The following is a 57671-nucleotide window of genomic DNA, read 5'->3' on the forward strand; positions in this document are numbered from 1 at the left end:
CAATCGTAACAATGGGGATAGCCCCAAGCATACCCACAGCGACCCAAGTCAAGGTCGCAAATAACATGGCTTCACGATTCGTCACCGATGGCAGAGGGTATTTTTTAAAGCCAATCAGAATGATCAGAGAGATGCCTAATGTGATAGAGGCTGGCAAGGTAAAATTACTCGCCACGTTATCTTTAAAAAACATAAAGGACAATTCACCAAAGACTAGCTGAACCAACCCCATCCATAAACATGGCATGGTTAGCAATCTCATAACTAATAGAGGGCGAATCATAGGCGCCAATAACTCCTTTCAACAAACACGTAAAACCATACATGAAAACAGGGGGATCCCCCTGCTATAGCGTCGTGTTTCATTGAACACAAGCCAACTCTCCAGATAACATCAGCCTGTCTCTAACATGCCTTTTAGCGCGTCACGGTTATCTTTTAAATAACCAGATCGTTAGGGAAACATGAGGCGATACATTCATGGGGAAACCACGCCGATTCATGCTCCCATAGGAGAGGATTTACATTACAAGGACGGTATTTTGCCATAGAGCGAAACCATCCCCTAACGAAATAGTAAATTTTTCAACAAAGAGGACTCATCAAACTGTCATCGAATGTCAGCAGACGCACCTTGGCGAGAGTAACGCAAAAAAGCTCAGCACCACACTGAGCTTTGCAAACGATCGACATTCAGACATCGCCCGCTCTGTACTAAAGGTATAATCCCTTGACTAGCATGACGAGTTAAACATTTAGCAATAGATGCTCACGTTCCCAGGAACTAATCACCTTATTAAAGGTTTCAAATTCAGACCGTTTCACCCCGATATAAGCATCAACAAACTTTTGTCCCATGATGTCACAAATTTCCGGGCAATCTTCTAGCAAACGCAAAGCTTCTTCTAGCGTTCTTGCCAAATCCACCTCCCCCGTTTCCTGAGCCGACTTCGCATTAGAAGGCTCTGTGGGACGCAACTTCTCTTTTAACCCTAAATAACCACAGGCTAAACTGGTTGCAATGGCAAGGTATGGGTTGCAATCGGATCCTGGAAAACGGTTCTCGATGCGGTAAGCTTCTGGAGACGACACGGGAATGCGTAAGCCAGCCGTTCTGTCATCCACTCCCCATTTCATATTCACTGGCGCAGCCATTTCTGGCGCAAAACGACGATAAGAATTGACGTTTGGTGCGAAGAAGCTAATCGCATTCGGGGTGTATTTCTGCAAACCACCTAAGTAGTGATAAAAGGCTTCGCTGTATTCACCGTTATCATTAAAGATATTTTTCCCCGTTTTTATATCAATAAGACTTTGGTGGATATGCATGGCGCTGCCCGGTTCATTCTGCATTGGCTTAGCCATAAAAGTGGCGTGTATATCATGCTTAATCGCTGTTTCACGCATAGTCCGCTTAAAGACGAACACCTGATCGGCCAAATCCAATGGATCGCCATGCAAAAAGTTGATCTCCATCTGCGCTGCACCAGATTCATGGATCAAGGTATCCACATCCAAATCCTGAGCTTCGCAATAGGCATATAGAGTATCAATTACCGGATTAAACTCATTGACCGCGTCAATACTGTAAGAACGACGCGCTGTTTCGCGACGACCAGAGCGCCCCACCGCAGGCTTCAACTCATAATCTGGATCATTTTGTTTTTGCACCAAATAAAATTCCATTTCAGGCGCCACAACAGGACGTAAGCCTTCCGCTTCGAACAAAGCCAACACATGCCGTAAAATCGTCCGGCTGGATAGAGGGTGTGGGTTACCATCGGTGTCAAAGCAGTCATTGATCAATTGCGCCGTTGGTTCATCAGCCCAAGGAACAATACGCAGTGTATTGGTATCCGGCACCAGAATCATATCTTGATCACGGGCGTCAACAATATCGTAGTGATTGTAGGCCCAATCCCCTGTCACACTTTGTACCAAGACCGTTTCCGGCAGCCGCCCCTCTTGTTCAGATAAAAATTTCCGAGTCGGATAAAATTTACCTCGTGCATTCCCTGTCATATCTGGCAGAGTAGACTCTATTTCCGTAATCGAATGCGTTTTAAGAAAATCCTCTAGGATCCCCATACATCACCTTTTTTGTTTATGCTAATAAAGTTAACAATGACCTTGTTTGATATTGTCCTTTTTAAGAAAAAATATCATTAAAAAGTGATCAACGCATTGTTCTTTCTACGTTAGGATAGCTTGCTATTTTTACGAAGTGATTATTAAGGAGGCTCTGTTCATGAAAAATCAAGGCTTTGAAGCATCGTACTACGCCAACACAGCCAATCAAAGCATCCGTTTTCCTAGCTTAAAGGGCGACCATGAAACGGATGTTTGTATTATTGGTGGCGGATACACAGGCTTATCTGCTGCCTTGCATTTATCGGAAAAAGGTTACCGAGTCACTTTACTCGAAGCCCACCGCGTAGGTTCAGGAGCATCTGGACGCAATGGTGGTCAATTATGCCAAGGCCATAATATGGGCCATGCAGAGTTAAGCAAAAAAGTAGGCAAGCAACACGCCGATTTATTATGGGAGATGTCCGTCGAATCCGTCGAGCTAGTAAAGCATTTGATTCAACAGCATCAAATTGACTGTGACTTGAAAGCAGGAGTACTGCATGTCGCCGCCAAGAACTCTCATGTGGAAGACATCCAACAGGCCGTCGATTACAAGAGAAACACTCTTGGCTACCAAAAAGTTCAATACCTCACCAAGCAGGACGTTTCTGAGGCGCTTGGAACACCTCATTTTCATGGCGGTGAATTGTATGAAGATGGCGCGCATATCCACCCCTATAACTTTGCCCTTGGTCTTGCCAAAGCCGCTCATGAAAATGGTGTGCAATTATTTGAGCAGTCCGACGTTATCCACTATCAAAGTGGGGACCAGCCCCGAGTTAAGACCCCAAAAGGGACGGTAAAAGCCAATTACTTACTGTTCGCTTGTAATGGCTATCTCGACAAGCTTCATCCTCAAGCGGCAAAAAAAATCATGCCAATCAATAATTTTATTCTTGCCACTGAACCTCTTCCTGAAGCGATTTATAACAAAATTAATCCTAAAGATTACGCCATTGCGGACTCCAAGTTCGTGGTGAATTATTTTCGACTGTCAGCGGATAAAAGACTACTGTGGGGTGGCGGCGAGAACTATCGTTCGCGCTTCCCGAAGGATATTGCCAGTTTTGTCAAAAAGCACATGCTCGAAGTATATCCAGAATTGACCCACACCAAGATAGATTTTAGCTGGGGCGGTACACTGGCCATCACCTTAAATCGAATGCCCTACTTTGCCCATCAAGAGAAAAATGTGTTTATCGCCCAAGGCTATTCCGGTCATGGTGTTGCTTTAGCCACACTCGCTGGCAAGTTGATGGCCGAAGCTGTCAGCGGTACAGCGGAACGCTTTAACGTATTCTCAAATGTACCTTGTGCTAATTTTCCCGGTGGCACCCTGCTACGTTGGCCTGGGCTCGTTGCCGGTATGCTCTATTACTCACTAAGAGATCGTTTTTCATAAATTGAACGTTTTTGCGGGGGGTTACAAGACAATGTAGAGACAAATCTATCGTCATTTTATTGTAAACCCCATAAGAGGCAGCGCTTTTTTATAGGCTATAAATCGAACACATCGTATTAAAAACAACACATTCTTTATTTTTTCTTATTTCATTTTCTTATATTTAAGCAGGTTTAAAAAGCAAAAAAAGCCGATTAACCCCTGTTTAATAGCAAAAAATAAGGAATAGAGCAGAAATATCAACTATCCTATATTTAGGATATTGCATCTCAATTTTTGCCATTGATCTTCACTGACTATCTCCTTACTCTTGCCGCTCATTCCACCTTCCAAATTTAGTTGAACCTTTAGTGTTGTGAGTAAATAGAATCAATGACCGATACAGAAAAACACATCATGAACAAGAAAACGACGGTTGTAGCTTTAGTTATTACCGCAGTCATCGCTTGTATCGCCGCCTATATTTGGTGGTCAAAAATAGGACAATTTCATGAGTCAACAGAAGATGCTTACGTAGCTGGAAATGTTGTTAATGTTATGTCACAGGTCTCAGGGACAGTGACAGACATCATGGCTGAGAATACCAACTTGGTTAAACAATCCGACCTGCTTGTTAAAATAAACCCTGTTGATGCTAAGTTAGCGTTACAACAAGCACAGGCAAATCTTGCCAGTACCATTCGTGCCGTTCGCAATAGCTTTGCAGCCTTAGAAGAGCAAAGAGCCAATGTCGAACTGGCCAAAGTCGCACTGGATAAGGCTGACAATGATTACCAACGACGGATTAAACTGAGAAAAAACAATCTGATTTCGAATGAAGATTTAAGCCACTATAAGAGCACCTACATCAGCGCTAAGGCGTCTTACGATGTTGCCCAAAAAGCCTACGATGCCATCAAAACCAAGGTGGATCACACAACCGTACTTACCCACCCTGATGTCCTAAAAGCAGAATCCGCGTTAAAGAGTGCTTGGCTTGCTTTACACAGAACCACCATTGTCGCCCCAGTAAGCGGCTATGTAGCGCAACGTAGTGTGCAAGTTGGCCAACATGTTTCTGCTGGCAGTACTTTAATGTCGATCGTGCCATTAAATCATGTCTGGGTTGTGGCAAATTTTAAAGAAACACAAATAGGGAATATTCGCTCCGGACAACCTGTTACTTTAACCTCCGACGTCTACGGTTCATCAATCACTTACCATGGTACGGTACAAGGGATTGTTCCAGGCACAGGCAGCGCCTTTTCATTATTGCCAGCCTCTAATGCAACGGGCAACTGGATCAAAGTGGTGCAACGTGTTCCGGTGCGCATCGCCCTCCAATCAACAGAGCTTACCAAACACCCTCTTAGACCCGGTCTCTCCATGAATGTGACCGTCAATACACAGAATGCAGGTAAAGCGGAGTTAACCACTGTAGCAACACCTCCGACACCGTGGCGAACTGATGTCTTCGACGATGGAGATAAAGGTGCTAATACGCTCATTCAAAAGATCATTAAAGAAAACATATAACCATTATGATCCAACGCATTAGTCAACATAAATACGTTCCGGCGCCTTCGCACAATTTCTTGATGCTGGCGACCATTTTCTTACTGATGCTGCTAAACTTCCTGCAAACGGGTATGATCGCCTTCGCGGCGGCACCCTTAATGGGAGAGTTAGGCGTCTCACCGCAAGAATACAGCTTAACAACGGCAGCCTATGCCTGTGTCGCGGTCGTCACCATCTCGAAACAGCGCTGGTTAATTGAGCGAATGGGCTGGAAATACTACATTCTGGCCTCGTTATTCATCTTTTTTATCGGCTGTCTGATCTGTTTTTACGGTAATAATTTCACGGTCTTTTTGATCGGTCACGTGGTGATGGGATTTGGCGGCGCGGCTTTTATGGCGGGCGCTCGGGTCATTGTTACCTTGTTTCCCCCAAGCCCCCTTCGACTCACGGGCATCAAAACCTATGCTTACGGTCTAACCATCAGCTCGGCTCTGGCACCGTTTTTAGTGGCAAGATTATTTTTGGATGCTTCTTGGCAATATCTGTTTGCCATTTTAATGGTCTTTACTGTTCTTGCCGCCATCACGTCGGCGTTTTGTCTACCGGGTATCCCAACCAAGAAAGAACTGCGTTCCCAATCCCACCCCTATCTCGTCATGGCATTAACAGCAGGCTCCTTTTTAGTTCTTTATGCTTTGCGTTATGGCAGCTATGAGTTCTACAGCAACAGCATCTTAGTCAGCGTTATTTTATTGCTCGGACTAACCAGTATTTATTACTTTATTCGCAGCACTATTCGTCATCATCACGCCAGACCTCTGTTGTCGATAAAACAACTTTTCGAAAGCAAAATTTACCGCTCTGGCGTGCTGGTCTTTTTTACCTGCTATTTGATCATGGGGTCGAATAACTACCTACTGCCACAGATATTGCAAAAGGGGTTAGGATTTAGCTGGAGTACAGTAGGAAGCTGGTATGCCTTGGGATTAGTGTCTGCCATCCTTGGAGTATGGATTCACATGAAAGTATTTCCTAAAAGGCCCAATGGGAAAAAATTCTTCATGTTTGGCTTTGTTTGTTTAGGCTGCTATGGCTATATCATGTCGCACCTGACACCAAGCTCAAACATGCAAACGCAGATTTTGCCTGCTATTGCTTTCTTTGGTTTCTTTACCGTGTTTATACAAGGTACCGCCGCAGCAAAATCTTTTAAGGAGCTTGAACACGATGAAACCGCCTTTTCCCACGCTCAGCAGCTCAAAAATATGATTTCTCAGATCGGTATGTCGATGGGAACCGCATTGGCCAGTATTGGCTTGCAGTGGCGCACTACCATACACTACAACGCACTTAACGAGCATGTGGCAGCCAACAACCCCATTTATCAAAGTGCCCTGCATCAGATAGCGAATGCCTATGGGCAAGTCAACCAACTTGTCGCCAACAAAATGGCTTTTGCCTGGATAGCTCAACATGTAAAGCAAAATGCCGTGTTATTGGCAGGTATCGATTATTACTCTCTGTTATTTATTGTTGCTATTATCGGCTTTATTATCATGACGTTTCAGAGCCGACTTAACTAGTAATGAATCACTTTGACTTTCAAACACCGCCTTAGCAGACCGGAGCAACTAAATACCAATGGATTTCAATGATCTCTACTATTTTTATCTGACAGCCGACAATGGCGGTTATACAGCTGCAGAAAGGGCATCAGGTATTACTAAATCCCTACTCAGCCGGCGCGTGGCTAAGCTCGAAGAAAAAGTTGGAGTGCAATTAATTCAACGTAATAGTCGGCAATTTTCACTCACCGAAGCAGGCAGACAACTATACGAGGGGACCATTAGTATGGTCGCGGAAGGACAGTCTGCTTATGACTCGGTCGCCCTATTACAATCGGTTCCTTCTGGATTGGTTCGGGTTAGTTGCCCAACGGTTTTAGCACAGCATCATATTTCATTATTACTACCCGACTTTATGCGACAATATCCAAAGATTACTGTCTCTCTTGATGCCACAGACAGGGACGTACAAGTCATCGAGGAAAGAGTCGACATTGCTTTGCGTTCCAGAAAGTCCTTAGATTGCGAGCCTGGATTAGTTGCCAAACCATTAGCAAGCAGCAAAATGATTCTTGTCGCCAGCCCAGACTTTATTAGCGCGCACGGTAATCCAACTCACCCAGATCAGCTATCCCATATGCCGACCTTGAGCGAACAGCTCAATAAACAAGAAAGCCAGGAACATAAATGGGAGTTATTTGGCCCAGATGGCGCCCCCTGCATCATCAAACATCACCCTCGACTGTTTTGTTTAAATCGCTGGATTCAACTGGAAAGTGCTGTACAAGGGATCGGCGTTGCCCTTATTCCTGCACCGGTTGCATCCCCCAGTATTGAAACAGGGCAGTTGATTCAACTACTGCCAGAATGGACTTCCAAAGCCCATACGGTTCACGCCGTTTTTTCTAAGCGTAAGGGGATGAACCCAGCAACGCGAGCCTTTCTTGATTATCTGATTCTCCATATTCCTGAGGTACTCAAGGAACCCCCTTTCAGATAAAAAACAAATAAAAAAAGCAAACAGTATCCACTGCTTGCTTTTTATTTATCCAACAGGATAGGCTATCAATTCACAAGAACAAACCCATCTGGCGTACTTGGTTGCCAAAGCGACTTCTAATTAGAAAGGGTACGCCGTAGCTTGTTCTTTCACTGTCATCCATTGCCAATGGGTGTATGTATCCCAATCTGATGGACCACCAACAGCGTTACCATTGCCTGAATTACCACATCCACCAAATGGGTTGATGCACTCATCGTTTACCGTCTGGTCATTAATGTGCAACAAGCCAACATGCAATTGACTGGCAATCTTTTGGGCTCGACTGACATTGGCACTGATCACCGCACCAGACAAACCGTACTCAGTATTATTGGCCATCTCAATGGCTTCTTCATCAGTGCTGAAGGAGACAATATTGGCTACAGGGCCAAAGATTTCTTCTTCAAAAGAACGCATGCCCGGTTTCACACCAGACAGGACTGTCGGCGAGTAGAACAATCCCTCATAAGTACCACCCACTTCAAGCGTTGCACCGGCTGCAACAGTATCTTTTATAATACTGTCCACTTTCTGTAATTGCGTTTCATTAATTAGTGGCCCAAGCGCAACCTGTTTAGTGGTAGGATTTCCTACTGGCAAGTGCTGTGCCTTTTCAACAATCTTCGCCGTCAATGCTTTCGCGACACTCTCTTGTACTAAAATTCGACCTGATGCCATACAAATCTGGCCTTGGTGGAAATAAGCGCCCCACGCAATGTTGCTGGCAGCCACATCTAAATCCGCATCTTCCAAAATAATTAGCGAGCTCTTACCCCCTAATTCTAAAGACACTTTTTTCAGGTTTCGCCCACAGGCTTCGCCCACTTTACGGCCCGCTGCCGTGGAGCCAGTAAACGCCACCATACCAATTTCTGGTGCACTGCAAACCGCCTCGCCCGCTTCTACGGCACCAGGTAGCACCTGGTATAAACCTTTGGGTAAACCCGCCGCTTCGAATGCCAATGCCAACATAAAACCACCAGTAACGGGCGTTTGTGGATCAGGTTTCGTGACAATCGCATTGCCCGTTGCAAGAGCTGGTGCGATAGAACGAATCGACAAAATAAGCGGAAAATTAAAGGGAGAAATAACCCCAATAACACCATGAGGTATGCGTTTTGCTACAGAAGTACGACCCGCTGTAGTGGGAAGGGTTAAACCATTTGGTTCTAGCGCCATGTGTGCGGCTAAGCGCAGAATGGTTGCAGCTTCACGAACTTCATGCTGACCTTTTTGAAAAATCCCACCTGTTTCACGGGCGATATACATGGCAAATTCTTCAGCATGCTCATCAAAATAATCCGCCGCACGATAAAATATGGCGGATCTTTCTCTTGGTGGCATGCTCAGCCATGTTTTTTGAGCCGCCGCCGCTTCCTTGGAAGCGTGATAAATATCGTCAGCAGTGGCTAGCACGATGCTGGAAAGAGAGTCACCCGTAGCGGGTTCAATGACTGGAACACAGTTACCGGAGGCCTCGACCCAATCACCATTAAAAAAAGCATTATTCCAAGGTTTTGACAGTAAAACATCGGTACTCATAATCTTACCTTCTTTCAATTTATTATTGTTATCTACCCAGTATTCATACAACTGAGCATGGATAGTCGTTTTTCCCTCAGCGCTGTCCTAGCATTACATAGTTTTATGTATAAACAGTTTTAGAATCAACCTTTTTTATAGCAAAGTACAATATAAATTATCTATTACTATAATGTACTTATCACCACACAGTGACTACAACTAAGTAGTCACTGTGCCATCAAAGTTAAGCCGTTACTGTTAACCATCCCCCAAGAAAGCATAAAAAATAAGACGTAAATCCATAACAAAAGAAAGGAAAGAGAAAAAAAATAGGAAATATTGTTGTAAGACAAAACAGTTTATGACATAAGTATGAGTGAAGGTATGAATAAGTCGTCTAAGTATCAGGCCTTATTCATACCTTCCCTAGGCAAAGGAAGCCCCTTTTGTCCAATCACATTCACCGACAAAAAAAATAAAGGTGTCGATTATGCGAATAAAATCTCTATTAATGGCCGCTGCTCTGATGCTTACAGTCTCCTTCGCGCAAGCGGCTGAGCCTGAGTTTACGTTTAAACTTCATCATATGTTGCCCCCCTCTTCAACGGCCCACACCAAAGTATTAGAACCTTGGGCGAAAAAGGTAATGAAGGAGTCTAATGGACGAATCAAAATCGTCATTTATCCTGCGATGCAGCTGGGTGGTAAACCCGCTTCTTTATATGATCAGGTACGTAAGGGCCGCGTTGACTTTGCTTGGACCGTCGCTGGCTATACACCTGGCCGCTTTCCTAAGATGACGGTATTCGAACTTCCCTTCATGGTTGGCTCAGCCAAATCCACCAGCATGGCACTGCAAGAATATTATGAAAAAGAAATGACAGATGAAATGCGCGATGTTCATGTCCTTGCCTTACACACCCATGCGCCAGGGTCTTTGCATGTTCGTGATAAAGAAGTCAGAACCCTAGAAGATATGAAAGGCTTAAAAGTCCGTGTACCAAACCGTATCATGGGCGATGCGTTTTCCCTGTTAGATGTAAACAGTATTTTTATGCCGGTGACGCAAATGGCCAGTGCTTTATCTAAAGGCGTTGTCGATGTTGCCGTACTGCCTTTTGAAGTAACCGCTCCTCTTAAAATTGACGAGTTAGCAACACACAACGTTGAAATTTCTGGTAAACGTGGCTTGTATTCCAACACCTTCGTGTTTGCCATGAATAAAAAGGCTTATAACTCCCTTCCAAAAGATCTACAAAAAGTCATCGATAATAACTCAGGTATTCCCCTAGCCGGTTTTATCGGCGACGAGTTTGATAAAAACGAAAAGGTCGGCCGTGATGCCGCTGTGGCCGCTGGAAATGAGTTTTATACCTTGCCAGCAGAAGAGGTCGCCCGTTGGAGAGCGAAAATGCAGCCTGTGACCGATAAATGGATTAAAACCATGAATAAATCCACCAATGGCCGTGGTCAAGCGCTTTACAACGAAGCAGAGAACTTACTGTCGAAATATGAAAAGCAAAATGGTGAGTCATGAGTGATACCCCCATTCTTTCTCAGTCGGAATACCTAGGAGCCAATCCTGTGCTGACTTGGGTATCACGATATCTCGCGATTCTTGGTGGACTCATTATGATGGCGCTCGCCATCATGGTGGTCGCCAGTATTTTAGGACGTCTTTTTTTTCAAACGTCTGTCACCGGAGACTATGAATTAGTGGAAATGGGGTTGGGAATCAGCATTTTCTGTTTTCTCCCCTATTGTCACTTAAAAAAAGGCCATGTAGTGGTAGACATTTTTACCGCATCAGCAAGCCCTCGCACACTTTTGTGGCTTGCCATATTGAGTGACTGTTTAATGTGCTTTGTGGCTGCGGTATTAACCTGGCGGTTAGCTCTGGGTGGTCTGGATGCCTACGACTACTTTGACTACACCATGATCTTGCAACTACCAAACTGGATAGTGTACGCCGTTGGCTGTGGTTCTTTTGGTCTATTAACTCTGAATTGTCTAGACAGCTTACTGACCTCTCTAAAAGGATTGAAACATGGGTAATGTGGAACTGGCCTTATTAATGATGGCATTCTTGCTTATATTGATGGCCATTCGTATTCCAATTGCACTGGCAATGCTCATCAGCGGTGGTACCGGCTATATCATATTAGCTGGAACACCGGCACTATTAAGCTATTTAAGTACCGCACCAGTGGCAAAATTTTCGACCTATGACCTTTCTGTGGTGCCTCTGTTTTTATTAATGGGAGAGATCACCACACGCTCAGGCATCACTAGTGAGCTTTTTCGTACCTGTAATAAGTGGGTCGGCCATTTAAAGGGAGGGCTGGCCATGGCTTCCATTGCCGGTTGTGCCGCCTTTGGTGCTATTTGCGGTTCGTCTTTGGCAACCGCCTCCACCATGGGAAAAGTCGCCTTACCGGAAATGAAAAAGCACAAATACGCTAGCGGATTGGCAGCAGGAACCCTTGCAGCCGGTGGGACATTAGGTATCTTGATTCCACCCTCCATGGTGTTAATCATTTTTGCCGTGCTGACAGAACAAAATATCTCGAAGCTGTTTATTGCTGCCTTCTTGCCTGGCTTTTTAGCGGCATTTGGTTACATGTTAGCCATTGCTATTTATGTTCGCATCTTTCCAAAAGCGGGCCCCCGTGGTGAAAAGACAAGCTTAAAAGAAAAAATTACCTCGCTAAAAGATGTCTGGCACATAACGGTTATTTTCCTAATCGTCTTAGGGGGGATCTACCTAGGCTTCTTCACACCAACTGAAGCGGCAGCAGTGGGGGTCATTCTGACCTGCTTATTAGCCCTTCTGAATGGCTCATTAAGCTTTAATGTATTGATCGACTGTATCACCAGAACGGCGGTGTCATCGGCTATGATTTTCTTCATCGTCTTTGGTGCCGATTTATTTAGTGTCTTCATTGCCCTCACGCAGGTTCCCAGTCTTGGTGTTCAATACATAGAAAGCGCTGGGTTCAGTCCTTATTTAGTATTAACGTTAATGCTGCTTACCTACCTAGTACTTGGCTGCTTTATGGACAGCTTAGCTATGATACTGCTGACAATCCCGATCTATTTCCCTGTTATCATGGCAATGGATTTTGGCTTCCCTCCGACAGATGTGGGTATTTGGTTTGGCATCCTAGCCCTGATTGTTGTGGAAGTGGGATTAATCACACCACCGGTGGGTATGAATGTGTTTATTATTAACTCATTTGACAGTTCATTGTCTCTAAAGGAAAGCTTTAGAGGTGTCATTCCCTTCTTACTATCTGACCTAGCACGAGTGGTGTTATTAATTGCCTTTCCTTCTATCACCTTGGTGTTGGTTCATGCTTTAACCTAGCGTTTTCCTAAAAATGCTTCAGCAAAAAAACAAAAGCCGCTATCAACTGAATTGACAGCGGCTTTTCAATATCTCTGTATCATGGCTAATACATCACTTGTTAATGATCAACAAATGAATGTCTTACAACAAGCTCACCAGATGATTTCCCATCTTAGAAAGAGCTTGTATGGAGCACGTCGCACCAATATTAATCGCTTCTCTTGGCATACCAAAGACAACACAAGACGCTTCATCCTGAGCAACGGTATATCCTCCTTTTTCTTTAATTCGCTTCAAACCTTGCGCCCCATCTTTACCCATCCCCGTCAATAAAACAGCAATGGCGGTTTTGCCAATCAATTCAGCCACTGAATCAAACATCACATCAACAGATGGACGGTGTCCACAGACTTTTTCTCCTAAAGCAAGATCAGTATAAATCAGGTTTCCTTTACGGCGTAACGTCAAATGGTACCCTCCTGGAGCAATATAGGCCGTGCCAGGCTTTACGACTTCTCCCCCCTGAGACTCCGCGACTTGAAAACCTGTTTGTCGATTCAAACGCTCAGCATAGGTTCTTGTAAAACCAGGAGGCATATGTTGTGAGATGACCACCCCAAACTGTTCCGCAGGTAACTGCTGCAATAAATCACGAATGGCTTCGGTGCCTCCTGTAGACGCCCCTATCGCCAATATTCTATTGGCGGCATTTTGCTTCGCAACGACTTTAGAAGTGGGAGTAGATGTCTTCGCCCGAGCTCTGACATTCGCCCCAGCCGCCAAGCGTACTTTGCTAATCATTCTTTTCGCATATTTGTCTAACGAGGATCCATCGTGGACTTTGGGCTTAGCCATATAATCGACTGCACCATACTCTAGGGCAGTTAAGGTGGCCGCAGCATGCTCCTCAGTCAAGGTCGATACCATCACGACAGGGATGGGGTTCGCCTTCATTAAAACCTGAAGAAAGCGCAAGCCATTAACCTCCGGCATCTCAATATCCAGTGTAATCACATCAGGAGACAATTTTTTAACCTGTTCTTTGGCCTCGTAGGCATCTTTGGCAATACCAACCACCTTAAGATGAGAATCTGACGATAAAATTCGCGTCAAAAGACTCCGCATCAATTCTGAGTCATCAACAATTAACACCCTCACTTGTGACCGCTCACTCATATACAACTCGCTTTTTAATGGATACAAAAATGATTGTGATAGCATCAAACCTTAGCAAATTGGTATATACACAGATTTAAAGTTAGAAGAAATCAATATCACCACCCGAACTGTTTTCAATTTCCTCCTTGGCTTTCCCTTGATAGCGTTTCTCTTGAGCCACCACGTCAGACTGGTGAATATCAGCAAGCTGTTTCACAAATGCTTTGCCACTTTGAGGGAAAAAATTGACTTTTCGAGGGGTAATATCTAATACACTTGACGAGCATACAGGGATATTTTCCTGCTTCAAATACATCATAATAAAGGCCACATTACGCTCGCCAACACTGGAAGCAGTAGACAGGCTTTTTATCACGTTGGCGCCACCAAATACCTTGGCTTTGATCCGCTCTCGCCTCGCCCCTAGTTTCATCAAATGGTTCACCAACAGCTCCATGGCGTACATACCATAACGGCCTGAGGAGGAGGACATACTGTTATCTCCATCTTCACCAGGTAATAAAAAGTGGTTCAACCCCCCGACTTTTGCCTCCTCATCAAACAAACATGCCGCCACACAAGAACCAAGCAAAGTGGTAATCATAATGTCGTCTTTTGACGCATAATATTCACCGGGTAATACCTTAACACCAGCGGCCTTAAACTTATTGTCATAGTACTTATGAGTCGCCAGGTGCTCTAAACTTTTCGAGTAAGAATACATATAAACACCCTACTTTTTCATGTATACAGTTTTACCAATGGGTTGTAAATACTCCGACATCCCTGAAAAATGTTCCGAGTGGCCAGCCACATACAAGCCACCTGGACGTAGTTTTTCTACCAGTTTTCGCAAAATTTCTAGCTGAGTTTCTCTATCAAAATAAATCATCACATTACGACAAAAGACCACATCCTGTAGATCATTGATTGGTAACATCTCATCCATAAGATTGATGCGCTTGAATTCGATCATTTTTTTAAGTTCAGGGATGACTTTAGCAAAACCGGTATTTGGTCCAGTCCCCTTACGAAAAAAGCGTTTCTTATCCGCCAGTACGTCCACTTGCTGTAAGGCATAAATACCATTTTGCGCTTTCGCCAGAACATTGCTGTCTATATCTGACGCAATGATTTTACAGGCATCAAACGACTCAAATGCTTTCACTAATGTCATAGCAATGGAGTAGGGTTCCTCCCCTGTACTGGAAGCCGAGCACCATACCCGCTGAACTTTTTCTCCACTCTTAACAAACTCTGTTAATATTTCAAAATGGTGTGGCTCACGATAAAAAGAGGTTAAATTTGTGGTTAATGAATTAATAAAATGCTGCGTTTCCTCTTCATTTTCCATCAAAAAAGCCAGATACTCCTTCACTGACTTAAAACCAAAACTCCTCAACCTTGGCGCTAAACGGCTGTAGACTAATGAGTCTTTACTATCCGCCAGTTTAATGCCAGCCGCCTGACGAATAAGTTCACGAACAACATTAAAATCGGCAGGCGTGTAGTCAAAATCTCTAAGTGGATCACTCATAGCAGTTAAAACTCTTCCCACTCATCATCGTCAACGGGCGAAGCGGCTGGTTTTGATGGGACAGGTTTGACACTCATATCCTTAGGAGGCACTTTCGTATCTGACACCTGCTTGGGCGGCTTGGTAGAAGTCTTCTTATCAATCGCTGTTTTCTGAGCCGTTGCTTTCTGATCCGCTTTTTTCTCCATAGGATTAGATACACCAGAAGCCTCTTTACTCACTGTTTTAGTGACTGGAGTTCTGGCTGTGTGTGGCAATGTTTCTTTAAGTGATGCAGAAGGTGACGGAGGCATACTGGTGACCAATGATGCACTATGGGAATCAGCAGATTTACTCAGTACAAAGTTAGACACCTGATTAGTTAATAGCCCCGCCTGTTTTTGCATACTTTCTGCAGCGGCAGCCGACTCTTCTACCAAAGCCGCGTTTTGTTGGGTCATTTCATCCATTTGGGCAATGGCTTTATTTATTTCATCCACTCCCGCCGCTTGCTCATCTGAAGCACTAGCGATCTCCGACATAATGCCGTTTACACGCTTAATAGAGTCAACAATACGATCCATGGTTTGACCTGATTGCCCCACCAAATGGTTACCATTTTCAATTTTACTCACCGAATCCGAAATCAAGCCTTTGATGTCTTTAGCCGCATTGGCAGAACGTTGGGCAAGTGTTCTCACTTCCGATGCCACAACGGCAAAGCCCCGACCTTGTTCTCCAGCGCGAGCCGCCTCAACCGCCGCATTCAGAGCAAGAATATTGGTTTGGAAAGCAATACCATCGATGACACCAATAATGTCAGAAATTTTCTGCGACGATGAGTTAATCGCCGCCATGGTATTGACCACCTCTGAAATTAAATTCCCCCCCTCTAACGCCACATCAGAGGCTTCAGATGCAAGAATATTCGCTTGGTTGGCATTATCGGCATTCAATCGAACCGTACTGGTAATTTGCGCCATGCTGGATGAGGTTTCTTCCAAACTCGAAGCCTGTGTTTCTGTTCTACCAGATAAGTCCATATTACCTTTGGCAATTTCCGTAGACGCCAGCCTGATTGTCTCCGCTGCGTTACGAATCTCCCCCATCATCTTAGTGAGGTTTTCGCTAGTCTGATTACAGTACTGTTTTAAATCGTCAAATTGGCCGTCATAATCAGCGGTAATTCTTTCCGTTAAGTTACCCTGCGATAGCGCCATCAGAACGCGGCTGATATCCTTTAAACCATCATCAGAGGTTTTCACAAGACGGTTTAACGAGTCAGAAATAAACTTCATAAAGCCTATTTTATTGCTCATGTTAATACGCTGAGAAAAATTGCCTTTCGATGCCTGCTCGACAATCTCCGCGATTTCATTCTCAGCTTCCACCTCTGACGTTCTATCTAACCATTCTATGACCGAGCCAAGACGCTCACCATTGCTATTGATAATCGGATTAGCATTTACCCTAAAAAACAAGTTTCCTAAGGTAATTTGCATGTCTTGGCTGCTGGACAACTTTTCTATAGCAAGCGAATCAGATGAAGGATCCTGATTAAAGATGTCCAAATGACTGCCCACAATCCCACTAGCATTGAAATTGGGTAACACTTTACGCAGCTCACTCTCTGCATTTATCAACATCTCTTTCAAAGAATGATTGGCATAAATAATCTTTTGCTGAATATCGACGAGCATCACATTGGTAGAAGTGACGTTTAAAGCTTGCTCTATTCGTGTCGTTTCAATCAATCGCGCTTCTATTTCTGTTTGTATCCTATCCCGCTCATCACGAGCTTTCGACAAACTCTGCGCCATTTTCATGAGGCCTTTATTAATCGGTCCAAATTCATCTTTACGAGATGCATTAAGCTGAACCGAAAAATTACCATTAGACACACCATCTACTGCCTCAATAACCGCCCCCAAACTGCCCCTAAGTGAGCGGATCACACCGATTGAGATAATCAGCAGAAGTACAATCAAAGCACCGATAATGCTGAGATTAGTGAATAATGTTTGGTTAGCGCTACTAATACGCTCTAGCATCATGGAGGTTAATACTTGATTGCTGGATTGTCCAAAGAGGTAAAGCTCGTTGATGATCGCAGAACTTTCATCAAAAAACGTATTAGGGTCATAAGTGGTAATGTCTTGATTGAGAATCTCTTGGTTAACGACCTGTAGTAGCTGACGAATGCTCGTATCCAACCCCTTCAATTTCGCCAACAGATCGTTGACTTGTAGGTTATCACCCGATTTCGATGACACTTGTAAATTATGAAGTAGCTTTTGCTCTGCTGATTGTAATAAAGAGGTAAGAGAATTAATGCGGGTAAGTTGGGCTGGATTAATTATCCCTTTAGATAACGCGGCAACCCCTTGACCTCTTAACTGAGCCATATTTTCAATCAAGGCCGGCAAGTTGTCGTTCGTCGCGATAATTAAGTGATAAGAGTTCGCAACAGGGTCATAACTTAACCCAGAAGTCTCCATAATCGCAGGAAGAATAACGGACATCAGCACAGAGACAACATCTGTTTGTTGAGCAAATGCCTCACTGGGTAACACCGTTTTTGATTCTACACGCGCACTAAGCTCAGAAAACTCTGTTTGAGCCTGCATAAGTTGCGTTAACATTGGCGAGTTAGGGTACAGACTATTTAGCAGCTCACCAACCTGTTTGAAAGCGATTAAAACCTCACTTCCTTTGGCAGATAATGCCTTATTGTTATCATCGCTTTGATTGAGATAAAGGGCGGTTAAGCCTCTATATTCCTGAATTTTTTTTATCAAAAAAAGCACTCTAGTCGACGGCTCGACACCATTAAGCTCCTGTTTAGACGCCTCTACTAACCCCGTCTCAACTTCGTAGAAAAACTTCGTTGGAATCGCAATGCATAAACAAGCCAAGATTCCCAACACTAAAAACTTGAGAGATAGCTTTATATTTGAAAAGACACTCATTACCCTCTCCCTAAACAGTATCTAACGTGTCAAACAATCCCAACTCTTCGCTGGACACCAGAGCCTCAATGTCTACTACGATGACCATTAGGTCATCTACCGCCGCCAACCCATCTAAATATCGGCTGTCAAAAGCCGCACCAAACTCTGGCGCGGGTTTAATGTCTTCTTCTTCAAAATTCATGACATCGGATACACCATCAACCACAATACCGAGAATGCGGTCTTTGATATTAAGCATAATGACAATAGTCCACTCATTGTAACTGGGCTCTCCCACCCCAAATTTAATACGCAAGTCCACAATAGGAACAATGTCTCCTCGAAGATTAATCACTCCTTTTATGTAGTTAGGCGCATTGGCTATTTTGGTCACGGGTTCGTAACCCCGAATCTCTTTCACCGACATAATATCAAGTGCATAGGTCTCATCCCCCAATACAAAGGCAAGAAACTCTCTTGTTACAGAATGAACACCACTGTTATTAGGTAAGGATGACATGGTCGACCTCCTCTTCGAGTTCCAATGATTGAGAGCTGACTAATGATTCAATATCTAAAATTAATGCCACACTTCCATCTCCCATGATCGTCGCGCCCGCCACGCCTTTGACACGACGATAATGTCGTTCAAGGCTTTTTATGACCACTTGCTGCTGCCCCAACAAGCCATCGACAATCAGCCCATATCGCCTTTTCGCAGTTTCCACCAATACCACAATGGATTCACCGATATTGACAGGATGCAGCCCACCATAAAGCGCTTCTTCTAAGTTAATTAATGGCCAATATTCATCCCGCACCCATAACAGTTGTCTGTTTTGCATCACTTTTATTTGGCTCTCTAATGGCTGAATACTTTCTACAATGTTCACCAGTGGAATCACAAAAACTTGGTTTGCGTTTTCGACACACATTCCATCCAGTATCGCCAAGGTAAGCGGCAAGCGAACTTCAAACGTCGTCCCCACGTTTTGATTCGACTCAATACTGACACGTCCCCCTAACGCCTCAATATTTCGCTTCACCACATCCATGCCAACACCACGGCCGGATACATCCGTCACTTCAGCAGCAGTTGAAAAACCAGGGGCAAAAATCAACAGCCAAATAGCCTCATCGGTTAAAGGGTCAGGCAAGGAAATGCCTTTCTCAAGGGCTTTATTCAAAATACGTTCTTTATTAAGCCCCGCCCCATCGTCGCTAACCGTAATCACAATTTCACCGCCTCTTTGCGATGCAATCAGCTTAACAGTCCCCTTTTCGGGTTTGCCCTTAGCAATACGATCGGCAGGTGCTTCGATACCATGATCAACACTATTACGAATAAGGTGGGTCAGTGGGTCTGAGATTTTCTCGACTAGATTTTTGTCTATCTCTGTACTGCCGCCCTCAATCACTAATTCAATGTTCTTAGCTAATTTATTCGATAAATCTCGAACTAAGCGAGGAAAACGATTAAAGACAAAGGAAATGGGCAACATCCTAACGGACATCACGGCTTCTTGAATTTCACGAGTATTTCTTTCAAGTTCGGCTAATGCCGTTTGCATTTTTTCGGCAATACTTTCTTGGGCTTCACTACCAATCAAATTCAACATCGACTGAGTAATAACCAGCTCACCAACAAGGTTAACCAGTTTATCAATTTTGACTGTCTCGACTCGGATACTAGCGGATTCGGATGGCTTACTCTCAGCTGCCGCTTTGCCTTTCACAATAGGCGTTTTATCTTCCTTGGCTGGCGCTAGTTTAGTCGTCGGAGTCGTGCTGGAGGTTTGCTTATCTTGTGAAGGATGAACCGCCTCCTTGTTTTGCTCATCGCTTGACGATGAAGCCATATCGGTCTCGAGTCTTTCATGGAAAAAACCATACCTCTGGGATTCCTCTGACGTTTCCTCATCTAAAGACGATGTTTCGAAAAAACCAAAACCTTCATCTTCAAGATCACTGCTATTTGAGTCCTCTGTTTCTTGCTCAAAAAAGCCAAAACCTTCATCTTCTAGGCTGCTATCCTTTGAGTCCTCCGTTTCTTGCTCAAAAAAGCCAAAACCTTCATCTTCAAGATCACTGCTATTTGAACCCTCAGGCTCTTGTTCAAAAAAACCAAATCCTTCATCTTCAATATCAGAAGCCGTTTGTTCGCCTACAGCATCTTGCACAGAGTCGTCTTCTTGTGTGGCGTCTTGCTGAGTATCTTTCGCCTCTTGTAAAACACTTTTCAGACGAGTTTTACCTGACTCTACTTCGTCCCAGTCAATCTCAACGTCTTCGTGATAGTTATCGAGAATAACTTTTAATAAATCAATGGTCTCGAGTAAAACTGTGATCAAATCGCTGGTTAAAAAGAGTTCTTGATTACGAGCTGAATCAAGCAAGTTTTCCATCACATGAGTCAACCCAGTCATGGCCTTAAAACCAAAAATGTCACTCCCTCCTTTAATAGAGTGAGCCGCTCGAAACACACTGTTGAGTGCCTCAATATCTGGCTCACTTTCTGGATCATAATCCAGCAAGAAGGTTTCCATGGTTTCTAGATGCTCTTGGGCTTCCTCAAAAAACATCTCACGGAATTGGTTCATATCATCCATAAACAACTCAACTGTAATCAATAATGAATCGACGGAATTTTTTACTAAACATGCTCGTGAACCTTGCTACCCAAGCACTTTTTTCACCACATCCAATAGTTTAGAAGGGTCAAAAGGCTTAACCATCCAGCCCGTTGCGCCAGCCGCTCTCCCTTGGCTTTTCAGGGCATCCCCTGCTTCTGTCGTTAGAACAATCAAAGGCACTCGTGCATAAGCTGACATAGCACGCAGAGATTTAATTAATGTAATGCCATCCATACGAGGCATATTCTGATCAGTCAGAACAAAGTCAAATCGCTCACTGCGGCATTTTTCAAATGCTTCTTGCCCGTCTTTTGCCGCCGTAACCGCATAACCAGCCCCTTTTAATGTCGCTTCTATCATTTGGCGAACCGAAGGAGAATCATCAACAATCAACAATTTTTTAGCCATTTCTACACCCTATTTAAGCAATAAGAACTGTCGTTTTATTTTCTGTTTTATCGTAGTAAAAAGATTCACTAATTTTTCTAATAAGCTTAATTCCTCTACCATGTAACCCAGCCGTATCGTCACTATCTAATGCTGATAAGTCGTACCCACTACCACTGTCTTTTACATCAACCATCATTCTCATATCTTTAGAAACCCACTTGATGGTTATCTCAATAAACTCATCATCTAGCACGTTTCTTAACCCTTCTGATCTCTGGTCTAAATACACGCAAAAATCCTTTTCTTTTAAGCCTGAAGAAAGGCTTAAAACACCATGATCTATCGCATTACTCACCAGCTCCGTCAGCACTAAAAATACCTTTTGTAAAAAATCGGCAGAGAAAGAATATGTTTCAAGCATAGTAATAAAGCTAGATACAATTTCTTCATTTGCAAGTGATTTTCCCTGAAAAGTCGAGCAGAGCTCAATATTACCGATGTCTTTAATACTATCGTCCTGTTGTACAAGATTAGATAGACTCTCCTTTACCTTACAAAAATCAACATAAGAAAAAGACATGTCATCGGCATCGTCAATGGATTCACTCAGAGCATGGTACTTATTAATAATATCTAGAGGATGCATTCTACTAGACTCAAGGTCTTGATAGATTTCTTGAAATGAAAGCAACTTTCCATCTGAAATTTTATTTTCTATAACTCCATCGCTCATCAGCATCGCGAAGCCAACTTCATCTAAAGAAAAGCGATCAAACTTAGTCTTTACAGTATCGTTACTGAGTATCCCTAATGCCATGTTCTTAGACTTAACACGAGTCAATGGCTGATGACTTTTATCCATCAATAACACATCGGGCATACCTGCATTCCAAATAGAAATCTCATTTTCTTGATAAAGAATTTCAATCATAATACAGGAAATAAAACGGTTATGTGGAACCGTTTGAGCGTGTTTTTTATTTAATTCCAATAAAATAGCAGCAGTAGAAAACCCCTTATTAACCAAAGCAGTAAAGGTAGTGACCATAGGATAAATCGTCAGAGCAGCGGCCATTCCATGGCCTGTTGCATCCGCTAACATAATCATCAAGTTACCATTTGGTTTAACCACTTGCATTAAGATATCACCACAAAACTTACCATGAGAAAGGCTAGCGTGTTCAATACCAACCAACTCTTGTATATTTTGTTTTATAATATGATCGTATACATAAAAAGCTAAGGCTTCCTCTTGATCTTTATCATGCATTATTCTTTCTAATAGAACAGTTTTTCTTAGTTCTTCCAACTCCACACTATAGCTTTCAACAGCACTAATAATTTTTCTTGAAAAAAGATAAACGTTAATTGGTTTGTGTAAAAAGTCTTTTGCACCTAACTCATAAAAATCAGAAATGATCCTGTTTTCTAAATCTGCTGTTAACACTACCACAGGAAGTCGATTATTTTTATTATGAATGTATTCCATAAAAGACTGACTTGGCCCATCCTCTAGATTGACATCCAAGATAATAAGGTGAAAGTCATACTCATCGACCAACTGTTTCGCTTTTTTATTAGAAGCAACCGCGATTACCTCTAAATCATGAGAAGAAAGAATATTTTTGATCAGCGATTGCGTTGGAAAAGAATCCTCAACTAAAAGAACCTTTTTTCTATTATTCATATTGATATAAATTACCAAAATTAGCCATTTCTAAGATATCTTTCGCACTGCCGGATACATTTCTTATTATTCCTTTTTTATTCTTCTCCTCTAACAATCGATGCAATAAGACCATCATCCCCAAGGCAGAGGAGTCGATATATTGAACACGAGAAAAATCTAGAACAAGGTCAGTATTGCTCAGTAAAGCCACATCATACTCTTTGGTAAACCATTTATGTGTACTAAAATCAAATCTTTCAGGTAAAGAAATTACAGTATCAGTCATAAGACATCCTTATTCTAAAATAACTCAACATCACCACTTTCCACCCCTTCTTGTGAAACAGGGTTATGCCTTTGCTCTTTTCTCTGGTTTAAAAGGGTAAGCCTTTCTAGAAGAATATTTTCTATCTCTTCTGCTGATCCGCCATTAAAGGCTTGTAAGTTATCCTCGATAAATTTTAGTGTTTCCATAACGAATAATATGTTTTGACTATTAATATCATCAAATTGCAACCCTCTTGTTGCTTGATGAATGGCTTGTTCTAGCGTTCCGGCCAGGCTTTCTAACTCGCTGGTGACCCGTGCGTCTGAATGCGCCTTTTTGACAATTCTGTCCAAGGCAACATTCATCTCTTTTTTCGATTCCATAATGTAAGTCACATCATGAGCCGCGACTTTTTCCATAGAGACCGACAACTCAGTCACCTGAGTTTGAATATTATTAATACGAGACTGGATGGCTTCACTAAAGCCAGTAGATCGATTAGAAAGAGAGCGCACCTCATCCGCAACCACAGCAAACCCCCTACCAGCTTCCCCCGCTCGGGCTGCCTCGATGGCGGCATTTAATGCTAATAAATTGGTTTGAGCTGCAATATCGTCAATGTCTTTGAGTGCTTTAGCAATTTCGGGCATTTGCTCATTAATCGAATGGACCTGCTTTAATAGCTCCATAGAAGAGGCTGACATATCCACTGTGCTGGAAATAAAACGGTCAATGGTCTTCGACGTTCGGTTAGCAAACGCTTTCATGGCATTACTGTAGGTATCATCACCTTCCACACCATCCTTAACTAACTCCCCAATGTAACCGGACTGAACAGTGACTAGATTGTCGATGTCTCGGAAGGACTCGGTAAGTAAAGCAACTGCATCAGATTGAGTCTTGAGAACGTTAGATAAATCATCGTCACACGAGTGAAGCAATGGAATCAGTTCGTTTTGGAATAAATGCTCTTGCACTTTCTCCATGTCTACAACGGGCTTTTTATCAGTTTTTTCTTCATTGCTGCTCACAGATTGACCCGTTGCCACAACATGATTTCTGGAAAACACCATGACCACTCCACTGCCTACAGCTAAAACAACAAAGCCAGCCAGAGGAGCAACAAAAACAAACAGACTGCAGCAAATAACCAACAGAAAAAAATACAACCACAATGTTTTTTTCATAACGATCCTAGTTACAAAATATAGGCCCTTGTATGAGCAGTTAAGCCATTGCTTGCTCAGAAAGTAGAGAAAAAATAAAGAAGGGGGCATTTCAATGTAGACAAAAAGCATGCATCGATGGAGGTTCCATATACGACTCGCTCCTGTAAACACTTTTTTAGGCGCCGACAAAGCGCTTTGCATTCCCTACATTACTTTTTTATACAATGCAATAAAGTAAGCGTAGTAGACTCCCTCATAAAATGTACGTTGAGTTTGTAATTTTTTTATACCAAGGAGAACAGTGATATACACTTAATGACATGGGGCTATTAGAGACGTTTTTACGCTAATGACTTACTGATACCGCATCATTGATTTGTGGGTTTTGCTGTATAGCCTTATAGTTAAGATAGGTATTAACAACAGATAAACACGACCATGACAGAATACGATCTTGACAAGACTATAACTGTATCTTCTCACTTTTTGGATGGACTATAATGCGCATCGCTTTTCTTATTATTGCTTTTTCACTATTAACCGCTTGTAGCTTCATCAACACCAAAGCACTCTCCCTACAAGAAGGAATGGATAAGCAGCAAGTCACCCATATTATGGGTAAGCCTATTTATCGCTCCTTCAATGGCTCCACCGAAGCATGGCAATACGCCGCTTTTAATGGGGTGAAGCAATGTATCTATATTACGGTTTGGTTTAAACAGGGTCAGATGGTCGCCATGACCAATCGTCAGGAACCTAGTCAAGATCAAAGCTGCGTACAAGGTATTCGAGAAATAGACTGGACACAAATCCCACGCGGCTTATAGTCGCTATATCAACGTCTTAGTGATACAGCCAAACATAACAACAAAAAAGCGCTAGAGGAAAGTATGAGCCAACAAAAGCAAACCACCGCTATTGTAGATAGCAACCAAATAGAGCTGAACAATGGCCAATTACGCGTGGTTATTTTGTCTCTGGGGGCCAGTATTCAATCTATACACTTAAACGGCTATGAGCATTCATTGGTGCTCGGCAGTACAACTCTTGATCGCTACTTAGACCAAGCCAAGTATTTTGGTGCCGTGGTTGGGCGTGTTGCCAATCGTACCGCACAAGGTCATGCACTGATTGACAACCAGCAATACACTCTGCCTCTTAGTCCACCAGAAAAACACCATTTACACGGTGGCCCCTTGGGGACAAGCAGTAAAAATTGGACTGTCGTAGAACACAATGACGAACAGGTTCATTTACAAAGTACCTTAGCAGACGGGGAAATGGGATATCCAGGAAAGATGATTGTGGATGTCTTTTATCGATTAGATGGAAGCGAGCTAGAACTGGAAATCTTAGCCACAGCAGACCAGCTAACGATCTGTAATTTTGCGGGACACAGCTATTTTAATCTCGACGGACAAGGCTCGGTACTCAATCATAAGCTCGCTATTCAAGCGGAGCATTATTTACCGGTGACAGAGGAGTTAATTCCCACAGGCGAGGTGCAAGCAGTTCAAGGTACCCCCTTCGATTTTCGCACACTAAGACGTATCTCCAGAGAAGATTACCCGAGTTTGGATACCAATTTTTGCCTAGCTCAAGACAAACAATCTGTACGCGACGTGGCGACGCTTATTGGTCCGTTAACAGGCATTCAGATGTCACTAAAAACCAATGAAACCGGCCTGCAAATCTATGATGGTAGACACATTCAACTGGCTCAGGAGCACAATATTAATCACAGTGCATTAAGTGCCTATTCAGGATTAGCCATGGAAGCGCAAGCTTGGCCAGATGCGATCCATCATGAGCACTTCCCTTCTATTTTGCTTTCCCCTGAAGATCGTTATCAACAGATAACGCGCTATTGCTTCGCTTAGCGGATAAAAGCTGAGATCGCCATAATAGCATCATCATATTGATACTATTATGGCAGAACAAAACCCACTCATAGCACGCTAAACTTGAGCGCTACAATATCACTTAGATGCTAATCACCTCATCGGCGATGGGCTCTTGGTATAAAAGAGCAATTTGATCAGGACGATTATCTTGAACCGCACGCTGATTTAACGACCCCTTATCCGTCACTTCATGAGCATCAATACTAGGGGCTTTAGATTGCAAAATAATGCGTTTTACCAAAGTAGAGCTACCAGTATTGAATTGAGCGAATTCCACCAGCTTTTCTCGGAAGGCTTCACGCACGCTGTCATCGCGGACGATATCCTCATGGGATACCTCCTCATCGCCAGGCATAATCGCGCGACAATGGTTCCAATCTGGAAACACCATCGCAGTGATGTAACCTGCGTTTGAACCACATATCACCACGTCCTGAACAAACGGCGCCAATGCACTAATCAGCTTCGCCTTAATTACGCCTGAACTCACCCAGGTACCACTGTCTAATTTGAAATCTTCAGAGACACGTCCATCAAAGCGGAACCCACGATGAGGATCTTGGTCATCTACATAAGCAAACGCATCACCGAGACAGTAAAATCCTTCCTCATCAAAAGCCTTTTTATTCAGCTCAGGTTGACGCCAATAGCCTGGCATAGTGGTCACTGCTTTGACCCTTGCTTCCAGCTTTCCTTCATTCGGAACCAGCTTGATGGTCACGCCCGGTGCAGGTACACCGATCACGCCAGAGGCTGACTCTTCAACAGATGCAAAGGTGGCTGACGGTGCAGTTTCAGTACAGCCAAGCCCCGTTAACATAGGGATTTTCTTGCCTGTATATTGGATTGATAAGGCATCGAGATCATCCCAAATATGTTGAGCCAATCCAGCCGCAGCAAAAAAGGTAAACTGTAATCGCGAGAAGAAACTTTCTGCTAACTCGCTATCAGCCTTCAAATGTTTAACCAACAGCTCAAACCCTTTTGGCACGTTAAAATACACTGTTGGCTTAACGTCCACGATGTTTTTTAGGGTTTTATCAAACAGTTTCTCAGTTGGCTTACCATCATCCAAATACAAGGAACCGCCATTGTATAGAGCAATCCCCACGTTATGATTACCGCCAAAGGTATGGTTCCAGGGAAGCCAGTCAACCATAACAGGTGGTTTTTCAGCCAAAAACTGCATAACTTGGTGGATCATTACTTGGTTGGCACAAATCATTCTCTGGGTATTAGTCACCCCTTTTGGCAGCCCTGTTGTACCAGAGGTAAACAAAATTTTTGCTACCGTATCGCCATTTACCTCGGCGTTTTTCGCCTCAATGGCAGGATCGACTGGGTAATTCCAAAATTCATCAAATGAAATAGTTGGGTTAGTAATTTTTTGTGGCTTAATATCCCCTTTAATCACCGCGACAGGGGTGCTGGTATCCTCGCAAACAGACTGTATGGCTTTTTCATAAGGCGCTAGATCATCCACCACAATCAGTCCAGGCGTTAAGACATCAAAAATATGCTTAAGCTTGGTATAGTCTGTTGCGATTAAAGAATAAGCTGGAGAGACAGGAGAATGGGCAATACCGACATACATCCCTGCTAACGCTAGCATTAAATGTTCAACGCTATTGCCACAAAGAAAAACAATTGGACGCTCCAAAGAAACTGGCTGCTTAATCAACCAAGAGGCAATCTGACGAACCCGTTGCAGAGCTTGGGAGTAGGTTACCTCATCCCATTCGCCCTGATCATTACGTTGCGCAACAAACACTTGATCCGGTGTTTTCTCTGCCCATAAAGCAAGCTGATCGGTCCAACAGCGTGCATAGTCATTCAGCGCTTTTTTGCTACTGATTATTTGTACCCCATCTTCCCTATGTTCAATATCGATAGGGTGAGCAGTCACTTTGATAGGATGAAATTCACTATTCATTTTAAGCTCCTAAAACCACGCTGGTTATTTTTATGTGGTTAAAGTTTTAGAGAAGCGACTATCATAGCCACAACCAATATTATTGTTATTCTCTCGACGAGACCAAGACCCTAGAGCGTTAGCGCAAGCAAGATCAACTTGCTATACACTCACTCTCATTCAGCGGCTAGCTAACAAACTGTTTGGCACCACAGCTTGCTAAACGCGTTATTTAGCGGCCATCCGCAGTGCGCCATCTAAGCGAATCACTTCGCCATTTAGCATGACATTTTCAATGATATGTTGAGCCAAAGATGCAAACTCATCAGGCTCACCCAAACGAGCAGGAAATGGTATAGAGGCCCCTAACGATTGCTGAACCTCTTCTGGCAACACATCCATCATCGGGGTTTTGAACAACCCAGGTGCAATGGTCATAACACGAATACCAAAGCGAGCAAGCTCGCGGGCAATTGGCAATGTCATCGCACAGACACCGCCTTTAGATGCTGAGTAGCCTGCTTGGCCAATTTGTCCATCAAACGCAGCAACAGAGGCCGTGTTAATGATCACACCGCGCTCTAAATCCGCATCTTGTTCATTGTGCTGCATTTTGTCAGCAGCCAAACGAACCATATTAAAGGTTCCCAACAGATTGACTTTTAAAGCGCGCTCAAAGCCAGCTAGACTGTGTGGTCCTTCGCGCCCAACCACACGTTCAGCACCAGGAATACCGGCACAATTGACAATACCGCGAATCGAGCCAAAAGCCTCAACCGCTTTATCCATACAGTTTTGTGCCGACGCTTCATCAGAAATATCCGTCGTCACCGCTTGAACGCGTTCACCAAGATCCGCCGCAACACGCTCTAATCCTTTTTCATTCATATCCGCGAGCGTGATCTTTGCTCCCAACCCATGAAGGCGGCGAGCAACCGCTTCACCAATACCAGAAGCCGACCCAGTCACAATAAAATGATTATTTTTGATTTGCATATTAATTGCTCCAATGAAGGTATTAGGAATTCTTTTTACGATTTAGAAAGGCATCGATACGCGCTTTCACTTCAGGACTGGTTTGCGTGACACCACAAAGTAAAGACTCGGTGTACATACCCTCAGAAGACGACATACTGTTAATATGACGTAGTCCAGTGGTCATCGCCCAGTTAGAATATTTAGAGTTCGTTGCGATCGTTGCCGCGACTTCACGAGCTTTTGCTAACGATGCGCCATTCTCAACCACGTAATGAGACAAACCGATACGCAATCCTTCTTCCGAATCGACATCACGACCAGTCAGCATCATTTCCGTCATTCGACTAGTACCAATCACATTCGCCACATTGACCGACGCACCACCGCCAACAAAAATGCCGTGACGACCTTCAGGCAAGCGATAAAAAGTACCTTGCTCAGAAACACGGATATGGGCACAGATTCCCAGCTCCAAGCCGCCACCGATGACAGCCCCTTGCATCGCTGCAACAACAGGAACCCCTGAATTCTGAATATGACCAAAAACGCGATGCCACATATTGGAATGCTTCACCACATCAAACGGCTCACGGGCGGTGTGCTCACTTAAATCTAACCCCGCGCAAAACTCAGGGCCGGCCCCTGATAACAAAATGACACTCACCTCATCACTGAGATTGATAAACACGTTTTCAATCTCAAGACACAACTTGTCATTAATCGCGTTCTTCTTTTCAGGGCGATTTAATACTAGATGGCCAATGCCATCTTCTACGGAAAAATTAATGTACTCATACGTTGCCATGCATCTGCCTCTATTCTTATGGTTATGCAGTCAAGGTCTGCCCATATTGTTTATATTGGTAAATAAATCATTAGACTGATAATAGTTGTACACATAAACAAATGTCAAACTCAACATTCTATGATTATTGAAAATATTTAAATAAATCGCCGTGTTGCACCCTGCACCAAGTAAGAAAAAAGCCATCCGAAGATGGCAAAGCCTTACAGCGACAGAAAATCACCACCGCTCGCTCTACGCAAACTGTGGACTTAATAACTTAGCGTTCAGACACCTTAATAATGGCAGCCATACCTGTATCGCCCGCTGCACAGCCAGTAAACAAGCCATAGCCACCGCCACGAATCGCCAGCTCTTCAATCATCTCAATAATGGCGCGCAATCCTGTTGGCCCTTGAGGGTGCCCCCAAATCAAAGAACAGCCATAGTTGTTCATTGTCATAACATCGATATTCAAGGCCTTAGCCAAGGCCACATCGTTCACCGCAAAAGGGTTGTGCGTTTTGATTGCATCAATTTGTTGAATATCAAGATTCGCCATTTTTAGCGCGCGTTGGGCCGCCTCAATGGGAGCCGCTGGCATGTAAGCCAAATCATCCCGAGCTTGACCAAACCCCAAGACTTCTACCTTGATCTCTGGCCGAGTCGACAGAGCCTGAGCTTGATCACTATGACAAATAATGATCGCCGCATTACCATCCGCCGGATGAGTTTGGTTACCAAAGGTGATCACTCCTCCTTCCATAATGGGTTTCAGCTTCGCCAGCCCCTCAGCCGTCGTAGGGAACACCCCTTCATCCCCCGTCAGAACCGTTTCTTCTTTCTTAAAGTTTGCGGTTGGCACGGACAAGGGCAAAGTCATAAAGCGTTTCTGAAACGCTTGATCATCTTTTAAAGCTTCTTGATATTGCTCATAACGACGTAAAGTAACGGCATCCAGCTCTTCCCTCGTAATATCAAAGCGCTTGGCAACATTTTCACCAGTTTGCATCATAGAATGGCCGCCCATAGGGTCATTCATCATGTTGTATGTCACCTGTGCTTCGCTCTGACCATAGCCCCCCATGCCTTTTGGGTTGGGGTAATAAATCTGCGGACCGTTAGAACAACGATCAGCCGACATCAGCAATGACACTTTCGCCATACCACACATGACTTCCGATGATGCCGCGAATAGGGCTCGCGCACTGGTCGCACAGACCTGATTAACCGCATGGCCTGGGGTACGAATTGCGCCAATATCATACAAAGCCCAAGGGGCACCATTGAAAGACTGATACTGGTTGATGGTCATGCCCAACACGCCAGAGTCAAAGATCAATGGATCAATCTCGCGTTTGGCCAGTTCCTGTTTTGCAACATGAGCGGCAAACTTCATCGAATGCAAATACTGTAGCGAGCCTTGCCATTTAGTAAACGGCGTACTCCAATAAGCACCATAAGGAATTTCAACATTGTTAATAGACATAAATTTACCCCTTGTTATTAGCCGCTACTGCCATGGCTTTCGTTAAACCGCCCCATTGCTCATAAAAGATCTCTTCTGGCATGGTTTTCAGGTCCGCTGCAATCACCGGTTTGAAGTCCATCATATCAAGCACATCTTTCTGTAAGTCCAGCCCTGGCGCGATTTCTGTTAACACCAAGCCTTCTTCTCGTAGCGCTAAAACACAACGTTCAGTAATAAAGAACACCGGTTGCTTATTCGCTTTCGCCACCTCACCACTAAAGGTAATATGATCCACGGAGCCAACAAATTTCTTCGTTTTGCCCTCTTCAACTACACGCGCTTTTCCCTCTTCGAAGACTAATTTCGCGCCATTCACCAAGGTACCGCAGAACACCATTTTTTTCGCACTTTGCGAAATATTAATAAAACCACCTGGGCCAACCACTTTTGGACCGAACTTACTAACATTCAAATTGCCATTTTGATCCACTTGAGCCAATCCAAGAAACGCCATATCCAAACCGCCGCCATCGTAAAAATCGAACTGCGACTCATGATTAATAATGGCTTCTGGGTTCCATGCCGCCCCAAAGTCGCCCCCTGAGGCCGGAATCCCACCATAGGTGCCAAGCTCTGTCGTCAAGGTGAATAATTGTGCAGCGTTTTCTTCTGCCGCTACCGACGCCACCCCATCAGGCATACCAATACCCAAGTTGACAATCGCCCCCTCTGTGAGCTCCATCGCTGCTCGACGGGCAATAATCTTACGATCGGAAAATTTTAAAGGCGGAATACCATTGGATGGCACACGGGCGTTGCCTGCTAAGCCGGGGTTATAATCTGTGGTAATGGTTTGCATATGGTCTTCTGCTGGGGCAACCGTGACATAGTCGACCAATACACCAGGTACTTTGACTTCTTTAGGAGGAATGCTGCAAGCCTCAGCAAGATACTTCACTTGAGCAATCACGATGCCGCCGCGATTTTTCGCTGCTTGTGCCATCGGCAGGATTTCTGCCATCATGGCTTCTTCTTCGACGGACAAGTTACCTTTTTCGTCTGCTGTTGTGGCTCGAATCACGACCACATCAACTGGGAAGCTTTTGTACAAAAGCCAATCTTCCCCTTCAATTTCAATACGCTTAACCAGTTCTTCTGTGGTGATGTTGGTTACCTTACCGCCATCGATTAATGGATCGACATACGTCCCCATTCCAATTTTGGTAATCACACCTGGTTTATTACCAGCAATCTGACGCCACAGGGTGGTCAATACCCCTTGTGGTAATAAATAAGCTTCGATTTGGTTATCAGCGATCAAATTCGCCATTTTTGGGGCTTGCCCTGTATGGCCAGACACCAGACGCTTTACTAACCCTTCGTGGGCCAAATGGGACATGCCCTTTTCTTTACCGTTGCCGCAACCGCAGTCATGAACTAAGGTTAAATTCTGTGGGTGGCCTGTTTGCAAAAAGCGCGCTTCGACTGATTTCGCTACTGCCTCAGCAAAATACGACATACCAACGGTAGACCAAGCCACACTGTCACCATCTTTAATTAGGCCTGCCGCTTGGTCCAAGGATATTACCTTGCTCATATATCACCTTCTTTATTTTAGATTTGTTATAGAATGCACCGGATAAAACATTCTATTGTTGTACACCACAACAGTTATTTTTGTAAATAATTATTTTTCCAGTCTGGCAAAAAAGGCCTAAAAAGCAAACGAAAGCGTAGATAAAAACACAAGCAATAAGGAGGGAGAAAAATATTTGATAGCGCGCGCAACAATTAAACATTACAATTATAAAAATTGAATAATAGATATAATAATTGAATAATACTCCCCTAGGTATGGCTTTACAGACAAAGACAGCCATCTAGATATGAATACAGAGAACTTAAGAGGTAGCCATGGCTCAAACCGACACAATCAACGACACCAACATTGACTTTGGGATGCTAGCGGAATCCGTCGGTTACCGATTACGACGCGCACAAATGAACTTCTTTGCAAAGTTCACCGAAATCTGCTCCGATTTAGGTATCAGCCCTGGCCTTTTTTCCGTTCTAGTCATCGTTGAAAAAAACCCAGGACTGACGCAAACCGCCGTTGCTCAAGCCCTTGGTAATGACCGCTCAGCGATGGTCGCCGCAGTAGATAAATTGGAAAGCATGAAGCTCATTGAACGCCGTCCAGCTAAAAATGATCGCCGTTCCTACGCCTTATTTATGACTAAATACGGCCAAGAGTTTTTTGAAATGTCGTCTAGAAAAGTCAGTGATTACGAAAGCACCATGATGGCCAGACTGCATAGTGATCAAGAAAAAGACCAGCTGATCGATATGCTCAAGCGACTATCTTAACCGCCCTATGATAAAAAACATGTCCTAGAACTAGGGATACTATTGTTATCCAACTCCCTTAGCCTCCTAAGAAAAGCTGGCCAGCCTCCCGATACTGGTCAGCTGTATACTCACCAACGGGACCTATAGGTTAGAACGAATACCAACACACCACAAATCACTATCTTATACTTATAAAAGCCTCGAAAACATATCATGGAAAAATTGGTTAAAAAATAATCTCTCCCCACACTTTGCGACCTTCATCAGGTATACTGCTTTTAACACGCAGCTGAGAAATGGTAAGTGGTCATCTATGAACCTCGATAAGCCCACACAAGCAAGACTCATCAACATCGTCCGTCGAGCAGGCCAAGAAATTGTTATGCCTAGCTTTCGCCAACTGGGTGCCGCCGATGTTAAAACCAAAAGTAGCCTTACGGACCTTGTCACCATTGCCGATAAAGCCAGCGAAAATTTTATTAGCAATGAAATTAGAACGGCGTTTCCTGATTGGGAAATCGTCGGAGAAGAAGCCGTCGCTGACGCCCCCTCAACGACCAATAAAATCGCCACCGCTGACACCTGTGTGATCATTGACCCCATCGATGGCACATGGAACTACGCCCATGGATTATCGGATTTTGGTATCATACTTGCCGTGGTCGTAAAGGGAGTCACACGTTTTGGCTTACTTTATGACCCCGTAAATGATGACTGGATTTACGCTAATCTAGGAGAAGGCGCGTTTTTCCAACGCACCACCATGAATGAAAAAGGCAGGAACCAAACGCCGACTCAAGCACCATTACCCTTGCACATCACCGCTGAACCCGAGCTAGACAAACTCGCTGGCATCATGTCGGTTAACTCTTATAGTGATGAGAGAAAACGAGACTTTGCCCTAAAAGCGTCTCGCTTTGTACGTATTAACAACCTACCGTCTTGCCCTGCTTATCGACAAATCGCCCAAGGCCACTTTCACTTCAGCCTCACTTATAAAATGCTGCCGTGGGATCACGCAGCGGGCGTACTGGTTCACACTGAAGCTGGCGGCATCTGCCGGACACTTGATGGCCAAGAATACAGCCCAACCCTGCTCAAGGGTGAAATGCTCGCCGCCCAGTCAGAAACTCAATGGCAGGAATTGGCGGCGTATTTTAGAAACGAAACAAGCGACCATTAAAAAAACATGTCTCACTAAAGCGATATCTCGCCTTGCCTCATAGAGGACTTTGCTTCCTTTGAGACTCCATATTTTAATCTAGTTCAAGCTGTAATACCGACGAAGCAGCGTGCAACCCAAGCTGCTCCAACTCCCCTTTAGCAAACTTATCAGTTGCTAAACTGCCTTCTAACCACAGTCCATCAATAATCGCATTCACTTGAATGGCGAAGCCCTGCACCGCCTTATTGTCCAACACCTTATCTTCTTGCTGAAAAGAGTCGGCGATTAACACCGCCAGAATATCCGTGGTATCCACATAAGCTTCACGGCGAATGGTCGCCATTTCAGGATCGCTGTAGGTTAAAGGCAAAAAATTCGCCCACAACAAAACCGTTCGCGGCGCCACAATCGGCGGGCTCAGGGTTGCCCGAATAAACTCGCGTAAACGGACTTTTGCCGGGACAGACTCATCCTCTACGCCAACACGTGCCGTCACATAAATATGCTCCAACAGCGCCGCATACGCGGCACGAATCAGCTCATCTTTGCCCGAGAAGTAAAAGCGAATTAAACCATTGGTCACCCCCGCATAGTCGGCCACTTTGCGCACCGTCGCCGCTTGCAAACCTTCTTGGGCAATACACTCAAGGGTCGCTTCGATCAGCGCTTGGCGGCGCTTATTGCTTTCTCTTCGTTTTGTTTCCATGGTGTTAATTCGCTTTTTACCAATAAATCTATAGAGACAATGTCACGAAATGACGGGCGAAACCAAGCATGGTTAGGCACGTAAGATAGTATTGGTTAAGCACGTCGGCCCACCTTCACAGGCAATACAAAGGGCATCGCCTTCAAACACATGTACCGTACAACCCGCCTCTTCCATCATTTTTTTGGTTTTTGGGAAACCATCAATCATGATGCACTCACTCGGTTTCACCGGCAGTACGTTTAGATTCAAGCCACCGCTTGCCAAAAACTCTTCCGCTGGTGCATCCAACAGAGTAAAGCCTTCTTCAAGTAAAAGCTGATAAAAGGCCGTTGGCATTAGAGGAGAATAAATCAGCGCGAGCTTATCATCCAAAGGCGAGATCATCGACATAAGATGCAAGCAAGCTTCTGCCCCTTGCCAAACGGGTAAATCAAAACCAATGACAGTGATCTCATAAGGATTCAAAATCGCATTCAGCTGCGCAATGCCTTCACGGTTAGAACGAAAGCCACAGCCCACCACAATGGTTTTGTCGTTTAGCCAAATAAAATCGCCCCCTTCAATACGCCCATTGCCAGTAAGCTTACCAATAACAGGCACACCAGCGGCTTCATAAGCCTCGCCATGCATCGCAGGCTCTGGCACACGCAAAGGTTTGCCCATGTTGAGCAACACCGCACCGTGATCCGTTACCAAAGAAGCATCTTGGGTAAACATGGCATCACAAAGGCCATCGCCATTGTCTTCAAGCCAAGTGATTTCCGCGCCAGACTCTGCCACCAGCTTGGCAAACACATCGTATTGGGCAATGGCTTTGGGGGCATCAAACAGACTGCCGTAATGCCATTCGTTGGCGTCCGCCGCAAGCAAACTCTTACCTGGACGACGCATTAATACACGCTTGATCGGTGCGACCATGGATTGACTGCCGAATGTTTTCATCTCTTTTCCCCTCACCCTTCTGTGTTTCGCATTAGCACGAATTCTAAAAATTCAACGGATAAGCGACATTATTATGCACTTGCATAAAATTATGCAAGTGCATAATAAAAATTTTAGCGACAAAAAAACCGGGCACTTAGCTCGGTTTCTTAAACAATTTTTCTTTATCGGACCCATTTGGCCCAGCAATCAATCTCAAGCTTGGCAAATCAAATCCTCAGTACTTAAATGCGGTCTTTCTGCGACCAATTTCACTTCCGTTGTTGAATGATCAGGATTGCGCAGAGGGTCTTTGCGAGCTTTACGAGAAATCATTTTAACTATACTCATTGCGGCCTCCAATAGTAAGCATTTGATTCCTTAGAATGGATAACACTATATCAGCGAAACGCCACGATAGTTTATTTTCTATTCATCAACACAACGAACGAAGCACCCAAGGTCACCATGGATTATCAGCAAAGTAGCTTTCTAGATAATCGATTAAAGCACGTACAGTAGGCGACAAATGTTTACGGGAGGAGTATAGGGCGTAGATGGTTAGATCTCTGGGAGTCCATTCTGGCAATACGTGGCACAAGCGGCCATCGTGTAGGTAGTAGTTTGCCAAATAAGTGGGTTGCAATGCGACGCCCATGCCGTTCAATACGCCATGCAAGAGTGCTGTTGCTTCGTTAACGCTTAAACGACAGTCCACCGATACCGACTCAAATTGCTCGCCTTTCGACAAGTGCCAAATATGGCGTTCAAAGTTTTTGTACCCCAAACATGCGTGCTTCACTAAGTCCTGCGGGTAATGGATTTCACCCAATGTGTGGCGCGTTTTTTCAAGATACGCCGGAGAAGCAACCAACACAGATTCGCACACTGCAATGGGTTTACCGATTAAAGAAGAGTCTGGGTTGGAGGCGATGCGGATCGCAAGGTCGATGCTTTTGTCCGTTAAATCCGCAGTGCTGTCTTCTAAATCAATATCAATACGCACTTGCGGATGCAGATCCATAAAGCCTTGTATTGCGGGCATTAATTGGGAATAACCAAACGACATGCTGCTGGTAATGCGCACCATGCCAGAAAGCTCCTGGCTATTGTTCACTAAGGCGGTGAGTTGATCCGCTTGTTGTAACCATTGTTCGACGTCTTTTAAGCAGGCTTCCCCCGCACTAGTGAGGGATACTTTGCGGGTTGTTCTGTGTAGTAGGCGAATCTGTAGCCAATCTTCCATGGCTTCTATGTATCGCGTCACCATAGGGCGAGACATGTTCAAACGGGTTGCGGTACGAGAGAAACTCTGTGATTGGGCCACATCAAGAAATACTTTTGCAGCGGTAACTCTGTCCACTATTCTTCCACCTGCTCGATTTAAGAAACAAAGATGCTCATTTTTGTCTATTTTTCCGAGCAAGACAATTCTTTATTCTAACGCCATAACTTTGAGGTTACTGGACAGCGTCGGTTAAAACCGTTTTCTCACGCGATTTCCACTCAATTTTCGAACTCAATAGGTAAAATACAATGCTCAAAGTTCACTACTTCTTCGACCCAATGTGCGGTTGGTGCTATGCCGCGTCTTCTTTGGTGGAGGTGTTGGCAAATATGCAAGCATTCGAAATTCTCTATCATCCTGGTGGTATGATCCCTAAACGGGCCATTGAACCGTCGTTTAGACAACATATTTTGCAAGCGGACAAACGCATTACCGAGATGACAAAGGTGCCTTTTGGTGACAATTATATTGCCCGTGTAAAAGGGCCGGAAGAATACGTTGTGGATTCTCTGCTCCCTACCCAAGCCATGATCGCAGGGGAAAAAATGGGCATTGATCGTCATACAATGCTAGTGGCGATGCAAAAGGCACACTACCAAGAAGGCAAGCATTTGCACGAGCCCGAGGTATTGGCAGAACTAGCGGTGTCCCTTGGTTTAGATAAAGCCGAATGGGAGAAGACAATGGCGCAGTCTGACAATGCAATGAAATCGGAAATAACCCAAAGCCGTCAACTTATGTCACAGATGCAAGTCAGTGGCTTCCCAACCTTTATCCTTGAAAAAGATGTCACCTGGATGCCTTTGTCTCACAGCGCATTCTATGGCAAGCCCACTGAATGGAAGGCGTATCTTAGTAATTTACTCTAAGACTGTAAGCCATTGCTTTCATGGACTTTCTTTCTTCATGCATCCAGACACAATGAAGCGGCCGTATTGTTTAACATCATTCGGCCCTTCTGCCCTGCGTTTCCATGCCTCCGCCCAACGCTTGAATCAGCGTCACGTGATTCTGGAGTTGTGCCAAACATGTTGTCGCTAGAGCCACCTCAGCGGAACGTCGCCGTTTCTTGGCATCCAGCCAAATCCGCAAGGCAACCTGTCCAGCACGGTAGCGCGCTTCGTAGATTCTTTCTATCTCTATTGCTTCATTGAACATGCGCCATTGCGCAGCTTCTTGCTGGGCAAGTTGCGTTCGCGCTGACAGGGCTTTTTCGACGTCGGCGAAGGCGTTGTATAGCGACTTTCTGAATATGACAATGGCTTCTTCATAACGTGTACGGGCGATGGCTTTATTGATACGCATGTCGCGGACATTAAGGAAAGGTAACGTCAGGCCCGCTCCGAGTGTGGCCACGGGATGGGCCAATACGTTTAGTAAAGCGGTACTCGATGTACCAAGGCTGCCAGTTAACGAAAGAGCAGGATAGTAACGTGCTTGAACGGCGTCACTACTGGCTAAAACACGGCGCAAACGTAATTCCGCTGCACGCAAGTCGGGACGGCGCAGCAGAAGTTCTGCTGGCAATCCTGCCTGCACCGACGGCAGTGGCCGCATCGGTAGATGCTCAGGAGCGGGAGACGGTGGCACAGCACCATCGAACAACACCATGAGCGACTGCTGCAATTCCGCTTTCGCTTGGACAAGCTGACTGAGTGCTAGTTTTTGTTCGGCAACGGCTTGCTCTGCCTCTCTGCGCTCTAACCCCGATACAGCACCCACTGCGTATTGGCTCAATACTAGATCATGAATGCGAGCGGCATCGGCCACATTCTGTTTAGCCAAGGCGATTTGTTGGTTAGCAAAGGCCAGTTGCCAATACAATTTGACCGTGGTACCAACCAGAGATAGGGCTACAGCGTCTCGATCTTCAGCGGTTGCCTTTGCCTCGAACGCAGCGGCATCACGCTGAGCTCCCAGCCGATCAAATAAGTCTATTTGCCATGTCACTCCTAGCGTTCCTGTAGTGGTTTTAGTAGAGCCCTGGGTATCACCAGACAGTGGACGGCTCACGCTAGTTGCAACCGTGCCGTTGAAAGCAGGTAATAAGGCATTGCCTGCTAAACGAGACTCAAGGGTCGCACGTTTCACACGGATGGCCGCCGCCGCGAGGTCGGCATTACGAGCGCGAGCCAAATCAACCCAAGCATCTAGATGCGGCTCCTCTAACCGACGCCACCAGGCATCAAGAGGAGTGACCCCAACGTCACCGGTGACGTTTTTAAAAGTCTCCGGTAGTGAAACAGCCGGTACGTGATAGTCAGTACGGGTGAGAGTGGAGCAGCCTGTCAGTATAACAGCGGCCAATACAACACTTTGCTTAAACATAGTCATCAGTCCCTCGCCAATGCTTGGATCGGATCCAGCCGAGAGGCATTGCGGGCAGGAAAAAATCCGAAAGCGATGCCGATCAATGAGGCACAGGCAACCGCTAGCAACATAGAGTCCACGGAATAGATTAATGGTAGATCGATCCCCGTGAGCTTAATCAGCCCTCCCACTGACAATGCCAATGCGATACCGATGAACCCACCGACCAAACACACCAATACCGACTCAATCAGAAATTGCTGTAGAATATCGACTTGACGAGCCCCCACTGCCATACGTACACCAATCTCACCAGTACGTTCAGTGACGGATACCAACATGATGTTCATCACCCCAATGCCACCAACAAGCAGTGCAATGGCGGCAATTGCAGAGATTAATAGCGTGAGCGTTGCACTGCTTCTCTCCACCGCCTGACGTACTTGGTCTGAGTTAAAGATGGAAAAATCCTTGCTGCCATGACGACGAACCATAAAGCTTGTCACTGCTTGCTCAGCGGCCTTGCTGGAAACCTTGCCCTTTAGACGCACGGTAATATTATCCAGATAAGACTTCCCTATCAGGCGAGTGGCGACAGCACTGTAAGGGACATAGAGGATGGGACTGGAGCCAGTGAAATTGTTTTGCGATGGCTTTAACACGCCAATGATCTCGACTGGCATGTCTCCAATCAACACGACCCTACCGATTGGGTGAGCAGTGTGTGCAAACAAAGCGGCCTGTGCCCGTTGATCAATAATGGCCACTTGGGCAGCTTGTTCGGCCTCACGCTCGTTAAAAAAACGTCCATTGGCAAGCTTCAAGCCACGTACTCGAAAGTAGTCTGCACCGACACCGTTCACCTGAGCTTTTGCAGCAATATTCTGATACAGGGCTGTCACACTGGTTGAAACATTAGGGGTTACACTGTCGATATAGGGTTGTGTTGCCAGTGCTTCAGCATCTCTTGCGGTCAGGGTTTCGATGGCGGCCGCCTCTAAATCACCAAAATCACTACCAGGATAGATATCCAGCGTATTCGTCCCCAAATCACTAATCTGACTCATAACCTGCTGCTGGGCACCACGACCAATCGCCACCACAACGACCACGGCAGCAATACCGATGATAATGCCCAGCATAGTCAAAAAGGTCCGTAAGCGGTGTGCATTCATCGAACGTAGCGCCATACGGAATGCTTCCGTAAAGCCTCCCCAAAACGCACTCAACACATCGGCACGGAGTGGCAGTTGATGATGCAAAGCTGATGGCGGGTTGCTTGGTTCGCGACGCTGATCGGCGACAATCACCCCATCGCTGATTTCAATCTGCCGAGGTGCATGTGAGGCCACTTCCATGTCATGGGTGACAAGAATAACCGTATGACCGTCAGTGTTGAGTTCCCGTAGAATATTCATTACTTCCACACCGCTGGCTTTATCCAGCGCACCCGTGGGCTCATCGGCTAGAATAACTGCGCCGCCATTCATCAAAGCACGCGCAATCGACACACGTTGTTGTTGCCCACCCGAGAGTTTACTCGGACGAAAATGCTGTTTATCTCCCAAACCAAGACGGGCTAATAAAGCGCTCGCCCGTTCATGGCGCACTGAGGAATCACAGTTGGCGTAGATGGCTGGCAGTTCAACATTGCTAAGAGCACTGATATCAGTCAGTAGATGGTAACGCTGAAAGATAAAACCAAAATGTTCGCGTCTCAGTTCGGCTAATTCATCCCGACTCAGTGAACTGGTTTCTCGCTCTGCGATCCGGTAAGTACCAGAACTAGGGCGATCCAAACATCCGAGAATATTCATCAGGGTCGACTTACCCGAGCCAGATGCCCCCACAATGGCCACCATCTCGCCTTCGTCGATACGCAGGTTAATGTCTTTCAAGATCGTGACAACATCTTCCCCAGCAGCAAATTCACGGTGCAGATTACGTATTTCAAGTAATGGCGATCCCACGGCTATATCCCCATCAGATTGGCTGACGAATTACTCTCAGACCCGGCCTCACCGAGGACGACCTGTTCACCAGGCTTCACACCAGAAATAACCACCGCTTGGTTGGTCGTGGTTGTTCCTATCATCACCTGACGAGAAACCACTTGGTGAGTTTCAGGATTCACCACTCGAACCCGATAGCCATCATCGATACGCTCCCCCAATGCGGCTATGGGAATCAGCACAACACCCCGCTCCCTTGCTACCAGCACAGATACCTGAGCTGTCATTGATGGCTTCAACACGCCTTTAGAATTCGGTACATCGAACAGCGCATTATAGTAGATGGCTTGAGCGGTACTGGTTTCACCTTTGACAATGGATTTTGGTGCAGGCTCAATTTGTTCAATGTGTGCCTGATAGCGATGCTTCTGCCCCAGTGTGGTAAACCAAACCGACTGGCCGGGATGAATTTTATTAACATCAGCTTCCGCGATTTTAGCTCGAACGGTCATGACATTGAGTTTAGCGAGGACCACAATCGTAGGAGCTGACTGGAATGAATTAAGCGTCTGGCCCTGTTTGGTCACCACGGCGACGACCACGCCATCCATGGGGGCAGTAATACGTGCGTAGGTCAATTTGATGCGTGCCGTTTCTACCTGTATACGAGCTTGATCAATTTGTGCTTGTAGTGAGTGGATTTCCGCACGGACCACATCTCGTGCTGCCCGTGCTGCTTCAACATCGGCCCTTGCCGTGGCATCAACCGCTATCAATGTTTTTTGCCTATTGTAGGTGAGTTGTGCTTGCACCAATGTCGCCTGTCGAGCAGCCTTTTGTGCTTGTAATGAAGCGACGGACGCTTCTGCATTACGCAGTGCTAGCTGTTGTGGCTTGGCATCAATTTCGGCAATAAGATCGCCCGCTTTCACCTTCTGCCCCAGTACGACATGTAGACGCTGGACTTGACCTGTCACCTGAGCGCCAACATTGACCAGCTCCTTAGGCTGTAAGCGCCCTAATGCCGTGACCGTCTGATCCAGATTGCCGACCGTCACAGTAGCCGTCAAAAAATTGGCACTACTGGTTTGCATTAGATTTGACGAAAACGCGACGCTAACCGCAATCACCGCCGCGATAGAAGAACCGATAAAAACCCATCGTCGATGAATCGACATATAACACCCTTTCTTAGGTTGCAGTAGTTAAGAGAGCCGATTCTCGCATTGCTCGATGGAGTATCGATTGATGTTGTGTGGAGGTTTTATGGAGGGACAACGGTCCGCATTTTTTACGATATGTTTAAAGCGGTGCTAGTAAGCATAAGTGGAAAAACTTTCTGTCTAATCTCATGAATCAGATATGTTCATAATTAAGCGAGGAAACCACTGTCTAGAGGCTCTAGACAGTGGTTTTTAATTAGAATTGGTAATTCACAGATGTCCGTAGGACTGTCAATGAATCTTTTGGAACATTTTGATTGTAATCGATATAGGATAGCTGCATCAGCGCAGACAAACCTTTAATGTCTTGAGACTTATAATCGACGCGCAAAGACGCTTCATATCCACCATCTAAATCCGTACCACGACTGTGTTTTATCCCCTGCGCACTTTGTTGCCAAGAGGTATAACCAATTGTCGTTTTAAAGCCCGGTATGTGAAAGCCATAATTTGCTGCAATCGATGTGGTTTTCAGACCGGCGAAATACTCGCCCTGTAAACCTGGGTTATAAGCACGAAACATGGGTACATGCCCTAACGTCCCTGGGAAGCTCGCCGCATCTTGCACGGAAGTATACGCCAACTGAACACCAATACCATTAAAGGTATTTTTAACAAGTGCGCCCCAATAGCCAGTATTGGCGCTGTTTTCAAAATTGGCCGACAATGTCTTAGCACCGACCACCCAATTGGTATCTAACACTTTATAAGTCAAACCCAAAAAGCTTGTATCGTAATCCTTCGCCGTTACCGCTATCGGTGGATCGCCTGCATTTTTATCATTATGATTTGCTAACCATTGAGCTTCAATGTTTAAGCCGTTGATGCTTTTGTTATTTAGGTAGAGCGAAACGACGGGATGGTGATAACTTTTACTGGTTTGGGTGAGAGAGCCATTATTATCATCGCCATAGCGCATATTCCATTTCGTTACATACATAACGCGCAAGAGAGTATTCTGAATATCTTTATTCTCAAGCACTGCCGCATCAAACGAATCTTTCATTGGGTAGATGCCACTATTCATTAATAAAGGAGAAACAATCCCCTGTCGGCCGATGCGTATGTGAGTATTGGTTATCTCTTTACGGAAACGATAATCAAGGAAAGCGCGATACAAATTTGTCGTATTGACCGTCACACGATGATCATTTTCCCCGCCGGATGTCGTTAGCGTGTCATTGTCTTGAATTTTCCAGTCGTAACCTGTTTCAGATCCCACGCCTACTTTAAATCCGTAATAGGATCCCGTGAGGTAGTCTAAGGTTAATGCCGAACCTAAGACTTTCGCGTTGTTAAGCGCGCCTGCGCCTGCCGCGTCGGATTGGGTGGCAAGTTCTAGCGTATTACGAAGTCCACCCGAGAAAGTGCCTCCTTTGATCGCATCTTGTAAACTGTCGGCCTTAGCATCGGCACTGATTGCCCCGATCATAGACATAGTAATGAGAGTTCCATAATGTATTCTTTTCATTGTAAACAACCTTTTTATTATTATTTAAGTTCATTCCCTTTATGGAAATGTCTGCTGCATGCTGTTGCATATATCAACAACATATTGCCCTACAATAAAAACCCTAACGCTGAGGCATATCCGCAACGCTATAGCCAAGACTCACGGTGGCATCCTCTGGTATTGCAGGAATCGTAGCATTCCAAACGAGCCACTGCTGTCTCATCTCCTCTAATTTTTCAGGATACTTTTTCCCCAAATTTGCTCGCTCACGGGCATCATTGGTTACATTAAACAAGTATTCATGCTCATCTACTTTTAGATATTTCCAATCACCAGTGCGCAAAGCCCTTTGATTACGATGATTCATGCGCCAATATAGTGGCCGCTCAAACTCTTCCGTCTCTCCTGTTAGAACCGGCATCAGGGATACTCCATTGACAGGATAATCGGGATTAAATTGACCATTTCCCGCTTCCAGTCACGATGGTCCTATATACGCGTTTGCCTTTTGCTTCAGGCCAACTTTTAATACCGGACTTGGCGCTTGTAATGGCATGATAATAACTTCCAGGAATGGCAAATAAGGCACGAACATTCCCTGCAATTGACTTGGTTTTATCGGCAATTTTGGCATATGGGCCTGTGCCCTTTTGAAAGTCTTCATACGCGAGAGGAGGAACAACGGCAGAATCTGGTTTGCCTAATGCTATTTTAAGAAGAGACTTGGTGAGCGTTTGATTGAGAGCAAGCTGAATATTTATGCCACTTTTCGCCCAGTATGGGGCCATGGCCTGAGGCAACATACCAAGAACACTGTTTTCACTGGCTGATTCCATGCCTATCGTTTGCGCCTGGCTGACGGTCGCAACAAACGCGCTGGCATAAACAAGACCCATGATCCCTATCAGCTTCCTAAAGAACCTTTTGAAAGTAGACATTTTATTACCCTGCTGATTTTATTTTTTTTGTTTAGCGGTAAACAATCTACCTCCATTGCATATATCCGTAAAATAGCAATTTGAATCTTTAATCATACAAAAATGCATACGAAAATTGGCTTGTTTGCTTGAATAGTGCAAACTGGTAGACCTTGTATACACAGAAGACGTGCCAGAAAATGTGATTAGAACGACTCTCTTCTTCAATATATAAGAACTAAAAATTACAAGAATAGGAGGTTCTATATGATAAATGCGCCAACACTGAATTACTTCGCCACGTTAGAAATCGAAGTGGCTGAGCCACAAGAAATCGGTAAATCAATACACGGTGAACGTCGTATCATCCCCATTTTAGGTGGCAACATTTCTGGGCAGAACTGGCAAGGTAAAGTGCTATTAGGCGGGGCAGACTACCAACTGATTGCCACTCCAAGACTGGCGCTTCTGGATGCACACTATACCATTGAGACAAACCAAGGAGAGTGTATTTATGTCCATAATAGCGCCATTCGAGTGGCCTCCCCTGAAGTGACACAACAAATCAAAAAAGGCGAACCGGTGGATCCTCAGCAAGTTTATTTCCGCTGTGCTCCTAAATTTGAAACCAGTGCAGAACGTTTTCAATGGATCACTGAACGTCTTTTTATCGGAGTGGGGGTTCGCAAACCCACATTGGTTGAATTAACGTTATTTGAAGTAGGCTGATCCCCAGCTGAACAGTCGCCGATGATTTAAATAGGCATTGTTAATGGAATCCAAACACCTTGTTTACTTATCTATTGTTCTAGAAAAAGGCTCCATAACCGCCGCAGCCGAGCATTTAAATATTGCCCAACCGACGCTAACGAGAGCCATGGCCACCCTAGAAATGCAAGCAGGTGCACAACTGTTTACTCGCAGCCGTTTTGGCGTCTCAAGTACTCCAGTGGGTGAATCCTTAGCCAGAGAGGGACGCGCGATTACTCGCAGATTAGACTCGGCAAAAGAGCAGGTATCTCAATATAAATTAGGCATTAAACATAATTTACGTATTGCTTCTGGCTCACTGCTCTCAATGGAAATATTGCCCATCATCATTGAAAAAATGTTAGAGAAACACCCAGAAATAGCGATAACGGTGACCTGTTTAAATCCATCCATTGCTTTAGAAGGATTGATTGACGATCAATTTGATATCATTATCGCTCCCCAATCAACGGACAAAATCACCTCAACACTCCACAGAGAACTCATCATCCGAGATAAAATCGGTATTTTTTGCGGTAAAAATCATCCCCTTGCCAGTGAAAAACACATTCAAAATAGGGATTTCATCGAGCAAGATTGGCTCAGCCTAGGTATCGCTTCTTATTTTGAAAAGCAAACGACAGAAATGCTAACGTCCTACGGTATTCATGGCATGAAAACCAAAGTCATCTTTCGAAATGACGCAATGATGCTGATAAAAATGCTGTCTACAGGGCGCTACCTTGCTGCCTTACCCAGTTTTCCAGTCTCAACCATTCAAAAACATTATCCCATCATTGAAATTAAAATGAATGATGTTACGCCAATAAACAGAGACTTGTATCTATGGTGTACAAAATCGCTAAAAGACTACACCGCTTACTTATCATTTAGAAATATCGTTCGCAGTGTCTTTGACGACCTATCTAAAAGCAACGAAGTGGAAAAAATAGAGGGAAAATAGCAAGGGGCCAAATAAGGCCCCTTGCTAATAACAAAACTTACGCTAAGCAATCCAAATCTGTTGCACATTAACAAATTCACGAATGCCCTGAGGGCCAAGTTCGCGCCCATACCCCGAACGGCCAATGCCACCGGAGGGTAAACGAGGATCACTTTTCACAATCCCATTAACGGCTATCTGCCCCGACTGCAAATGATTGACAGCCAGATCAATGGACGCTTGGCTGCGCGTCCAGATACTCGCTCCCAAGCCATACTCTGTCGCGTTTGCCAGTTCAAGCGCTTTTTCTAACGTTTGTATGGGGGTCACACTTAGCACTGGGCCAAAGGTTTCTTCTTCAAACGCCGCCATACCAGGTTGCATATCGACTAATAAGGTTGGTGGATAAAAAAAGCCTGAACGAGAGGGTAAGTCTCCTCCTACTAAACAGCGAGCCCCCGCTTCAATACTTTTTGAAACTTGCTGATGAAGCTGATCCCGTAAGTCTGCCCTTGCCAAAGGCCCTAAATTATTGCTTTCGTCTCTTGGGTCACCACATTTCAGTTTACTAAAGCGTTCACGAAGTGCTTCGCATACCTCATCATAGATGCTCTGCTCCACAAATAATCGCTTCACTGCAATACAGGACTGTCCAGCATTGATCATCCGCGACAGAGTAATCACATCAAGGGCTTTCTCGAGATCCGCATCCGCCATGAGGATACATGGATCCGACCCGCCAAGTTCTAATACCGCCGGCTTTAAACCTGCTGCAGCTTGAGAGGCAATGGTTTGTCCCGCCCGGCTTGACCCAGTAAAAGACACGGCTTTGACTTTCGGGTGATCAATCATTTTACTGGCCACATCATTGGCAACGGCTAAGTTCGCCACAACGTTTTCTGGCACACCCGCTCGATAGAAACATTCAACCAATCTACTTGCCGTTGTCGGCACATTTGGATCGGCTTTCATAACACAGGTGTTGCCTGCTATTAAAGCAGGGGCTAAAAAACGCAGAGCCAGCCAAACAGGCGCATTCCAAGGTAAAATACCTAAAACGGTACCAAGAGGAGGATACTGAACATAACTGTGACTGGCATCCGATTCTAGTGTCTCAGACGACAAAAACGCCGCTCCATTCTCAGCGTAATACTCGGCACACCAAGCACTCTTTTCTACTTCTGCAAGGCCTTCTTTAACGGGTTTACCCATTTCCAATGCCATAAAGTCTGCGAGCACTGCTTTGTCTTCTCGAAGCTCAGCGGCCACGGCGTTGAGCAATGCAGCTCGTTCTGCCATGCTTTTCCCTCGCCATGAAACAAAGCCATCCGCCACCTTGTCTATAACTGCATTGGCTTGCTCTAACGTCAATGCGGGAGAAGGAGGTAAAGCTTGGCCTGTCGTTGGATTAATCACTTCTAACATTACGCACCTCTTATTCGTTGACGGCTTTGTCAGCTGATTTCGCATTCGCTTTGGGCTTTTTCACGTTTTCTTTAGCTGGCGTGCCAGATAACTCTATCGTTTTTGTTTCCGGCTTAGACTCTGCCTTGCCTGGTTTGACGGTAAAATCACGATCCAAACTAAAAAATGAACGACAGCCGTCTTCGGTAATTTCGATTGTATCTGAAATACCGCAGGTCTTATTGCCTTCAATCCCCCACATCCAAGGAATCATGTGAAAGGTCATGCCCGGTTTAAGTACTGCAGAATTTCCCTGTTTCAAGCTAATAATATACCCTTCATCCCAGCTTGGTGGAAACGCAATCCCGATTGAGTAACCGGAACGAGTAATCAAACTCGCTCCAACTTGGTTATCCATAATGATATTACGCACCATATTATCCACATCTGAGACGGTCATCCCAGGCTGAACCAGGCGATGAATTTCATTTAATGCCCGCTTCATGATTTCTTGAGATTGATACATCGCATCCGATAACTCGCCTAAAATCACCGTACGCATCATCGCGGTATGGTAACGGCGATAGCAACCTCCTACCTCTAAAAAGACGTGTTCATTGGGTTGTACGGTTCGACCTTCAAAAGATGCATGACCTATCATGGTTCTGGGCCCAGACGTGACATAAGGCATAACCGCCGGTGTCTCACCACCAGCACGAAACATAGCCGCCGCAATTTCAGCGCCAATTTCATTTTCTGTGATTCCAGGACGACATATTTCAATGCCCGCCTTCATGCCTGCTTCTGTCGCTATTGCCGCACGACGCATGACCGCAATTTCTTCTTGCGATTTACTAATACGCCCTTCTTCAACAATACCAAAGCAATCCATCAATTTGGCATTTCTCAAGGTGGTATGAATGCAATCTTGTTGATAAGCAGGAAAGAAATAACTGTTTCGCTCATAGCCAATACGTTTGTCACCTAAACCAAACTCACGTAGTGCATCCACCAGCATTTGAATAGCATCCCCTGTATCTGGGTAAGGCCTTGTCACTTCCACCCAAGTACGAGCAAATATATTGGACTCTTCTAATGCCCGGGTGATCATAAAGGGCTCTTTTTCGAGAGGAATCACCAGTGCTTGGAAAAAGGAATAGCCTGTCGTCTGGTAATCCGTTAAGTAAGTAATGTTTTCCGGATCGGTCACTACCACGGCGTCCAAACGGCGCTCAGCAATACGAGCTCGTAATTCTGCAAGTCGACGCTGATATTCAGCGAAGGTAAACGTCATATCATCGCGTTCAATCATGCGGCTTCCTCCATTACAAAACGTACAGCACTTTTCAGAATATCGAGACCTTCCATTAAATCTGCTTCAGGAATCGTCAACGGCGGGATGATTTTCAATACTCGCCCACCACTGCCACAAGCACCAATCATCAGGCCATTTTGAAAGCAGCGCTGTACAACTTTAGCCGCCAGTTCACCCTTGCCCATATCCAATCCTAAAATTAGCCCTTTGCCACGTAACTCATGGGCACTTTTCTCAGCGACCAATGGCTCTAGAGCAGAGCGAACTTGCTCGGCTTTTTGCGCCACTTCCTTCATTAGGTCTGCGTTTTCAAAATAACTAAGTGCCTCCGCGCCCGCAACAAAGGACAAGTTCTGGCCCCGAAATGTACCAGTGTGTTCGCCAGGGGACCAATGCTTATCCAAATCAGGATTCACCAAGTTCATGGCCATGGGCGTACCAACCCCACCGATACCTTTCGCCAGGGTAATAATGTCTGGCTTGATCCCCATGTCATCAAAACTAAAATACGACCCTGTGCGACCACAGCCAACTTGGATATCATCGACAATCAGTACAGAACCAAACTCTTTCGCTAGCTTTTCAAGCTTTTGCATCCATTCCTTACTGGCAACATTCACCCCACCTTCAGCTTGAATGGTTTCCACCATAAAAGCTGCTGGAGGCTTAATGCCACTGGAAGAATCACGATATTGACTAGCCAATGAATCTAATGCTGCAAGGGCGGCTTTAGCATCATGAGCTTGATCAAAACGTTCATGACTTACATGTAGTAAAGGCACACCAGAAGCCTGACGGAAATATTCATTGGCTGTTGCAGCTAATGCCCCCAATGTCATGCCATGGAAGCCTTGGCTAAAGGCTACAATGTTATGCCGCCCAGTGACATTTCGAGCTAGCTTCATCGCAGCTTCTACTGCATTCGTGCCCGTTGGCCCCATAAATTGAATACGGTGTGGCATGTTTCGCGGTTTAAGAATGACATCGGTAAATTTTTGCATAAACGCTGCTTTGGCTTGCGTTTGCATATCAAGACTGTGCAACACGCCGTCTTTTTCCATGTAATCAATCATTGCCTGCTTCATACGCGGGTTATTATGGCCAAAGTTCAATACTCCAGCGCCAGCAAAAAAATCAATGTACTCCTTACCGCTCTCGTCTACCTGACGTGAGTTTTTTGCCGTAACAAAAACCGTTGGGTACGTGCGAGCATAAGCTCGAATGTTGGATTCTCGTTGTTCAAAAATACTCATAACGTCTCCTAATTAACCCTGTATTCAATTGCTTTGGTGTTGAGTTGTATGCGTTACCGCTTTGGTGGTGATTGATCAGCAAGGCCTGCCAGTTGGCAAAACCAACGACAGACATCGGCAATCAACCGATCATTGAAATCGTAGTGTGGACTATGACATGACACGTTGTGACCTTCGCCGTCGTCACTGCCAATCAAGGCAAATGCCCCAGGTACAGCCTGTAAGTAATAGCTAAAATCCTCTGAGGCCATAATGGGTAAGGATTGACCGTGGTTCAGTGCTTGCTCGCCATAAAGAGACTGCCAAACGTGTCTTGCCTGAGTTGCCTGCTCTTTATGATTGATAGTGGCTTGATAACGAGTCTCATGCTGCACGACGCATTCCACGCCATAGGCCGCTGCGGTTTGCGTGGCAACCTGAGTTATATGATCAGTAATAAGCTGTCGAGTCGCCTCATCCGGTACACGAATACTGCCACTTAATGTAGCGGTTTCCGGTATCACCGTCGGTGCCGTACCGGCATTCATTTGCGTCACACTAATCACCGCCGTTGCTTGCGGCGCAAGACGTCGACTCACTATTTGTTGTAACGCAAGATTGACGGCACTGGCCGCTAACAGTGGATCAGCACATAGTTCAGGCTGGCTGGCATGACCTCCATGGCCGTTAAACGACATGCTGAAAGTCCCATTACCGCACATCACTATATTGTCTGGACAAGCTAGGGTGCCGTAGGGCAAGGCGGGCCAATTGTGCCAACCATAAATCGCACCAACGTTGTCCAATGCTCCCTCCTTGATCATTTCACGAGCACCATGAAAGCCCTCTTCCGCAGGCTGGAAAATGAGCACAACAGGCTGAGGTAACTCATGCTCAAACCGCTTCAACCAACGTGCCGTTGCTAGTAAAGTCGCGGTATGGCCGTCATGCCCACAAGCATGCATACAGCCTGTATTTAACGACGCCCATTCTTTTCCAGTTTTCTCATCAATGGGCAAGGCGTCCATATCCCCACGAAGTGCAATTGCCGCCCCTTTCGCCTCTCCATTGAGCCAAGCAAGGGTGCCTGTAGCCGCACAAGCTCGCCAAGGAATATTCAATTCATCCAGTTGAGCACGAACCAATGACGCCGTATTTCGTTCTTGCCAACTAAGCTCTGGATGAGCATGCAAATGCTTACGCAACCTTTCTGCATAAGCAATATTGTCTTGCCATGCATCCGACATCTATCACTCCGAGAAGAAAATAAAATATAAAAAGAAATAAACACTCCATTACAGTAGTAATTAAACAATTGAGCTTTTGCAAGAGGGAAAAATAAATAAAAGTAAATTATAAAATTAAAATAATAGCTAAACAGAAGAAAAAAATGCTCAAAACAAACACATAGAGAAAAAACATAAAATATGAATTTTTTTTAATTTACACACTTCAACCTTAAGAGAAGAATAATTCTCACGCACCAAAGAAGAGCGCAAAAGCACTAAGATTAGGCACCTAAGTGAATAAAGGAAAATAATTAAAGCATTAACTATAAAGATTAGTTCTATAACATTTGAAAGCTAAAAAATAAACCCAAATATAATTAGACATATAAGTTTTTATTTTTTTATTTAAAGAAAATAAAAATTAAGAGACATTTAGCTTTATAAAAACTAAAACAACCAAAAATTTATTATTTTAATAAAACCATGAGTGATGTACTTATTATCTAAACTTTCGGGACATTAATCTTCAAATAAGAGAGGCCTTAAAAAATATGCTTTAGTATCCAACAAGAAGCGACTGACAGACTCTGTGAGTGAGATAAGCTCACTACTCACGATAGAAAGCGTCAAAATGAGTGCCCAATAGCATTCAGATAAGATCATTGACAACAATGAGGAGCAATCGTCGACAAACAGCCCACTATTCGAAAGCAAGGTAGAACCCCGTTAGCTACTTTTTGCTATAGGAGCACGACAAAATGTAACATATCTTCCCTAGCATGTGGTGATTCACCCCTTGGGCTAATGGTATTCCAAAGTGATAAATTAACATAATAATTACAATTTTATATGCAATGACTACCACTTAATAACAAAAGGCTATTCGTAAAAAAGAGAATCGAAAACATGGACTTATGAAAAAATTCCTGTCAACATGTGGCACGCTATGCATTCTCCGTGGGCATTCTTACGGTACTTTTATTGACACATACTAGATAAACAATCTATAACACTACTACATCATGGAATTGATCAACCTCTCAAGGTGAGAGCGCCAAGCAAACTTTGACGTCAATCTCAATGTACAAGTAGTAATCCTTTTGAGGATGGTTAAGAGAAATAAATAGATACAAAGAGGTCAGGGTTATGTCTCATATCGACCAGATTAAATCGAAGCCAAACTTGACATCCGATTTATCCTCTCCAGAAACCTCCCCCAGTCGTACTAATTTACCTGAAACAGGTACGCTTTCATCTTCTTCAGGCGAAAATGTTTATCTACGTAATTACCATACCCTAGGACGTGCCGATAACTGCCATACTCACTTACCGGCTAGCAGTGTTTCTCGCCTTCACGCCATCATTTTCTGGCAAGACAACACTTGGTACATTGAAGACAAAAGTACCAATGGTGTGTGGGTAAATGAACATAAACTGCAAACTGGCCGGCCTCATGCCCTCAACAAATATGACACGATCATCTTTTCATCTAAAGATGTGGGACTCTTCACCCTCACCAATAACACTTCACCTCAAGACCTATTGATCCCTGTTGATTTGAACCAGCCATTAACGCCTATTTGCCTAGACAAACCGATTCACGCTTTATCAGAAGTCAGTACATTACTATGGAGAGAAGGAAGTTGGGTATGGGTCGACAATGAAACCCTGCCAAATGAGAAGAGAGTGCTGGACGGGGATATCATAAGGGTAGGTAAACACGAATATCGGATGCAATTTAATCAAATGTCGTCTAATACCAGCCAGTATTTACCTGTTGCTCAAACACTTGAAGACCTGACATTTCAACTCAATGTGTCAAATGATGAAGAAGATATCCAGCTTTACATTATGGACGGTGTGCAGACGGCAGAAATTAAAGGCTACAGAATCCAAAGCCAATTATATTTATTACTCTATTTGGCTCGCCAAGCTGTCTATGATAAACAGCAGGGCTATGCTGAGAATCAGCGGGGCTGGGTAGACCTCTCTAAACTGTCCAAAGACTTGGGTATTGAAACTGAAAATACGCGCATTCGTTTACATCGACTTAGAAGCCGAATTCGTGATGTTGTTAGTTTCAGCAATCTTGATGTATGCCAACTACTCCAGCTCCAAAATGGAGAAGTAAGACTGAATACTAGCAACATTCTTATATACAAAGGCCAGCAGTACGAATCTCAAAATGGGATTCACCGATTACTATGAAAACGACATTCAAAAATACAATGGCGTCATTTTTCTCCTCGAAAGGATATCAACTCGAACATAAAATCGGCCAAGGTGGATTTGGTACGGTTTACTTAGCGATCCATCATAATACAGGCCAGCGTGTAGCCATTAAAAGCGTTAATTTAGAAGCGCATAACCCAAGAAACATCCAGCAAATTGAGCGTTTTGAACGAGAGTGTCATTTTGTTGCTAAACTCGACCACCCTAATATTGTTCGATTACTTGATAAAGGCCAAATTTCACCTAGCAATGTCTATAGTATTTTCGAGTATGTCGACGGCACAAATCTAAGCGATTATATACAGCAACATGGAGCCCTGAGTATTGAGGAGACTTATCCAATCATGCTGCAGGTATTGGATGCGCTCGTTCATGCTCACCAGCAAGGTATTATCCATCGAGATATCAAGCCTTCTAACATTATGCTGCAGCAAACGGGTGCGAAAAAGAACGCTAAGTTGCTTGATTTTGGTATTAGCACGGTCACTATTAATCAGCGTTCAGAAGACTTTAAAACGATTACGCTAGCTCAAGAGTCTGTAGGAACACCTAGCTATTGTGCACCTGAGCAACTTCGCGGAGAGCCTGCGACTTTTCAGTCAGACCTCTATATGTGGGGGCTTGTTTTTATTGAAGCTCTGACAGGATCTCCTGCTATTTCAGGTTCTAGTATTGCAGATTTGTACCATCAGCATCTAAGCGATACACCCGTCGCTATTCCTGGTTTACTTTTATCACACCCATTGGGGCATATTCTGCAAAAAGCGCTCAGAAAGAGTGTGAATGAACGTATTGAAAGCGCTCAAATGTTATTTGAAGAGCTCGAAAAAATTACCATCAGCAATCTTGTTGGGAAGTTTCGACCAATAAAGCCTGCTATACAAGAGGATATGGATACTCTCGTCCAACGAGGCGATGATCCTAGTCATATTTTCAAACAGTACATCCCGTCTACCGAGCGTAAACAAATCACGGTATTAGCTTTAAGCCTTTCGTTAAAAAAAATACATAACATCCCAGAAGAACAAACGGGGCTTCTGGAAACTATTTATCACTCAACACGCCAACAGTGTATTGATTTAGCACAGCGCTATGGCGGATTTCACGTAGCCAGTTTAGGGGATCTAACCCTATTTTACTTTGGTTATCCTGTCGCAAGTGACCATGATTCTCGTCTCGCTGCTCGCACATCACTTGAAATAGTTAGCACTATTTCTAAGCTGCAAGACTATATATTTGAGCAACATCAATGCCAATACATCGTCAAAATGGGAATTCACTCTGGCATTTTGACCCAACATGGTAATCAAGTACCAGATGGTTTTGCCAGCCATCAAGCCTGCGCCTTAGCAAAACAAGCCCGTGACAATAGCATTCTATGCTCAATAGACACCAAAACCATATTAGATAACTACTACCAATTTTCTGAACAACAGCCCTCCCAACTGGACTACATCGAACTCGTCGCCGAACGAGCCCTAGAAGCATTCGGTTTTATTCGTGGTGTACGAAACACTTACCCACTGGTCGGACGTGGCAAAGAGCTAGACACTTTACGTACGTCTCTAGACACTCCTAGCTCTAAGACAATAATGCATATATACGGTGAAGCAGGCGTCGGCAAGTCACGCCTTATTCATGAGTTCAGGCGACTAGAATCCACCAGAGTTCAGCATATTTTTCAAGCACTCCCCGAACACCAAAACAACGCCCTCTTCCCTATTTTATCCGTCATAAAACACCTACTTACTTCCCTATTTAATCAACAACAAAGCCAAGGCGAACAACTCACCCAGTTAATGGAAAGCGGGGAGTTTCTAGGATCAAAAATAGAAATCACTACCCTACTAGCAGCATGGCTCAATATTGATGATATTGAAAAGTGTCAACTATCCAGTGTTGAACTAAAAGCGCAAAAGCTGTTGTTGTTCGAAGGGCTGGCTCATATCCTTAACAGTTATCAAGAACAAATGACCCAATACAGTCAATCTGTTGGACATATTTATATTTTTGAAGACATCCATTGGGCCGATGTCACCAGCCAAGAATTCATCGTCTATCTAAGTAAAGAAAACGGCTTAAACAATCAAACTGATGCTCAAAAACAAACGATTATTACCACTTCTCGTCAACCTGCACCATCAGCCTTTGACGACGGTAAATATCATTGCATCCATCTTGAGCAACTAAGCCAAACCTCTTCACAGGAATTTATCAACACACTATTTGACGGAACAGCAGTTGCCGAGGATGTGATGGAAGTCTTAGTAACCCGCACCGATGGCATTCCACTCTTTATTGAAGAGCTGGTATCCATGCTTAAGCGCCGTAAGTTAGTACATCTCAATAATGGATTGATAGCCTTTGTCGATCACCAAAGAATTGATGAGATACCAAATAGTCTACGAGAATCTATCCAGAATAAAATCGATGGTCTGATTTATTCCAAGGACACCTTACAACTTGCTGCCGCGATAGGAAGAGAGTTTAGCTATAACCTACTAGCTACCGCCTCCCACTTCAGCGCACTACAAGTTCAAAACGATTTATCAGAGCTGATCGATAACCAGCTTATTATTCAGCTGCGTCATGTCGATGGTGACCGTTACCTATTCAAACATGCCCTAGTCCGAGATACTGCGTACGACAGCATTGAAAAACAAAACCTACCAGAACGACATGAACTTATCGCTGAGTCTATCCTCAAGATAACAGGCAATATAGATCGCTTTATTGCTTCCGACCTTGCACAACACTATGAAAAAGCTCAGCAATACGACAAAGCCAGCCAATACTATTACCAAGCAGCTAGTGAAGCCGAAACCACCTTTGCCGTTGATGATGCAATACATTTATATAAGCAAGCCTTAAACACTTGTAATACAAGTACGAACCTTAAAAAGGAAGAAAAAGAAAAACACTTTATTAAAATATTGGAAGGATTATCGGAAAGTCTTATCAGTG

General features: G+C 44.5%; 48 protein-coding genes (2 of these 48 running past the window's edge). 16 read left to right on the forward strand and 32 right to left on the reverse strand.

From position 1 onward, the window contains the following. A protein-coding gene (locus MSP8886_RS16540) for a TrkH family potassium uptake protein (protein WP_067018448.1) crosses the window boundary here: on the reverse strand, window positions 1-283 show its start. 1172 nt of this gene lie to the left of the window's left edge; the window shows 283 of its 1455 coding nt (coding positions 1-283); the start codon lies at window positions 281-283; its stop codon lies off the left edge, out of view. Window positions 284-747: 464 nt separating this feature from the next. Continuing rightward, window positions 748-2088: a glutamine synthetase family protein gene (locus MSP8886_RS16545; RefSeq protein WP_067018450.1), complete on the reverse strand. Its 1341-nt coding sequence runs from the start codon at window positions 2086-2088 to the stop codon at window positions 748-750. A gap of 160 nt (window positions 2089-2248) precedes the next feature. Between MSP8886_RS16545 and MSP8886_RS16550 the strand changes: the two genes are divergently transcribed. The 4 genes from MSP8886_RS16550 to MSP8886_RS16565 all read left to right on the forward strand — a co-directional run bounded on the left by MSP8886_RS16550 (window position 2249) and on the right by MSP8886_RS16565 (window position 7597). After that, the gene (locus MSP8886_RS16550; RefSeq protein ID WP_067018452.1) at window positions 2249-3532 is read left to right on the forward strand and encodes an NAD(P)/FAD-dependent oxidoreductase; all 1284 of its coding nucleotides are present in this window, start codon (window positions 2249-2251) and stop codon (window positions 3530-3532) included. A gap of 372 nt (window positions 3533-3904) precedes the next feature. Further along, window positions 3905-5047, forward strand: a complete 1143-nt coding sequence (locus MSP8886_RS16555; RefSeq protein ID WP_067018454.1) for an HlyD family secretion protein — start codon at window positions 3905-3907, stop codon at window positions 5045-5047. Window positions 5048-5052: 5 nt separating this feature from the next. Next, the gene (locus tag MSP8886_RS16560; protein ID WP_083200998.1) at window positions 5053-6615 is read left to right on the forward strand and encodes an MFS transporter; all 1563 of its coding nucleotides are present in this window, start codon (window positions 5053-5055) and stop codon (window positions 6613-6615) included. 58 nt (window positions 6616-6673) lie between these two features. Continuing rightward, window positions 6674-7597, forward strand: coding sequence for a LysR substrate-binding domain-containing protein (locus MSP8886_RS16565; RefSeq protein WP_067018456.1), 924 nt, complete (start codon window positions 6674-6676; stop codon window positions 7595-7597). A 120-nt stretch (window positions 7598-7717) separates the two neighbouring features. Here MSP8886_RS16565 and MSP8886_RS16570 read toward each other — a convergent pair whose 3' ends face one another. Beyond that, window positions 7718-9181, reverse strand: a complete 1464-nt coding sequence (locus tag MSP8886_RS16570) for a benzaldehyde dehydrogenase (RefSeq protein WP_067018458.1) — start codon at window positions 9179-9181, stop codon at window positions 7718-7720. 472 nt (window positions 9182-9653) lie between these two features. Here MSP8886_RS16570 and MSP8886_RS16575 point away from each other — a divergent pair, with 472 nt between their 5' ends. The 3 genes from MSP8886_RS16575 to MSP8886_RS16585 are packed head-to-tail and all read left to right on the forward strand — an operon-like array spanning window position 9654 to window position 12530. Then, the gene (locus tag MSP8886_RS16575; protein WP_067018460.1) at window positions 9654-10700 is read left to right on the forward strand and encodes a TRAP transporter substrate-binding protein; all 1047 of its coding nucleotides are present in this window, start codon (window positions 9654-9656) and stop codon (window positions 10698-10700) included. Then, window positions 10697-11218 carry a TRAP transporter small permease gene (locus MSP8886_RS16580; RefSeq protein ID WP_083200999.1) on the forward strand — a complete coding sequence of 174 codons (522 nt, stop codon included), beginning with the start codon at window positions 10697-10699 and terminating at the stop codon, window positions 11216-11218. The genes MSP8886_RS16575 and MSP8886_RS16580 overlap by 4 nt, the downstream gene beginning before the upstream one ends. Further along, window positions 11211-12530, forward strand: coding sequence for a TRAP transporter large permease (locus MSP8886_RS16585; protein ID WP_067018462.1), 1320 nt, complete (start codon window positions 11211-11213; stop codon window positions 12528-12530). Before MSP8886_RS16580 ends, MSP8886_RS16585 begins: the two co-directional genes overlap by 8 nt. A gap of 123 nt (window positions 12531-12653) precedes the next feature. Here the strand turns inward: MSP8886_RS16585 and MSP8886_RS16590 are convergent, their stop codons facing one another. The 10 genes from MSP8886_RS16590 to MSP8886_RS22695 form a co-directional block, all read right to left on the reverse strand. Next, the gene (locus MSP8886_RS16590) at window positions 12654-13688 is read right to left on the reverse strand and encodes a protein-glutamate methylesterase/protein-glutamine glutaminase (protein ID WP_067018464.1); all 1035 of its coding nucleotides are present in this window, start codon (window positions 13686-13688) and stop codon (window positions 12654-12656) included. A gap of 82 nt (window positions 13689-13770) precedes the next feature. Further along, a complete protein-coding gene (gene cheD / locus MSP8886_RS16595; RefSeq protein ID WP_067018466.1) occupies window positions 13771-14394 on the reverse strand; it encodes a chemoreceptor glutamine deamidase CheD in 624 nt (207 codons plus the stop codon). A 9-nt stretch (window positions 14395-14403) separates the two neighbouring features. Continuing rightward, window positions 14404-15207, reverse strand: coding sequence for a CheR family methyltransferase (locus tag MSP8886_RS16600; protein WP_067018468.1), 804 nt, complete (start codon window positions 15205-15207; stop codon window positions 14404-14406). A 5-nt stretch (window positions 15208-15212) separates the two neighbouring features. Beyond that, a complete protein-coding gene (locus MSP8886_RS22690) occupies window positions 15213-18155 on the reverse strand; it encodes a methyl-accepting chemotaxis protein (protein ID WP_067018470.1) in 2943 nt (980 codons plus the stop codon). Between the two features lie 10 nt (window positions 18156-18165). After that, window positions 18166-18657, reverse strand: a complete 492-nt coding sequence (locus MSP8886_RS16610; protein ID WP_067018472.1) for a chemotaxis protein CheW — start codon at window positions 18655-18657, stop codon at window positions 18166-18168. After that, window positions 18641-20746, reverse strand: a complete 2106-nt coding sequence (locus MSP8886_RS16615; RefSeq protein ID WP_067018474.1) for a chemotaxis protein CheA — start codon at window positions 20744-20746, stop codon at window positions 18641-18643. Before MSP8886_RS16615 ends, MSP8886_RS16610 begins: the two co-directional genes overlap by 17 nt. A gap of 66 nt (window positions 20747-20812) precedes the next feature. Continuing rightward, window positions 20813-21178, reverse strand: coding sequence for a response regulator (locus MSP8886_RS16620; protein ID WP_067018476.1), 366 nt, complete (start codon window positions 21176-21178; stop codon window positions 20813-20815). 13 nt (window positions 21179-21191) lie between these two features. Then, window positions 21192-22847 (reverse strand): SpoIIE family protein phosphatase, encoded by a 1656-nt coding sequence (locus MSP8886_RS16625; RefSeq protein ID WP_067018478.1) that lies wholly within the window; start codon window positions 22845-22847, stop codon window positions 21192-21194. Next, window positions 22840-23115 carry an STAS domain-containing protein gene (locus tag MSP8886_RS16630; protein WP_067018480.1) on the reverse strand — a complete coding sequence of 92 codons (276 nt, stop codon included), beginning with the start codon at window positions 23113-23115 and terminating at the stop codon, window positions 22840-22842. Before MSP8886_RS16630 ends, MSP8886_RS16625 begins: the two co-directional genes overlap by 8 nt. A gap of 14 nt (window positions 23116-23129) precedes the next feature. Continuing rightward, a complete protein-coding gene (locus tag MSP8886_RS22695) occupies window positions 23130-24284 on the reverse strand; it encodes a methyl-accepting chemotaxis protein (protein ID WP_067018482.1) in 1155 nt (384 codons plus the stop codon). Window positions 24285-24766: 482 nt separating this feature from the next. On the opposite strand from MSP8886_RS22695, the gene bamE reads away from it, so the two are divergent. After that, window positions 24767-25093 (forward strand): outer membrane protein assembly factor BamE domain-containing protein, encoded by a 327-nt coding sequence (gene bamE, locus MSP8886_RS16640; RefSeq protein WP_067018484.1) that lies wholly within the window; start codon window positions 24767-24769, stop codon window positions 25091-25093. A gap of 63 nt (window positions 25094-25156) precedes the next feature. Further along, window positions 25157-26146, forward strand: a complete 990-nt coding sequence (locus MSP8886_RS16645) for an aldose epimerase family protein (protein ID WP_067018486.1) — start codon at window positions 25157-25159, stop codon at window positions 26144-26146. 103 nt (window positions 26147-26249) lie between these two features. Here MSP8886_RS16645 and MSP8886_RS16650 read toward each other — a convergent pair whose 3' ends face one another. The 5 genes from MSP8886_RS16650 to MSP8886_RS16670 form a co-directional block, all read right to left on the reverse strand. Next, complete coding sequence (locus MSP8886_RS16650; protein WP_067018488.1) at window positions 26250-28103, reverse strand: feruloyl-CoA synthase; 1854 nt, start codon at window positions 28101-28103, stop codon at window positions 26250-26252. Window positions 28104-28310: 207 nt separating this feature from the next. Continuing rightward, entirely contained in the window at window positions 28311-29078 is a 768-nt protein-coding gene (locus tag MSP8886_RS16655) for an SDR family NAD(P)-dependent oxidoreductase (protein ID WP_067018490.1), read from the reverse strand. Between the two features lie 22 nt (window positions 29079-29100). Beyond that, on the reverse strand, window positions 29101-29865 hold the full coding sequence (locus MSP8886_RS16660) for a crotonase/enoyl-CoA hydratase family protein (RefSeq protein WP_067018492.1): 765 nt from the start codon (window positions 29863-29865) through the stop codon (window positions 29101-29103). A gap of 259 nt (window positions 29866-30124) precedes the next feature. Beyond that, on the reverse strand, window positions 30125-31333 hold the full coding sequence (locus tag MSP8886_RS16665; protein WP_067018494.1) for a thiolase family protein: 1209 nt from the start codon (window positions 31331-31333) through the stop codon (window positions 30125-30127). A 4-nt stretch (window positions 31334-31337) separates the two neighbouring features. Then, on the reverse strand, window positions 31338-32912 hold the full coding sequence (locus MSP8886_RS16670) for an acyl CoA:acetate/3-ketoacid CoA transferase (RefSeq protein WP_067018496.1): 1575 nt from the start codon (window positions 32910-32912) through the stop codon (window positions 31338-31340). Window positions 32913-33229: 317 nt separating this feature from the next. On the opposite strand from MSP8886_RS16670, the gene MSP8886_RS16675 reads away from it, so the two are divergent. Both MSP8886_RS16675 and MSP8886_RS16680 read left to right on the forward strand, forming a co-directional pair. Beyond that, complete coding sequence (locus tag MSP8886_RS16675; RefSeq protein ID WP_067018498.1) at window positions 33230-33682, forward strand: MarR family winged helix-turn-helix transcriptional regulator; 453 nt, start codon at window positions 33230-33232, stop codon at window positions 33680-33682. Between the two features lie 295 nt (window positions 33683-33977). Further along, window positions 33978-34847, forward strand: a complete 870-nt coding sequence (locus MSP8886_RS16680) for an inositol monophosphatase family protein (RefSeq protein ID WP_067018500.1) — start codon at window positions 33978-33980, stop codon at window positions 34845-34847. Between the two features lie 73 nt (window positions 34848-34920). On the opposite strand, the gene MSP8886_RS16685 is transcribed toward MSP8886_RS16680, so the two are convergent. From MSP8886_RS16685 to MSP8886_RS16695, 4 genes are all read right to left on the reverse strand, one after another. Further along, window positions 34921-35535, reverse strand: a complete 615-nt coding sequence (locus MSP8886_RS16685) for a TetR/AcrR family transcriptional regulator (protein ID WP_067018502.1) — start codon at window positions 35533-35535, stop codon at window positions 34921-34923. A 72-nt stretch (window positions 35536-35607) separates the two neighbouring features. Beyond that, the gene (locus MSP8886_RS16690; protein WP_067018504.1) at window positions 35608-36480 is read right to left on the reverse strand and encodes a dimethylarginine dimethylaminohydrolase family protein; all 873 of its coding nucleotides are present in this window, start codon (window positions 36478-36480) and stop codon (window positions 35608-35610) included. A 195-nt stretch (window positions 36481-36675) separates the two neighbouring features. Beyond that, window positions 36676-36810 (reverse strand): hypothetical protein, encoded by a 135-nt coding sequence (locus MSP8886_RS22700; protein ID WP_281197868.1) that lies wholly within the window; start codon window positions 36808-36810, stop codon window positions 36676-36678. 112 nt (window positions 36811-36922) lie between these two features. Next, entirely contained in the window at window positions 36923-37822 is a 900-nt protein-coding gene (locus MSP8886_RS16695) for a LysR family transcriptional regulator (protein ID WP_067018505.1), read from the reverse strand. A 173-nt stretch (window positions 37823-37995) separates the two neighbouring features. Between MSP8886_RS16695 and MSP8886_RS16700 the strand changes: the two genes are divergently transcribed. Beyond that, window positions 37996-38616, forward strand: coding sequence for a DsbA family protein (locus MSP8886_RS16700; RefSeq protein ID WP_067018508.1), 621 nt, complete (start codon window positions 37996-37998; stop codon window positions 38614-38616). A gap of 76 nt (window positions 38617-38692) precedes the next feature. Here the strand turns inward: MSP8886_RS16700 and MSP8886_RS16705 are convergent, their stop codons facing one another. The 6 genes from MSP8886_RS16705 to MSP8886_RS22160 all read right to left on the reverse strand — a co-directional run bounded on the left by MSP8886_RS16705 (window position 38693) and on the right by MSP8886_RS22160 (window position 45581). Then, a complete protein-coding gene (locus tag MSP8886_RS16705; RefSeq protein WP_217491359.1) occupies window positions 38693-40075 on the reverse strand; it encodes an efflux transporter outer membrane subunit in 1383 nt (460 codons plus the stop codon). A gap of 5 nt (window positions 40076-40080) precedes the next feature. Further along, the gene (locus MSP8886_RS16710; RefSeq protein WP_139063168.1) at window positions 40081-42027 is read right to left on the reverse strand and encodes a MacB family efflux pump subunit; all 1947 of its coding nucleotides are present in this window, start codon (window positions 42025-42027) and stop codon (window positions 40081-40083) included. Between the two features lie 2 nt (window positions 42028-42029). After that, a complete protein-coding gene (locus tag MSP8886_RS16715) occupies window positions 42030-43187 on the reverse strand; it encodes an efflux RND transporter periplasmic adaptor subunit (protein WP_067018513.1) in 1158 nt (385 codons plus the stop codon). Between the two features lie 241 nt (window positions 43188-43428). Beyond that, entirely contained in the window at window positions 43429-44703 is a 1275-nt protein-coding gene (locus MSP8886_RS16720; protein WP_139063169.1) for a hypothetical protein, read from the reverse strand. Window positions 44704-44806: 103 nt separating this feature from the next. Beyond that, window positions 44807-45106 (reverse strand): alkaline phosphatase family protein, encoded by a 300-nt coding sequence (locus MSP8886_RS16725; protein ID WP_067018517.1) that lies wholly within the window; start codon window positions 45104-45106, stop codon window positions 44807-44809. 31 nt (window positions 45107-45137) lie between these two features. Beyond that, window positions 45138-45581 carry a TAXI family TRAP transporter solute-binding subunit gene (locus MSP8886_RS22160; protein WP_067018519.1) on the reverse strand — a complete coding sequence of 148 codons (444 nt, stop codon included), beginning with the start codon at window positions 45579-45581 and terminating at the stop codon, window positions 45138-45140. 288 nt (window positions 45582-45869) lie between these two features. Between MSP8886_RS22160 and MSP8886_RS16735 the strand changes: the two genes are divergently transcribed. Both MSP8886_RS16735 and MSP8886_RS16740 read left to right on the forward strand, forming a co-directional pair. Continuing rightward, on the forward strand, window positions 45870-46331 hold the full coding sequence (locus MSP8886_RS16735; protein ID WP_067018521.1) for a DUF3237 domain-containing protein: 462 nt from the start codon (window positions 45870-45872) through the stop codon (window positions 46329-46331). Between the two features lie 43 nt (window positions 46332-46374). Further along, a complete protein-coding gene (locus MSP8886_RS16740) occupies window positions 46375-47316 on the forward strand; it encodes a LysR family transcriptional regulator (RefSeq protein ID WP_067018523.1) in 942 nt (313 codons plus the stop codon). Window positions 47317-47358: 42 nt separating this feature from the next. Here MSP8886_RS16740 and MSP8886_RS16745 read toward each other — a convergent pair whose 3' ends face one another. Genes MSP8886_RS16745 through doeB2 form a run of 4 tightly spaced genes read right to left on the reverse strand, consistent with a single transcriptional unit; the run spans window position 47359 to window position 52493 of the window. Further along, the gene (locus MSP8886_RS16745; RefSeq protein ID WP_067018525.1) at window positions 47359-48720 is read right to left on the reverse strand and encodes an NAD-dependent succinate-semialdehyde dehydrogenase; all 1362 of its coding nucleotides are present in this window, start codon (window positions 48718-48720) and stop codon (window positions 47359-47361) included. 10 nt (window positions 48721-48730) lie between these two features. Further along, window positions 48731-50011: an ectoine hydrolase gene (gene doeA, locus MSP8886_RS16750; RefSeq protein WP_067018527.1), complete on the reverse strand. Its 1281-nt coding sequence runs from the start codon at window positions 50009-50011 to the stop codon at window positions 48731-48733. Further along, a complete protein-coding gene (locus tag MSP8886_RS16755) occupies window positions 50008-51267 on the reverse strand; it encodes an aspartate aminotransferase family protein (protein ID WP_067018528.1) in 1260 nt (419 codons plus the stop codon). The genes doeA and MSP8886_RS16755 overlap by 4 nt, the downstream gene beginning before the upstream one ends. Window positions 51268-51320: 53 nt before the next feature. Then, complete coding sequence (gene doeB2 / locus MSP8886_RS16760; RefSeq protein ID WP_067018530.1) at window positions 51321-52493, reverse strand: N(2)-acetyl-L-2,4-diaminobutanoate deacetylase DoeB2; 1173 nt, start codon at window positions 52491-52493, stop codon at window positions 51321-51323. A gap of 1128 nt (window positions 52494-53621) precedes the next feature. Between doeB2 and MSP8886_RS16765 the strand changes: the two genes are divergently transcribed. After that, entirely contained in the window at window positions 53622-54683 is a 1062-nt protein-coding gene (locus tag MSP8886_RS16765; protein ID WP_067018532.1) for an FHA domain-containing protein, read from the forward strand. Next, window positions 54680-57671: the 5' portion of a protein kinase domain-containing protein gene (locus MSP8886_RS16770; protein WP_067018534.1), read on the forward strand. 1082 nt of this gene lie beyond the right edge of the window; 2992 of the gene's 4074 nt are visible here — the first part of the coding sequence; the start codon lies at window positions 54680-54682; the stop codon falls past the right edge of the window. The genes MSP8886_RS16765 and MSP8886_RS16770 overlap by 4 nt, the downstream gene beginning before the upstream one ends.

This window comes from Marinomonas spartinae, from assembly GCF_900089775.1.
Lineage (GTDB): Bacteria > Pseudomonadota > Gammaproteobacteria > Pseudomonadales > Marinomonadaceae > Marinomonas > Marinomonas spartinae.

Coding starts and splice junctions, on each gene's coding strand:
- MSP8886_RS16545 (WP_067018450.1), bottom strand. CDS start 2,088: ATGGGGATCCTAGAGGATTTTCTTAAAACGCATTCGATTACGGAAATA.
- MSP8886_RS16550 (WP_067018452.1), top strand. CDS start 2,249: ATGAAAAATCAAGGCTTTGAAGCATCGTACTACGCCAACACAGCCAAT.
- MSP8886_RS16555 (WP_067018454.1), top strand. CDS start 3,905: ATGACCGATACAGAAAAACACATCATGAACAAGAAAACGACGGTTGTA.
- MSP8886_RS16560 (WP_083200998.1), top strand. CDS start 5,053: ATGATCCAACGCATTAGTCAACATAAATACGTTCCGGCGCCTTCGCAC.
- MSP8886_RS16565 (WP_067018456.1), top strand. CDS start 6,674: ATGGATTTCAATGATCTCTACTATTTTTATCTGACAGCCGACAATGGC.
- MSP8886_RS16570 (WP_067018458.1), bottom strand. CDS start 9,181: ATGAGTACCGATGTTTTACTGTCAAAACCTTGGAATAATGCTTTTTTT.
- MSP8886_RS16575 (WP_067018460.1), top strand. CDS start 9,654: ATGCGAATAAAATCTCTATTAATGGCCGCTGCTCTGATGCTTACAGTC.
- MSP8886_RS16580 (WP_083200999.1), top strand. CDS start 10,697: ATGAGTGATACCCCCATTCTTTCTCAGTCGGAATACCTAGGAGCCAAT.
- MSP8886_RS16585 (WP_067018462.1), top strand. CDS start 11,211: ATGGGTAATGTGGAACTGGCCTTATTAATGATGGCATTCTTGCTTATA.
- MSP8886_RS16590 (WP_067018464.1), bottom strand. CDS start 13,688: ATGAGTGAGCGGTCACAAGTGAGGGTGTTAATTGTTGATGACTCAGAA.
- cheD (WP_067018466.1), bottom strand. CDS start 14,394: ATGTATTCTTACTCGAAAAGTTTAGAGCACCTGGCGACTCATAAGTAC.
- MSP8886_RS16600 (WP_067018468.1), bottom strand. CDS start 15,207: ATGAGTGATCCACTTAGAGATTTTGACTACACGCCTGCCGATTTTAAT.
- MSP8886_RS22690 (WP_067018470.1), bottom strand. CDS start 18,155: ATGAGTGTCTTTTCAAATATAAAGCTATCTCTCAAGTTTTTAGTGTTG.
- MSP8886_RS16610 (WP_067018472.1), bottom strand. CDS start 18,657: ATGTCATCCTTACCTAATAACAGTGGTGTTCATTCTGTAACAAGAGAG.
- MSP8886_RS16615 (WP_067018474.1), bottom strand. CDS start 20,746: ATGGATGATATGAACCAATTCCGTGAGATGTTTTTTGAGGAAGCCCAA.
- MSP8886_RS16620 (WP_067018476.1), bottom strand. CDS start 21,178: ATGGCTAAAAAATTGTTGATTGTTGATGATTCTCCTTCGGTTCGCCAA.
- MSP8886_RS16625 (WP_067018478.1), bottom strand. CDS start 22,847: ATGAATAATAGAAAAAAGGTTCTTTTAGTTGAGGATTCTTTTCCAACG.
- MSP8886_RS16630 (WP_067018480.1), bottom strand. CDS start 23,115: ATGACTGATACTGTAATTTCTTTACCTGAAAGATTTGATTTTAGTACA.
- MSP8886_RS22695 (WP_067018482.1), bottom strand. CDS start 24,284: ATGAAAAAAACATTGTGGTTGTATTTTTTTCTGTTGGTTATTTGCTGC.
- bamE (WP_067018484.1), top strand. CDS start 24,767: ATGCGCATCGCTTTTCTTATTATTGCTTTTTCACTATTAACCGCTTGT.
- MSP8886_RS16645 (WP_067018486.1), top strand. CDS start 25,157: ATGAGCCAACAAAAGCAAACCACCGCTATTGTAGATAGCAACCAAATA.
- MSP8886_RS16650 (WP_067018488.1), bottom strand. CDS start 28,103: ATGAATAGTGAATTTCATCCTATCAAAGTGACTGCTCACCCTATCGAT.
- MSP8886_RS16655 (WP_067018490.1), bottom strand. CDS start 29,078: ATGCAAATCAAAAATAATCATTTTATTGTGACTGGGTCGGCTTCTGGT.
- MSP8886_RS16660 (WP_067018492.1), bottom strand. CDS start 29,865: ATGGCAACGTATGAGTACATTAATTTTTCCGTAGAAGATGGCATTGGC.
- MSP8886_RS16665 (WP_067018494.1), bottom strand. CDS start 31,333: ATGTCTATTAACAATGTTGAAATTCCTTATGGTGCTTATTGGAGTACG.
- MSP8886_RS16670 (WP_067018496.1), bottom strand. CDS start 32,912: ATGAGCAAGGTAATATCCTTGGACCAAGCGGCAGGCCTAATTAAAGAT.
- MSP8886_RS16675 (WP_067018498.1), top strand. CDS start 33,230: ATGGCTCAAACCGACACAATCAACGACACCAACATTGACTTTGGGATG.
- MSP8886_RS16680 (WP_067018500.1), top strand. CDS start 33,978: ATGAACCTCGATAAGCCCACACAAGCAAGACTCATCAACATCGTCCGT.
- MSP8886_RS16685 (WP_067018502.1), bottom strand. CDS start 35,535: ATGGAAACAAAACGAAGAGAAAGCAATAAGCGCCGCCAAGCGCTGATC.
- MSP8886_RS16690 (WP_067018504.1), bottom strand. CDS start 36,480: ATGAAAACATTCGGCAGTCAATCCATGGTCGCACCGATCAAGCGTGTA.
- MSP8886_RS22700 (WP_281197868.1), bottom strand. CDS start 36,810: ATGAGTATAGTTAAAATGATTTCTCGTAAAGCTCGCAAAGACCCTCTG.
- MSP8886_RS16700 (WP_067018508.1), top strand. CDS start 37,996: ATGCTCAAAGTTCACTACTTCTTCGACCCAATGTGCGGTTGGTGCTAT.
- MSP8886_RS16705 (WP_217491359.1), bottom strand. CDS start 40,075: ATGTTTAAGCAAAGTGTTGTATTGGCCGCTGTTATACTGACAGGCTGC.
- MSP8886_RS16715 (WP_067018513.1), bottom strand. CDS start 43,187: ATGTCGATTCATCGACGATGGGTTTTTATCGGTTCTTCTATCGCGGCG.
- MSP8886_RS16720 (WP_139063169.1), bottom strand. CDS start 44,703: ATGAAAAGAATACATTATGGAACTCTCATTACTATGTCTATGATCGGG.
- MSP8886_RS16725 (WP_067018517.1), bottom strand. CDS start 45,106: ATGCCGGTTCTAACAGGAGAGACGGAAGAGTTTGAGCGGCCACTATAT.
- MSP8886_RS22160 (WP_067018519.1), bottom strand. CDS start 45,581: ATGGGTCTTGTTTATGCCAGCGCGTTTGTTGCGACCGTCAGCCAGGCG.
- MSP8886_RS16735 (WP_067018521.1), top strand. CDS start 45,870: ATGATAAATGCGCCAACACTGAATTACTTCGCCACGTTAGAAATCGAA.
- MSP8886_RS16740 (WP_067018523.1), top strand. CDS start 46,375: ATGGAATCCAAACACCTTGTTTACTTATCTATTGTTCTAGAAAAAGGC.
- MSP8886_RS16745 (WP_067018525.1), bottom strand. CDS start 48,720: ATGTTAGAAGTGATTAATCCAACGACAGGCCAAGCTTTACCTCCTTCT.
- doeA (WP_067018527.1), bottom strand. CDS start 50,011: ATGATTGAACGCGATGATATGACGTTTACCTTCGCTGAATATCAGCGT.
- MSP8886_RS16755 (WP_067018528.1), bottom strand. CDS start 51,267: ATGAGTATTTTTGAACAACGAGAATCCAACATTCGAGCTTATGCTCGC.
- doeB2 (WP_067018530.1), bottom strand. CDS start 52,493: ATGTCGGATGCATGGCAAGACAATATTGCTTATGCAGAAAGGTTGCGT.
- MSP8886_RS16765 (WP_067018532.1), top strand. CDS start 53,622: ATGTCTCATATCGACCAGATTAAATCGAAGCCAAACTTGACATCCGAT.